This is a genomic window from Shewanella sp. 125m-1, assembly GCF_052977065.1.
Genome location: NZ_JBRILT010000017.1, coordinates 1 through 57671, shown reverse-complemented (window position 1 = coordinate 57671; position 57671 = coordinate 1). Strand labels below are relative to the sequence as shown.

At 43.3% G+C, this 57671-nt stretch carries 60 protein-coding genes (1 of these 60 running past the window's edge); 26 read left to right on the top strand and 34 right to left on the bottom strand.

Going from position 1 to position 57671, the window contains the following annotated elements; all coding sequences use genetic code 11:
• The 4 genes from fliF to ACVBIK_RS09880 form a co-directional block, all read right to left on the bottom strand.
• Positions 1-661, bottom strand: the beginning of a protein-coding gene (gene fliF / locus ACVBIK_RS09895; protein WP_447169585.1) for a flagellar basal-body MS-ring/collar protein FliF. 1058 nt of this gene lie to the left of the window's left edge; the window shows 661 of its 1719 coding nt (coding positions 1-661); it begins with the start codon at positions 659-661; the stop codon falls past the left edge of the window.
• 79 nt (positions 662-740) lie between these two features.
• The gene (fliE, locus tag ACVBIK_RS09890) at positions 741-1079 is read right to left on the bottom strand and encodes a flagellar hook-basal body complex protein FliE (protein WP_447161015.1); all 339 of its coding nucleotides are present in this window, start codon (positions 1077-1079) and stop codon (positions 741-743) included.
• A 30-nt stretch (positions 1080-1109) separates the two neighbouring features.
• Positions 1110-2417 carry a sigma-54 interaction domain-containing protein gene (locus ACVBIK_RS09885; RefSeq protein ID WP_447169584.1) on the bottom strand — a complete coding sequence of 436 codons (1308 nt, stop codon included), beginning with the start codon at positions 2415-2417 and terminating at the stop codon, positions 1110-1112.
• Positions 2404-3318, bottom strand: coding sequence for an OmpA family protein (locus tag ACVBIK_RS09880; protein WP_447164194.1), 915 nt, complete (start codon positions 3316-3318; stop codon positions 2404-2406). Before ACVBIK_RS09880 ends, ACVBIK_RS09885 begins: the two co-directional genes overlap by 14 nt.
• Positions 3319-3860: 542 nt before the next feature.
• On the opposite strand from ACVBIK_RS09880, the gene ACVBIK_RS09875 reads away from it, so the two are divergent.
• The 7 genes from ACVBIK_RS09875 to flhA all read left to right on the top strand — a co-directional run bounded on the left by ACVBIK_RS09875 (position 3861) and on the right by flhA (position 10431).
• Positions 3861-4742, top strand: a complete 882-nt coding sequence (locus ACVBIK_RS09875) for a FliM/FliN family flagellar motor switch protein (RefSeq protein ID WP_447169583.1) — start codon at positions 3861-3863, stop codon at positions 4740-4742.
• Positions 4735-5091, top strand: a complete 357-nt coding sequence (gene fliN, locus ACVBIK_RS09870) for a flagellar motor switch protein FliN (RefSeq protein WP_447161019.1) — start codon at positions 4735-4737, stop codon at positions 5089-5091. The genes ACVBIK_RS09875 and fliN overlap by 8 nt, the downstream gene beginning before the upstream one ends.
• A 2-nt stretch (positions 5092-5093) precedes the next feature.
• Entirely contained in the window at positions 5094-5822 is a 729-nt protein-coding gene (gene fliP, locus ACVBIK_RS09865; RefSeq protein ID WP_447169582.1) for a flagellar type III secretion system pore protein FliP, read from the top strand.
• 190 nt (positions 5823-6012) lie between these two features.
• Positions 6013-6282, top strand: coding sequence for a flagellar biosynthetic protein FliQ (locus ACVBIK_RS09860; protein ID WP_447161021.1), 270 nt, complete (start codon positions 6013-6015; stop codon positions 6280-6282).
• Positions 6283-6424: 142 nt separating this feature from the next.
• Positions 6425-7204, top strand: coding sequence for a flagellar biosynthetic protein FliR (gene fliR / locus ACVBIK_RS09855; protein ID WP_447169581.1), 780 nt, complete (start codon positions 6425-6427; stop codon positions 7202-7204).
• Positions 7201-8334, top strand: a complete 1134-nt coding sequence (gene flhB / locus ACVBIK_RS09850) for a flagellar biosynthesis protein FlhB (RefSeq protein ID WP_447169580.1) — start codon at positions 7201-7203, stop codon at positions 8332-8334. The genes fliR and flhB overlap by 4 nt, the downstream gene beginning before the upstream one ends.
• 15 nt (positions 8335-8349) lie before the next feature.
• Positions 8350-10431, top strand: coding sequence for a flagellar biosynthesis protein FlhA (gene flhA / locus ACVBIK_RS09845; protein WP_447161024.1), 2082 nt, complete (start codon positions 8350-8352; stop codon positions 10429-10431).
• Positions 10432-10488: 57 nt separating this feature from the next.
• On the opposite strand, the gene ACVBIK_RS09840 is transcribed toward flhA, so the two are convergent.
• The 7 genes from ACVBIK_RS09840 to ACVBIK_RS09810 form a co-directional block, all read right to left on the bottom strand.
• Entirely contained in the window at positions 10489-11463 is a 975-nt protein-coding gene (locus tag ACVBIK_RS09840; protein WP_447161025.1) for an alpha/beta fold hydrolase, read from the bottom strand.
• A gap of 126 nt (positions 11464-11589) precedes the next feature.
• Positions 11590-13377 (bottom strand): DUF885 domain-containing protein, encoded by a 1788-nt coding sequence (locus ACVBIK_RS09835; RefSeq protein ID WP_447169579.1) that lies wholly within the window; start codon positions 13375-13377, stop codon positions 11590-11592.
• A gap of 193 nt (positions 13378-13570) precedes the next feature.
• Positions 13571-14947: an oxygen-independent coproporphyrinogen III oxidase gene (gene hemN / locus ACVBIK_RS09830; RefSeq protein ID WP_447161027.1), complete on the bottom strand. Its 1377-nt coding sequence runs from the start codon at positions 14945-14947 to the stop codon at positions 13571-13573.
• A gap of 249 nt (positions 14948-15196) precedes the next feature.
• A complete protein-coding gene (locus ACVBIK_RS09825; protein WP_447169578.1) occupies positions 15197-15664 on the bottom strand; it encodes a DUF2489 domain-containing protein in 468 nt (155 codons plus the stop codon).
• Between the two features lie 94 nt (positions 15665-15758).
• Positions 15759-16295: a Der GTPase-activating protein YihI gene (gene yihI / locus ACVBIK_RS09820; protein WP_447161029.1), complete on the bottom strand. Its 537-nt coding sequence runs from the start codon at positions 16293-16295 to the stop codon at positions 15759-15761.
• Positions 16296-16347: 52 nt separating this feature from the next.
• Positions 16348-17016: a methyltransferase domain-containing protein gene (locus ACVBIK_RS09815; protein ID WP_447161030.1), complete on the bottom strand. Its 669-nt coding sequence runs from the start codon at positions 17014-17016 to the stop codon at positions 16348-16350.
• Between the two features lie 814 nt (positions 17017-17830).
• Entirely contained in the window at positions 17831-18451 is a 621-nt protein-coding gene (locus ACVBIK_RS09810) for a c-type cytochrome (RefSeq protein WP_447161031.1), read from the bottom strand.
• 170 nt (positions 18452-18621) lie between these two features.
• Here ACVBIK_RS09810 and yihA point away from each other — a divergent pair, with 170 nt between their 5' ends.
• The gene (yihA, locus tag ACVBIK_RS09805) at positions 18622-19299 is read left to right on the top strand and encodes a ribosome biogenesis GTP-binding protein YihA/YsxC (RefSeq protein WP_447161032.1); all 678 of its coding nucleotides are present in this window, start codon (positions 18622-18624) and stop codon (positions 19297-19299) included.
• Positions 19300-19974: 675 nt separating this feature from the next.
• Here the strand turns inward: yihA and polA are convergent.
• Positions 19975-22731, bottom strand: coding sequence for a DNA polymerase I (polA, locus tag ACVBIK_RS09800; protein ID WP_447169577.1), 2757 nt, complete (start codon positions 22729-22731; stop codon positions 19975-19977).
• A gap of 387 nt (positions 22732-23118) precedes the next feature.
• Between polA and elbB the strand changes: the two genes are divergently transcribed.
• Entirely contained in the window at positions 23119-23772 is a 654-nt protein-coding gene (gene elbB / locus ACVBIK_RS09795) for an isoprenoid biosynthesis glyoxalase ElbB (protein ID WP_447169576.1), read from the top strand.
• A gap of 160 nt (positions 23773-23932) precedes the next feature.
• Here the strand turns inward: elbB and glpG are convergent, their stop codons facing one another.
• The 5 genes from glpG to ACVBIK_RS09770 form a co-directional block, all read right to left on the bottom strand.
• The gene (gene glpG / locus ACVBIK_RS09790; RefSeq protein ID WP_447161035.1) at positions 23933-24772 is read right to left on the bottom strand and encodes a rhomboid family intramembrane serine protease GlpG; all 840 of its coding nucleotides are present in this window, start codon (positions 24770-24772) and stop codon (positions 23933-23935) included.
• Between the two features lie 20 nt (positions 24773-24792).
• Positions 24793-25101 carry a thiosulfate sulfurtransferase GlpE gene (glpE, locus tag ACVBIK_RS09785; RefSeq protein ID WP_447161036.1) on the bottom strand — a complete coding sequence of 103 codons (309 nt, stop codon included), beginning with the start codon at positions 25099-25101 and terminating at the stop codon, positions 24793-24795.
• A 126-nt stretch (positions 25102-25227) separates the two neighbouring features.
• Positions 25228-26253, bottom strand: coding sequence for an L-threonine 3-dehydrogenase (tdh, locus tag ACVBIK_RS09780; protein WP_447161037.1), 1026 nt, complete (start codon positions 26251-26253; stop codon positions 25228-25230).
• Between the two features lie 84 nt (positions 26254-26337).
• Positions 26338-27534: a glycine C-acetyltransferase gene (locus ACVBIK_RS09775; RefSeq protein ID WP_447161038.1), complete on the bottom strand. Its 1197-nt coding sequence runs from the start codon at positions 27532-27534 to the stop codon at positions 26338-26340.
• Positions 27535-27793: 259 nt separating this feature from the next.
• Entirely contained in the window at positions 27794-28435 is a 642-nt protein-coding gene (locus ACVBIK_RS09770; RefSeq protein ID WP_447161039.1) for a TetR/AcrR family transcriptional regulator, read from the bottom strand.
• 181 nt (positions 28436-28616) lie between these two features.
• Between ACVBIK_RS09770 and waaA the strand changes: the two genes are divergently transcribed.
• The gene (gene waaA / locus ACVBIK_RS09765; RefSeq protein ID WP_447169575.1) at positions 28617-29888 is read left to right on the top strand and encodes a lipid IV(A) 3-deoxy-D-manno-octulosonic acid transferase; all 1272 of its coding nucleotides are present in this window, start codon (positions 28617-28619) and stop codon (positions 29886-29888) included.
• 138 nt (positions 29889-30026) lie between these two features.
• On the opposite strand, the gene ACVBIK_RS09760 is transcribed toward waaA, so the two are convergent.
• Positions 30027-30767 carry a 3-deoxy-D-manno-octulosonic acid kinase gene (locus ACVBIK_RS09760; RefSeq protein WP_447169574.1) on the bottom strand — a complete coding sequence of 247 codons (741 nt, stop codon included), beginning with the start codon at positions 30765-30767 and terminating at the stop codon, positions 30027-30029.
• A gap of 208 nt (positions 30768-30975) precedes the next feature.
• On the opposite strand from ACVBIK_RS09760, the gene ACVBIK_RS09755 reads away from it, so the two are divergent.
• From ACVBIK_RS09755 to ACVBIK_RS09735, 5 genes are all read left to right on the top strand, one after another.
• Positions 30976-31938 (top strand): glycosyltransferase family 9 protein, encoded by a 963-nt coding sequence (locus ACVBIK_RS09755; RefSeq protein ID WP_447169598.1) that lies wholly within the window; start codon positions 30976-30978, stop codon positions 31936-31938.
• A 57-nt stretch (positions 31939-31995) separates the two neighbouring features.
• On the top strand, positions 31996-33081 hold the full coding sequence (locus ACVBIK_RS09750) for a glycosyltransferase family 9 protein (RefSeq protein WP_447169573.1): 1086 nt from the start codon (positions 31996-31998) through the stop codon (positions 33079-33081).
• Complete coding sequence (locus ACVBIK_RS09745) at positions 33078-34163, top strand: glycosyltransferase (RefSeq protein WP_447169572.1); 1086 nt, start codon at positions 33078-33080, stop codon at positions 34161-34163. The genes ACVBIK_RS09750 and ACVBIK_RS09745 overlap by 4 nt, the downstream gene beginning before the upstream one ends.
• An 86-nt stretch (positions 34164-34249) precedes the next feature.
• Positions 34250-35260, top strand: a complete 1011-nt coding sequence (locus ACVBIK_RS09740; protein WP_447169597.1) for a CDP-glycerol glycerophosphotransferase family protein — start codon at positions 34250-34252, stop codon at positions 35258-35260.
• 74 nt (positions 35261-35334) lie between these two features.
• Positions 35335-36051 (top strand): glycosyltransferase family 25 protein, encoded by a 717-nt coding sequence (locus tag ACVBIK_RS09735; protein WP_447169571.1) that lies wholly within the window; start codon positions 35335-35337, stop codon positions 36049-36051.
• Positions 36052-36150: 99 nt separating this feature from the next.
• Here ACVBIK_RS09735 and ACVBIK_RS09730 read toward each other — a convergent pair whose 3' ends face one another.
• The 10 genes from ACVBIK_RS09730 to ACVBIK_RS09685 form a co-directional block, all read right to left on the bottom strand.
• Positions 36151-37197, bottom strand: coding sequence for a hypothetical protein (locus tag ACVBIK_RS09730; protein ID WP_447169570.1), 1047 nt, complete (start codon positions 37195-37197; stop codon positions 36151-36153).
• Positions 37198-37219: 22 nt separating this feature from the next.
• A complete protein-coding gene (locus ACVBIK_RS09725; protein ID WP_447169569.1) occupies positions 37220-38320 on the bottom strand; it encodes a DegT/DnrJ/EryC1/StrS family aminotransferase in 1101 nt (366 codons plus the stop codon).
• Positions 38317-38784, bottom strand: a complete 468-nt coding sequence (locus ACVBIK_RS09720; RefSeq protein ID WP_447169568.1) for an acyltransferase — start codon at positions 38782-38784, stop codon at positions 38317-38319. The genes ACVBIK_RS09725 and ACVBIK_RS09720 overlap by 4 nt, the downstream gene beginning before the upstream one ends.
• The gene (locus tag ACVBIK_RS09715; protein WP_447169567.1) at positions 38781-39182 is read right to left on the bottom strand and encodes a sugar 3,4-ketoisomerase; all 402 of its coding nucleotides are present in this window, start codon (positions 39180-39182) and stop codon (positions 38781-38783) included. The genes ACVBIK_RS09720 and ACVBIK_RS09715 overlap by 4 nt, the downstream gene beginning before the upstream one ends.
• A 3-nt stretch (positions 39183-39185) precedes the next feature.
• Positions 39186-39743 (bottom strand): dTDP-4-dehydrorhamnose 3,5-epimerase, encoded by a 558-nt coding sequence (gene rfbC, locus ACVBIK_RS09710; protein WP_447169566.1) that lies wholly within the window; start codon positions 39741-39743, stop codon positions 39186-39188.
• Between the two features lie 4 nt (positions 39744-39747).
• Complete coding sequence (locus ACVBIK_RS09705) at positions 39748-40368, bottom strand: SDR family oxidoreductase (RefSeq protein ID WP_447169565.1); 621 nt, start codon at positions 40366-40368, stop codon at positions 39748-39750.
• Entirely contained in the window at positions 40368-41246 is an 879-nt protein-coding gene (gene rfbA, locus ACVBIK_RS09700) for a glucose-1-phosphate thymidylyltransferase RfbA (RefSeq protein ID WP_447169564.1), read from the bottom strand. The genes ACVBIK_RS09705 and rfbA overlap by 1 nt, the downstream gene beginning before the upstream one ends.
• Positions 41246-42313: a dTDP-glucose 4,6-dehydratase gene (rfbB, locus tag ACVBIK_RS09695; protein ID WP_447164176.1), complete on the bottom strand. Its 1068-nt coding sequence runs from the start codon at positions 42311-42313 to the stop codon at positions 41246-41248. The genes rfbA and rfbB overlap by 1 nt, the downstream gene beginning before the upstream one ends.
• Positions 42314-42439: 126 nt before the next feature.
• Entirely contained in the window at positions 42440-43207 is a 768-nt protein-coding gene (locus tag ACVBIK_RS09690) for a glycosyltransferase family 2 protein (protein WP_447169563.1), read from the bottom strand.
• 300 nt (positions 43208-43507) lie between these two features.
• Positions 43508-44584 (bottom strand): glycosyltransferase, encoded by a 1077-nt coding sequence (locus ACVBIK_RS09685; RefSeq protein ID WP_447169562.1) that lies wholly within the window; start codon positions 44582-44584, stop codon positions 43508-43510.
• 220 nt (positions 44585-44804) lie between these two features.
• Here ACVBIK_RS09685 and ACVBIK_RS09680 point away from each other — a divergent pair, with 220 nt between their 5' ends.
• The 3 genes from ACVBIK_RS09680 to gltS all read left to right on the top strand — a co-directional run bounded on the left by ACVBIK_RS09680 (position 44805) and on the right by gltS (position 47167).
• A complete protein-coding gene (locus ACVBIK_RS09680) occupies positions 44805-45557 on the top strand; it encodes a glycosyltransferase family 25 protein (protein WP_447169561.1) in 753 nt (250 codons plus the stop codon).
• Positions 45558-45629: 72 nt separating this feature from the next.
• A complete protein-coding gene (locus ACVBIK_RS09675) occupies positions 45630-45791 on the top strand; it encodes a DUF2986 domain-containing protein (RefSeq protein ID WP_447161050.1) in 162 nt (53 codons plus the stop codon).
• 152 nt (positions 45792-45943) lie between these two features.
• Entirely contained in the window at positions 45944-47167 is a 1224-nt protein-coding gene (gene gltS / locus ACVBIK_RS09670; RefSeq protein WP_447161051.1) for a sodium/glutamate symporter, read from the top strand.
• 76 nt (positions 47168-47243) lie between these two features.
• Here gltS and folM read toward each other — a convergent pair whose 3' ends face one another.
• From folM to folX, 3 genes are read right to left on the bottom strand one after another with little or no spacing between them, the layout of a single operon-like run.
• Positions 47244-47954 (bottom strand): dihydromonapterin reductase, encoded by a 711-nt coding sequence (gene folM / locus ACVBIK_RS09665; protein WP_447161052.1) that lies wholly within the window; start codon positions 47952-47954, stop codon positions 47244-47246.
• A 13-nt stretch (positions 47955-47967) separates the two neighbouring features.
• Positions 47968-48606 carry a GTP cyclohydrolase I FolE gene (gene folE, locus ACVBIK_RS09660; protein WP_447169560.1) on the bottom strand — a complete coding sequence of 213 codons (639 nt, stop codon included), beginning with the start codon at positions 48604-48606 and terminating at the stop codon, positions 47968-47970.
• Positions 48607-48640: 34 nt separating this feature from the next.
• Positions 48641-49006: a dihydroneopterin triphosphate 2'-epimerase gene (gene folX / locus ACVBIK_RS09655; RefSeq protein ID WP_447161054.1), complete on the bottom strand. Its 366-nt coding sequence runs from the start codon at positions 49004-49006 to the stop codon at positions 48641-48643.
• A gap of 144 nt (positions 49007-49150) precedes the next feature.
• Between folX and ACVBIK_RS09650 the strand changes: the two genes are divergently transcribed.
• The 7 genes from ACVBIK_RS09650 to ACVBIK_RS09620 all read left to right on the top strand — a co-directional run bounded on the left by ACVBIK_RS09650 (position 49151) and on the right by ACVBIK_RS09620 (position 53343).
• Positions 49151-49597: a DUF3429 domain-containing protein gene (locus ACVBIK_RS09650; RefSeq protein WP_447169559.1), complete on the top strand. Its 447-nt coding sequence runs from the start codon at positions 49151-49153 to the stop codon at positions 49595-49597.
• Position 49598: 1 nt separating this feature from the next.
• A complete protein-coding gene (locus ACVBIK_RS09645) occupies positions 49599-49985 on the top strand; it encodes a thiol-disulfide oxidoreductase DCC family protein (protein ID WP_447164169.1) in 387 nt (128 codons plus the stop codon).
• A gap of 102 nt (positions 49986-50087) precedes the next feature.
• Positions 50088-50372, top strand: a complete 285-nt coding sequence (locus ACVBIK_RS09640; protein WP_447164168.1) for a BufA1 family periplasmic bufferin-type metallophore — start codon at positions 50088-50090, stop codon at positions 50370-50372.
• Entirely contained in the window at positions 50372-51256 is an 885-nt protein-coding gene (locus ACVBIK_RS09635; RefSeq protein ID WP_447169558.1) for a DUF692 domain-containing protein, read from the top strand. Before ACVBIK_RS09640 ends, ACVBIK_RS09635 begins: the two co-directional genes overlap by 1 nt.
• Positions 51247-52068: an HvfC/BufC family peptide modification chaperone gene (locus ACVBIK_RS09630; RefSeq protein ID WP_447164166.1), complete on the top strand. Its 822-nt coding sequence runs from the start codon at positions 51247-51249 to the stop codon at positions 52066-52068. The genes ACVBIK_RS09635 and ACVBIK_RS09630 overlap by 10 nt, the downstream gene beginning before the upstream one ends.
• Before the next feature lie 13 nt (positions 52069-52081).
• Positions 52082-52561 carry an RNA polymerase sigma factor gene (locus ACVBIK_RS09625; protein ID WP_447161060.1) on the top strand — a complete coding sequence of 160 codons (480 nt, stop codon included), beginning with the start codon at positions 52082-52084 and terminating at the stop codon, positions 52559-52561.
• Positions 52562-52563: 2 nt separating this feature from the next.
• Positions 52564-53343, top strand: a complete 780-nt coding sequence (locus ACVBIK_RS09620) for a hypothetical protein (protein ID WP_447169557.1) — start codon at positions 52564-52566, stop codon at positions 53341-53343.
• A gap of 65 nt (positions 53344-53408) precedes the next feature.
• Here the strand turns inward: ACVBIK_RS09620 and ACVBIK_RS09615 are convergent, their stop codons facing one another.
• From ACVBIK_RS09615 to moeA, 3 genes are all read right to left on the bottom strand, one after another.
• Positions 53409-54242, bottom strand: coding sequence for a DUF333 domain-containing protein (locus tag ACVBIK_RS09615; protein WP_447169556.1), 834 nt, complete (start codon positions 54240-54242; stop codon positions 53409-53411).
• A 382-nt stretch (positions 54243-54624) separates the two neighbouring features.
• The gene (gene moeB / locus ACVBIK_RS09610; RefSeq protein WP_447169555.1) at positions 54625-55395 is read right to left on the bottom strand and encodes a molybdopterin-synthase adenylyltransferase MoeB; all 771 of its coding nucleotides are present in this window, start codon (positions 55393-55395) and stop codon (positions 54625-54627) included.
• Positions 55396-55432: 37 nt separating this feature from the next.
• Positions 55433-56677 carry a molybdopterin molybdotransferase MoeA gene (gene moeA / locus ACVBIK_RS09605; RefSeq protein WP_447169554.1) on the bottom strand — a complete coding sequence of 415 codons (1245 nt, stop codon included), beginning with the start codon at positions 56675-56677 and terminating at the stop codon, positions 55433-55435.
• Between the two features lie 350 nt (positions 56678-57027).
• Here moeA and ftnA point away from each other — a divergent pair, with 350 nt between their 5' ends.
• Positions 57028-57555 (top strand): non-heme ferritin, encoded by a 528-nt coding sequence (gene ftnA / locus ACVBIK_RS09600; protein WP_447161065.1) that lies wholly within the window; start codon positions 57028-57030, stop codon positions 57553-57555.
• Positions 57556-57671: the final 116 nt, after the last annotated feature.

Sequence of the window (57671 nt, the reverse complement as noted above, 5' to 3'; positions counted from 1 at the left end):
GTGTCATGCCTGTCACACTACCTGCAACTAAATTTGCGATAGAGGTGATCTGTTGGGCTTGTAGCTGTTGTCCCGCGTAGAGATCTAACATTACCGAGGCTGAAGGTAATTCAGGTTGCTGACGAATAAATAGGGTCTTTTTCGGAATGGCTAAGTGGACGCGAGCAGCCTTGACCGCTTTTAGCGCCATGATAGTGCGCGAGAGTTCACCTTCGAGGCTATAGCGATACTTGGCTTGCTCCATAAATTGGCTGGTACCGATAGCCGAAGCGTCGAGCGACTCCATTCCTGATGGGACTTTGGCTTTAACACCGCGAGCAGCAAGCACCATACGGGCGTTGCCGAGTTTATCTTCAGGAACCATTACCAAACCTGATGTTGGGTCAAGGCGGTAGCTAATGCCTTCGGCTTCGAGCACCTCAATAATGTGCGAAGTTTCGACATTTTCTTGATTGCCATATAGAGGGCTATAACCTTGGCCTGTGCTCCATAGCATTAACACGATTACGCAGGCTGCAACTATCGCGAGAATGCCGAGTGTCGCAGCATGTCGGTCTCCTCGACTGAACTGATGCCATTTCTGTTTCAGCGAGTTAATACGATCATTGTTGCCATTTACACCTGTCATGACAGGGCTGGTTTGAGTCAATGTGGTTGACATGCTTTTAGTTATCCTTGCTCAAAAAGACTGTTGAGTTTTTGGGCGTTAATACAAGAGTGGTTATAGGGTGCGGCATGATTTAGATCGGCATTTTCATTACGTCATCGAATGCCTGCACTAGGCGATTTCGAATTTGAATCATGGCCGAAAATGCAAGGCTAGACTTTTGAGACGCAACCATGGCGCCAACAAGGTCGTCGCTCTGACCACTATCTACGGCAGCCACCAAGGCTGATGATGCATTTTGATCAGCATTGATGGAGGCAACTTTATGCTTCATTAACTCTGTGAACGAAGCCGGTTGTAGGCCAAAATCTCGCGGATTGGGGCCGACTTTAATCGCTCCCTTTGCCATCTCTGAATGAATATTGAGTTGCTGGATCATTGACTGGGTGCTGGCGATGTTGGCATTTGACATATGTGCTCCTTATTTATCTTTAAAAGCTGGTTATGCAGCATGACCCGATTGCGACAGGATCTGGTCGATATCAATGCCTTCTTCACGCATTTGTACTAGCTTGTATCTTAATGCTCTGGTCGTCATACCTAAGGCTTGAGCCGTGTTACTGCGGTGGCCGTTATAGCGCTTAAGGGTATCTATGAGGTATTGGAATTCAGCTTGGCGTTTTGAGGCTTTAAGCCCTAACTCATTTTGTTCTACCAAGGCTGAACCGTCTTGATTGACTAAACCAAGCTCTTCTGCTTGTAAGGCTTGTCCACGGCGCATAACAAGCGCTCGTTGAATGGTATTTTCTAGCTCTCGCACATTACCGGGCCAGTCGTGGCTTAAGAGTAAGTTTCGTGCTTGTTCACTGAAGTAGCATTGCTGATTAGCCGCCAGAATTTTATATCGTTGTAGAAAATGGTCAGCAATAGGCAGAATATCTTCACGTCTCTGGCGCAGTGGCGATATCTTGATAGGCAGTACATCTAAGCGGTAGAAGAGATCTTCTCTAAATTTACCGTCTTGCACTGCTTGGCGTAGATCTTTATTGGTGGCGGCAATGACCCGGATATCTAGCGTAATCGATTTGTGACTGCCTAGTCGTTCAACCTCTCTCTCTTGTAGGACTCGCAGTAGCTTGGCCTGCAAAAGCAGTGGCATTTCGCCGATTTCGTCGAGCAGCAATGTGCCGCCATTGGCGAGTTCGAATTTACCTGGCTGGTCTGTTGTTGCACCGGTAAAGGCCCCTTTGATGTGGCCAAACAGAATCGACTCTAAAATACTTTCAGGGATAGCAGCACAATTAATCGCGATAAAGGCTTTATCTGCACGATTAGAATGGCGGTGAATATAGCGGGCGAGCGGCTCTTTGCCGGTACCGCTTTCACCGGTGAGTAGCACGGTCGCTTCGGTATTGGCGGCGCGATGAGCCAGCATCAATAGTTGGCGACTAACAGGGGCCGCACAAATTAACTCATTATTGGGCAGCTCTAATCGGCGTAACCTTTGTAGTAGTGAGCACAGTTGCTCTTCATCTATTGGCAGTAACAAATAATCTTGTACACCGCACTGCATCGCGATACTGGCTAACTCTGTTTGTTCGGGATCGAGTAGGGCGACTTGATGCTTGCCCGGAAATTGTCGTAACTGTGCGGCCACATTTTGATTGCTGCAATGAGACAGGTTGATCAAGCTTAACCAAGGGCGATTGTTATTATCGGATTGCCATAGATTAAAGCCTTGTTGTATCAACTTACTTTGACTCGATTGCGTCAACTCTGTATCGACAAACCTTAAACTAGAACGATTCATTTTTAGCTCTCAAAGCTGAGGTTACTGCAGCATTTTTCGCTGATTTGACTAAGCGTAAAGTGACTCGACGGTTTAGCTCTCGTCCTTCAGTGTTGTTATTGCTGGCGATTGGGGCTCGGGTACCGTGATGACGTGTTTGGATCATCTGTGCCGGAACGCCTAGCTCTATTAACCGAGAGACCACTTCGTCGGCGCGTTCTTTACTGAGTATCAAGTTTGCCAAGTGGTCACCAGAAGCATCGGCGTGACCGTCGATCAGCACTTCAACGATACTAGGATCTGCTTGCAGGTAACGGTAAATAGCATACAGGTCTTGTTCATGAGATGTATTTAACAAACTTGAACTTGGGGCAAATAAGAACTCTAGACGTCGCAAATAGGTAAAAGGTTGCGGCAGCAATTGTTGACGACAGAGCCTAAATTGATTGGCTATAGAACTCGTCGATATAGGGCTAGAGCTTATTTGGTAGCCACTACTATCGGCGCTCTTGATATTGACTTGCCAGGTATACCCTTGCTCTAGCGCTTCTAAAAAGGCTGCGGTATTTTTTTGGCTGATTGCCTGTGAGCCAAACCAGTGCAGTGAGGTCGTGGCGATAGGCTGATGCGCTTGTTCCTGCCAAGAAGCGGGAACGACAGAGGCTTGGCTCTGAGCGTTATGTAAACTAAGCCAGTCAGCTTGCAAAGCAAAACTCAGTGCTTCACCTGGGTTCGCTTTTAATGCGAGCGTACCGAAGCTTGCGACTCTATGAGTAATCTCGCAGCCAAATTGATCGCCTACAAATTGCCAGTGAGCTTTTTCAAAAGGAGTTTGATAGTTAATTGGTGCCGCAAATGCGTTATTTGTGATGTTTTTACAAATAAAAACAAAACAGATTAATATATAAACTGATAGTTTCAATTTCCAATAACCCTTAAAAGTAGATACTGTGATTTATTGTTTTTATATTTGTCTTTTTAAGGTTGCCAATTAAACACGTAATACTAAACTATGTAAAACTTTTTATTTGTATTTTGTGCTTGAATCAGATTTTTAAAACTTTAGTTAAAGTTAAGTGTATTTGGTTCAGATGTGATGTAAGCTTGCTGCCATTATTTAACAGCGTTAAATTGTTCGATTTTAATACGTGTTGCTTTTTATCTCTTTGTTTTTGATGAAGGTGTGGCTTTGTAGGTGCTTGTTTTTAAAGTATATTTTAATTTGGTTGAAAAAATAACAAAATAAATTAAAGTTTTCTTTAATACAGTCGCTTTATAGGTGGGTTTTATTTTTTGCTTTTTGGGTGGCTTGTTTAATGTTAATTCTTTTTGTTGGTGTAAATAATATTCCAGCTGATTATTGAAAGTGATTTTTTATTTAGCCATTATTTTGTCGCGCGTCATTTAAATAGCTCTTTTATTTTTTCGTCGATTATTTGACGTTATTTTGTTGTGGAATTTAGGATGAAAACAACCGCTAAAGCCAATTTGATCAAATCGAGCCAAGGGATAGATGTAAGGCCTGTGGTCTTGATAAAGGAAAAGTTGGCTAGAAGTCGATTATTAATGCAATTAGAGTCATGTCGGCGACCTATAATGGATGCTGTTAATGAATTGCTGACGCCTATAACTCGACAGGGACATTACGCTTTATCAAAAGTATCGTTGAGTGCAAAAACTAATGTCGTTAATCCTCAATTACATCATGCTTGGTTTTTGCTTAGTTATAACCGTGTCGATCTGGGGTGGTGGTTAATAGATAAGTGCACTTTAGATCAGCTTGCAAGTGGCTACTATGGTAGCTGCTCTAGTGCGCTAAAGTCTCCTATGAGAGCACCGAGTCAGTCTGAATTTCGCTTAGTTAAACGTTTGATGATGGCGGTGATAAAAACACTGCCGATAACGGAGATAGATGAAGAAAAACTGGAGCTGGAATTGGTGATGAATACCACACCGATTAAAGCGCCAGTGTGCTGTGAGTTATCTTTCCCTGCTGCCCATGCAGGTCCTTCAATCTGCTTTTATATGGCAGAGTACCTATTAGAGTTGATGGCTGAACAGCCAAGCCAATATCAGGCTGATCCAGCCTTATCTGAAAAGTTGGCGCATCGACTCAAACAGATCCCATTGCGAACATTACTCGAATTGGGGCATCAGAGCATGCCTGTTACTTCTCTACAGAGTTTGGTTGTTGGCGATATTCTGCCGATGAATTTGCATTCTCGCTGCCCTGTTACCGTGGGTAAACGTCCACTTTTTTACGCCACAGTTCATACCCATGAGGGACAGATGGTGGCCAAATTGACCCAAGAAGCCTTTCAAATGGAGGAACAATCCAATGGCTGAACATAATATTCTACAAGATGAAGACTTTTTACTCGATGATGATTTTTTTGCCGATGAGCAAAGCCGTGAGCCAAAAGTTCAAGCTAAGCCGGTAAGAGATATGTCTTTTTTCAATCAGCTTCCGGTACATGTGACTTTAGAGCTTGCTAGCGTAGAGATGTCTCTCGGCGAGTTGGCACAGATGGGTGAAGGTGATGTTGTGGCACTCGATCGTATGGTGGGAGAGCCATTGGATATTAGAGTTAATGGTGCCTTATTAGGACGTGGGGAAGTAGTTGAAGTGAATGGTCGTTATGGTGTGCGCTTGCTCGAAGTGGAAGCGACCAGCCTAACTGGAGCTGTTGACTAACTATGTGGCGAGTGTTGCTGGTTTTTGGGTTGTGTTTTTCATCGGCGGCTTATGCGAGTGATGGATTAACGTTATTTTCTCTAGCTGATGGTGATAAGACACAAGCTGTGAGTGTAAAGCTGGAAATCTTAGCCTTGATGACAGTGCTGAGTTTTCTGCCCGCATTATTAATGATGCTCACCAGCTTCACTCGAATAATTGTAGTGTTAGCCATTCTACGTCAAGCCTTAGGTTTGCAGCAAAGCCCGCCAAACAAGGTATTAATCGGTATCGCTTTAGTGATGACCATTTTTATTATGCGACCCGTTGGACAAGAGATCTATGACGATGCTTTTCTACCCTACGATATGGGGCAGATAGAGCTTCCTGAGGCTGTGGCACGTGGCGAGGTGCCATTGCGTCAATTTATGTTGGCGCAAACCCGAGAAACTGATCTTGAGCAGATGCTAAAAATTGCTGATGAACCTACCATATTAACCGCTGATGAAATCCCCTTTTTTGTACTCATGCCTGCATTTGTATTGAGCGAGTTAAAGACGGCATTCCAGATTGGTTTCCTGCTGTTTTTACCTTTTTTGGTGATCGATCTGGTGGTCGCCAGCGTGCTGATGTCTATGGGGATGATGATGCTGTCGCCACTAATTATCTCTTTGCCCTTTAAATTAATGGTGTTTGTGTTAGTCGATGGTTGGTCGATGACGGTGAGTACCTTGGTGGCAAGTTATGGTTAGCGCATTGTTTAATCGTAATATTTGTCCGCAGAGAGATTGTTGATGAAGACAGTTAATAATGATGAAACACTTAATATTTCAATCATAGACATGATTTACCTGACGTTGAGTTTATTGGTGTCAGCGTTAGTTATATTCAATGATTGGCCGGCAGTGATTAGCTTTTTGATCAATAGAGTCGCTTAGCGCAATGGGTGTAAATGAACTCACAGCGCTATTTGCTGAAGCTATCTTTCTTGTCGTCGCTATGGTGGGCGTTTTGGTTGTACCAGGGTTAATGGTCGGCTTGTTTATTGCGGTTTTTCAAGCAGCGACTCAGGTGAATGAACAAACTCTTAGCTTTTTACCAAGGCTGGTGATCACTTTATTGATGGTTGTGTTTGCGGGAGAGTGGTTGCTGATGAAAATTTGCGACTTTTTTGATCGCTTATTTCTAAATATTCCCCATCTTATTGGCTGAGGACGAATAGCTTGTTATCGCTTACCTCAATCCAGAATAGCAGTGTTATCGAAACCTCTTATTGGCTATGTATGGCTCGTTTACCGTTATTGAACCTAGTCCATCTGGAGGCTGCTAAAGCTTACCGGATAAGGAGGTATATTTGCTGTCACTGACCTCTGTCCAGATAAGTACTTTTATTGGTACGTTTTGGTGGCCATTTTGCCGCATTATGGGGGCATTTATGGTGATGCCTTTTCTGGGTAATAACTACATTCCTGCCACGGTTCGTATCCTATTAGCTCTTAGTATATCGGCGCTAATCGCCCCTATGCTACCGCCTTTTCCGGAGGTTGATGCAGTCTCTTTTCAGGCATTGATATTAGGGCTAGAACAATTGCTAATTGGTTTTATGCTGGCACTATTCTTGTCCATTATGATCCATGTTTTAACCTTATTTGGCGCGATGATGTCGATGCAAATGGGCTTGTCGATGGCGGTGATGAATGACCCGTCCAGTGGTGGCTCAAACCCCATTCTTGGACTGTGGTTTATGTTATATGGCACGCTGTTATTTTTAGCACTAGATGGCCATTTGGTGGCCATTGGCATCTTAGTGGATAGTTTTAGGTTGTGGCCAATTGGGATGGGCGTGTTTGATTTACCCTTAATGGGACTCATTGCGCGTTTCTCTTGGATTTTTGCCGCCGCTTTTATGTTGGCACTGCCTGCTATTCTGGCCATGTTAGTGGTCAATCTTACCTTTGGTGTATTGAGCCGCGCTGCACCGTCATTAAATGTATTCGCCTTAGGCTTTCCTATGTCGATGTTGATGGGGTTGCTATGCGTATTTTTCTCATTCAGTGGATTACCGACTCGTTATAGCGACCTCTGTTTAGATGCGTTATCTGCTATGTACCAGTTTATTGGTGGTACAGCGTGAGCAATAAAGACTCTGGCCAGAGTAAAACAGAAAAAGCGACCCCGCAGAAATTAAAGAATGCCCGTGAACAGGGGCAGGTTCCACGCTCAAAAGATCTGGCTTCTTCGGCGTTGATCATCGGGTGTTCTCTATTACTGACAACAACGGCTGATTGGATTGCCGCTAAGGTTGCAGCAATGACACGAATCAATATGTCATTTACCAAAGCGCAGCTGGATGAGCCCGGAATGATGACGCGCCATTTAGCCTACTCCCTATTGGAAGTGTTAAATATTCTTGGGCCACTGTTTTTGATGGTGGCGTTAATTGCCATGGTGGCTGGCGCTATGCCGGGGGGGCCGATACTTAACTTTAACAATGCTAACTTTAAATACAGCCGTATCGACCCGATTGCTGGATTGGGGCGGATGGCGTCGGTTAAGTCGTTGGTTGAGTTGGTAAAATCCATTCTAAAAATAGTCTTGCTTATTGGTATCATGCTGCTGTTTTTGCAGAAGAACTTTCAAGCCTTGATGGCAGTGAGTCAGCTGCCTATCGACGAAGCCGTTACGCGCGGTATTGAGATGTTGAGTTTGGCTATGCTCTATATGGGGTTAGGTCTGCTGGTGATCACTTTTATCGATGTGCCGTATCAGTATTGGCATCATCATAAAGAGCTAAGAATGTCACTGCAAGAAGTGAAAGATGAGCATAAGCAGCAAGATGGTAAACCTGAAATCAAGGCTAAGATCCGCCAAATGCAGCAACGTCTTAGCCGTTCACGAGCCGATATTTCGGTGCCTAAAGCCGACGTATTATTAGTTAACCCAAGTCATTATGCGGTCGCGCTTAAATATGACATGACCAAGGCTGATGCGCCTTATGTATTGGCTAAGGGCACCGATGAGTTAGCGCTCTATATGCGTGATATTGCTAAGCGTAGTGGGGTCGAGGTCATTGAATTACCACCACTGACTCGTGCCATCTACTACTCGACTCAAATTGAACAGCAGATCCCAGCGGGCTTATTTGTCGCTATCGCCCACATTCTGAGTTATGTGATGCAACTGAGAGCGGCAAGACAAGGCAAACAGGCTAAGCCTGAGCCTTTGCCACACTTCTATATTCCTAAAAATTTACAACATGATTAAAGGTTATTTGTATTAATGAACTGGTTTAAGCGTACTTTTGCCGGTAGCCCAGGCTATATCGGCATTCCAATCATGCTACTTGCAGTCTTGGCTATGGTGATCTTGCCATTGCCGCCATGGTTATTGGATATCTTATTTACCTTCAATATTGTGCTCGCAGTGATGGTGCTATTGGTGGGTGTTTCAATTCGTAGGCCATTAGAGTTTTCGGTATTCCCGACCGTCTTGCTGCTTGCGACTTTACTGCGTTTAACGCTAAACGTGGCCTCGACTCGAGTGGTATTGATTGAAGGCCATGAAGGGGGAGATGCTGCAGGTAAAGTGATTCAGGCCTTTGGTGAGGTGGTGATCGGCGGCAACTATGTTGTCGGTGCGGTGATTTTCTTAATCTTGATGATCATTAACTTTGTGGTGATCACCAAAGGTGGCGAGCGAATTTCAGAGGTGTCGGCACGTTTCACCCTAGACGCTTTGCCCGGTAAGCAGATGGCAATTGATGCCGACCTGAATGCCGGTGTATTGTCACAGGATCAGGCCAGAGATAGACGTCAAGAGGTTGCGCGTGAAGCCGACTTCTATGGCTCGATGGATGGTGCCTCTAAGTTTGTGCGTGGTGACGCGATTGCCAGTATTTTGATCTTAGTGATTAATATGCTCGGTGGTTTGGCGATCGGTATTTTCATGCATGATCTCAGCACCAGTGAAGCATTTAAGACCTATGCATTATTGACGATTGGTGATGGCTTGGTAGCGCAAATACCGTCGTTGCTACTCGCAACCGCTGCCGCAATTATCGTAACGCGTGTCTCTGATGCTGAAGAGATGCCAGAGCAATTGCGTCAGCAGTTGTTGGCAAACCCTAAAACGTTAGTCACCTCAGCGGGGGTCATGTTTATTCTTGGCATCGTGCCTGGTATGCCAACGTTTGTGTTCTTGTCATTTGCTGTCATCTTAGGATTTGTGGCTTGGAAGCAGAGTCAACTTCAGCCAGAAATTGCTGAATCTAAAGTAGAACAATTACGGGAAACTAGCCTAAGTGAACCTTCGGCGCCGAGTTGGGACGCACTGCCTTATACCGATTTAATCGAGGTACGTTTAGGTTATCGCTTGGTGCATTTAGTTGAGCGCAGCAAAGGCGCTGAACTGCAAAAGCGTTTAACCGGGATCCGTCGCACCTTGTCTGAGCAGGCGGGTTTTTTGCTGTCTGAAGTGCGGGTCCGCGATAACTTGTCGCTGGCTCCCAATGCATACCAGATTAATTTGATGGGGAACCCGGTCGTTACCGCAGAGCTGGAACCTGAACGTCTAATGGCGATTAAGAGTGGCCCTGTGTTTGGTGATATAGATGGAGTCATCACCAAGGAGCCAGCCTATCAGATGGATGCCATCTGGATTGAGCAAGACAATAAAGCTAAAGCGCTAAACCTTGGGTACTCCGTGGTGGATAACGCTACGGTTATTGCAACTCATGTGAGTAAGCTTATTCGTGAGTCGTTGCCTGATATGTTGCAGCATGATGATGTGCTTGCCTTGAGTGACCGCTTAGCCAAGCAAAGTCCAAAATTGGCTGAGTCACTCAATAGCGCCCTAACGCCAATTTTACAGTTGAAGGTGTATCGTTTACTGCTTAAAGAGCAGGTGTCGCTGAAAGATATTCGCACCATTGCCACCACTTTGCTTGATTGCAGTGAAAATAGTAAAGATCCTGTGTTGCTTGCAGCCGATGTACGCTGCGCGCTGCGTCACTCTATTTTGCATTCTATTGTGGGTACTGAGCCTAAGCTCAATGTCATGACTCTGGCACCTGAACTAGAACAAACTCTGATGTCAGCGCTTAATCAATCTCAGCAGCAAGGTAAAGGCTCGCTCGATAGTTTTCCGGTCGATCCTCAATTGCTGGCCCAGTTGCAGCAACGTATGCCGCAGTTATTGGCGCAAGCAAAAGAGCATGGCCACAGTCCGCTATTGTTGGTGTCACCGCAATTACGGCCTATCTTGGCTCGCTATGCGCTAGCCTTTGCTCGCGGGCTACATGTGCTGTCTTATAATGAGATCCCAGAGACTCGGGAGCTAATGGTTGCAGGGCAGTTAGGTTAATTGAACACAAAAAAGGGATAGCGCCGCGCTATCCCTTTTTTAATTTTGGATTAAACGTTAGCGTGTTTGCTGTAGAAAGCTGAGCAATACGTTGAGCGCTTGATTACGTGGCTTATCACGTTCCATAAAGATCTCATGGCGGGCATAAGGGATTTTAGTCAGCTTACATAAGCCGTTAATCGCTCGTTTTTGCGCGCGATTATCGACGATTGTGTCTTCTTCCGCTTGCAGGATCAGTAAAGGGATTTGACTATTTCGTGCGGCATCTTCCGCTCGTGCGGCTGCGTCGATTGATTCGACCAACCAATGATTAGTCGGTGAGCCTAACTGCAGTTGTGGGGTTTTCTGATACAGTTCACGATAATCGTCATAACGCAGTTTACTATTTGTCAGGTCGTTCTTATCAAATGGCTCGGCATGGTATCCCTTGCCGCCCAAGATATAGTTGGGTTGCTGATGGTTATCGAGCAATGAGGCTAACCCGCGGATAAAACCTCTAGGCAGAGGCAGTTTTATGCCGTACATAGGGGCCGAAAATACTGCCGCTTTAAAGGTTGCTGGATGCTGCTGTAGATACAGAGTGCCAATGGCTCCCCCCATAGAGTGGCCAACAAGATAATAGTTTTCGCTTGGTATTGGTTTCACAATATGAGTGACAAATTCTGCGAAATCGTCGATATATCGCTGGAACTTGTCGATATATCCCAGATGCGGATTAGCGGTCGTGCGTGCCGACAGGCCCTGACCTCGATGATCGATTGCAAATAAACTATAGCCTTGCTGGTAAAGATCAAACATCAATTCTTTATACTTTAGGTAAGATTCCACCCGGCCATTGCTAAGTACAATGGTGCCAATGCTATTCGGGTGAGTTATTTTGGCGTAAGCCAAAGTGATGTCGTCACGAGTCTTAAATGTGGCTTGGGTGACCTGTTGCCAAAAGACTTTTTGCTCAGGACTATTTAAATGGTGCTCAGATGAAAAATTGGCAATTTGCGTATTCGTCATATAAGCCTCTGTAGCTATCGACATGGCATAAGTTCTATTAGGTGATCTTGCATGCAGTGTAACAAACTTGTTCGATAGATTGGCAGAGACGAATTAAGATTAATCAATAAATAAGGCCGCAAGCGCGGCCTTATTCTATTGTGGGTAAGTTTAGATTTGTGCTTTCTGTTGCTCGATAAAATCGTTTATCTGCTGCTCCAGTATCGACATAGGTACAGACCCATTTGCTAATATGGCGTCATGGAAGGCGCGAATATCGAAGTGCTCACCGAGCTCAGCTTCAGCCTGAGCGCGCAGACGTTTAATTGTCAGTTCGCCAATCTTGTATGACAGGGCTTGTCCTGGCCAGTTAATGTAGCGGTCAATCTCTGTGGTGACGTTATGCATCGACAATGCTGTATTGCTGGCCATAAAGTCTATTGCTTGCTGGCGAGTCCAGCCCTTAGCGTGCATGCCGGTATCGACGACTAGACGCGCAGCGCGCCACATTTCGTAGGTTAAGCGGCCAAAGTTGCTATAAGGGTCTTGGTAGAAACCAGCTTCTAGGCCGAGATATTCAGAATACAGCCCCCAACCTTCACCAAAAGCCGAGATATAACTGTAGCGGCGAAAATCTGGCAGGTTGGTTAGCTCTTGGTTTAGAGCTATCTGCAGGTGATGCCCAGGCACTGCTTCGTGTAGGGTTAGCGCTTCCATTTCGTATAGTGGACGTTTATCTAGGGCATAGGTATTGACCCAGTAATAACCCGGCTCATCATCGCGGCTTGAACCTGAATAGCGTCCAGTGGTGTATTTAGGGGCGATTTGTGCAGGAACAGGTTCAATACCGTAAGGCTGACGCGGTAGTTTGCCAAAATACTTTGGCAGCATGGCATCGGCTTTCTTGGCGATAAAGGCCGCTTCTTTTAGCAGTTCTTCTGCTGTTTTAGGGTAAAACTGTGGATCGGTTCTTAAAAAGTGCAGGAACTCGGCAAAACTGCCCTCAAAGCCAACTTGTTCGATGATTTGCTGCATCTCACCGCGAATGCGCTTCACTTCTTGTAAGCCTAGTTGATGTACTTCATCTGATGTCATCGCTAAAGTGGTGTAATAGCGTACGCGGTTTTCATAGAGGGCTTCACCCTCGGGAAGATCATAGGTGGCGATGCTTATCCGGGTGTTAGGAATATATTCGATGGTGATGAAATCGAAGAAGGCCTGGTATTGGGGCAACACTGTGCTTTGGATTAAGGTGCGACCTTGCTGCGTTAATTGGGCTTTTTCTGCCTCGGTAAAGTGCGATGGATACTGAGTAAATGGTTTGAAGTAACCACTGTCTTCAACTGGCACGATAAAGGCTGTAATGCTGGTTTCAAAGCCTTTTAGCGTCGCTTTAGCTGGCGTGATACCGCTTGCGAGTCCCTGCTTTAACCAATAGATTTGCTGCTCAAAATAGTTAGGCAGTGCTTGCAGTTGCTTAATATAGTTTTGATAGTCTTCGACTTTAGCAAAGCGTCCCTTAGCTATCGAGGCGATATAGGCATGAAATCCTCCTTCGGCCGATATGGGCATGTAATGATCTTTGTAGCGATATTGGTCAACATCGTTTTGCAGTTGGTCTTGCAGGATCTGCGCGTTAATTGCATCTTCTTTACTTAAGCTATTTTTGTCTATCTTTACTAATTGCTGCAACAACACTTGCTTGCGCTGATCGAGTGCTTCAAGTGTGGCGGGGGACAAGTCTTGTAGCTTTCCGGCTGCACTCTTGTTACCCAGTGAATAGGCGAAGCTTGGGCTTGAGTCTAAGGAGATTTGCCAAGCGGCATCGATAAGTGATTGTAGCTGGGTATTACTGGCAACTTGTTGGGTGCTGACACCTTGTTGTGGGGCGGTTGTTGTCGTAGTTTGGCAGGCACTTAGGCCTAATACCAACACAGAGGGAAGTAGGTACTTATACATAAACTGTCCATTATTGTTTTAATTTTCAGCTTGATTATGCCGTCACAGCTTACAAAGATCACCAATGAAAATTAAACTAAATGTGACTAGAAGTGTTTGCAGGTTTGGGGGAAAGGAGTCACTAAGAGCATTTTTGGACTTATAGATACAAAAAAACCGGCTAATGCCGGTTTTTTTTGTATCTAACGCAAGATTAGATAACGCGAGAGAACTGCTGTTGTCTTGCTTTCTCACGGTAGTAAACATCGAAACAGATGCAGATATTACGGATCAATAGGCGGCCTGTTGGGCTGATAGTGATCTTGCGGTCTGTGATGTCGACTAATTTATCATCGATAAAGGTTTGCAGCAGCTTTAAATCTTCTGCGAAGTACTCTTCGAAGTTGATGTTCAGCTTCTCTTCAATTAACGCCATATCGAGGTCGAAGTGACAGATTAGCTGCTTGATAACTACACGACGAATTTCATCGTCACGGTTTAAGCTACAGCCTTTCCAGAGCGCATGACCATTAGCATCGATTGATTCGAAGTATGGGCGAATGTCTTTTTGGTTCTGTGCATAACAATCGCCAATTTGGCTGATTGATGACACACCAAGACCTAACAGATCACACTCTTCTTGAGTCGTGTAACCTTGGAAGTTACGGTGCAGACGTCCTTCGTTCTGTAAGATTGAAAGCTCATCATCTGGCTTAGCAAAGTGGTCCATACCAATGTATTGGTAACCCGCCCCCGTTAAGGTCTCGATAGTTTGATGCAACATATCAAGCTTTTGCTGTGGCGACGCTAAGTCTTCATCTTTAATCTTACGCTGCGCCGCAAAACGTGATGGCAGGTGAGCGTAGTTAAATACAGATAGGCGATCTGGATTCAAATCTAGAACGCGTTGCATGGTTTCAGCAAATGTTTCAGGCGTCTGGTGTGGCAAACCATAGATCAGGTCGATGTTAGTTGAAACAAAGCCTAGCTCTTTGGCGCGCGCCATCAGGTCGAAGATAAACTGCTCGTCTTGCTCGCGGTTTACTGCGATCTGTACCTTCTTATTGAAATCCTGAACACCGATAGAAATACGGTTGAAACCGGCTTCTTTAAGGGTGTCTAGCATTGAAAGTTCGATTTCACGTGGATCGACTTCAATTGAGTATTCGCCCACATCGGCAACATTAAAGTTGGCTTTGATGAGTGCTGATAGCTTAAGGATTTGCTCAGGCGTTAGGAATGTCGGTGTACCGCCACCCCAATGAATTTGGGTCACTAAATAATCTTTAAACAGAGGTGCACGTTTAACGATTTCTGCCGCTAGGTATTCAATATACTGATCGGCTTTATGCTGGTGGCGAGTGATGACTTTATTGCAGCCACAGTAGTAACAAAGCTTGGCGCAGAAAGGAATGTGAATATACAGTGAAAGTTTGTCACTCTTGCTGTTCTTAATCGAAGTCAGCAATTTTTCCTCGGTAAACGAATCATCGAATTCCAAGGCCGTCGGATAAGAAGTATAACGTGGACCGCTATAATTGTACTTTTCGATCATTGACTGATCCCAACTAATTGGGGTGGGCTGCTTCAAGGCGTGTCCTCCGGCGTATAGTTTAGCAACATGTGAAGTATGCATGGTTATTTGTTGAATAACCTTGATCCATGTTGTAAAAATTTAATGTGGGTAGCAAAGTATGACTGAATATCGCTGAAAATAAGGTATCTGTCTGTGCTCTTTAGAAGATTTTGTGCACAGACTCACCCTATATAAGCAAAATAGGCCATATCTGCGACTTAGATTCGGCCTTTAATGACTGCAAGCTCTATGTCGTCTTCAGCTCTAGTGGAGTGATTCTGACTTAAATTCACTCAGTAGTTTGGCTTCTTCGAGGATTTTTGCCTCTAATTCACCTTCTGAACGCATGCGAGCGTAATCTAGCTTCATGCGCTGCTGTTTATCTAAGCTTTTACGCTGTTCTTTGATTGGATGCGCTTTGATGACGTCGAAATGGGCAAACGTAGCTGGGTATTGGCTCTCAACAAGCTCAGCCATACCGATGAGTTGAAAAAGCTTTGCGATACGCATTACGCCTTCAGATAACTCACAGCGCTCTTGTAGCATAGCGGTTGCGATATATCGGATATTGTCGAGCAGTTCGTCTGATTTGGCTTTAGCGGCTTGTGCTTGCTCTTGTTCGCGTTTTAATTGGCGCTGTTTTTGTTTGCGAACTTGAATAAGCAGGTAGGTCGCATAAGCAGTCAGCGCGGCGATGATAAGTACGCCGAGCACAATAAAGGCAGTTGTCATACTAAACCCTAGTTGGTAGGAGTGGGATACAGGTGGTGATTATGGATAAAAAAATGGCATCAATAAAGATGCCATAGATTTTATATATACGAATTTAGTCTTTGTCGAAGTAGTCTTTTAACAGATCTGCACCAGACTCGAACTTATCAAATAGGTCGTCATCACTAACGGCCTTTTTGTTTTTCGGCGCATGGTCTTCTTCGTCATTAATGCCGAGTCTGTCCATTAGGGCTTCAATTTGGTTTAACTGCTTGTTTAACCAAGTTTGATCGTCTTGACTGAGATTTTTACCTTCTTCAAGCATATCGAGTAGGCTATTGAGTCTTGGATCTTCCTCAAGCTTCAATAATTTCTGCTCATCAGTCAGTTTCGGCCCTTTTGGCTTCTTCTCAACTTTCACTTCAGCAGCGATATTCAGTTGAACTGGCTTTTTGCTGCCGTGACGTGGGTCTGCATTCTTAGCTTTACCACCGTTAGCTTGGCTTTCAATCATCGAAGCGTTATGACGACTTCCCGCTTTATTGCCAGCAACTTGTTTTTTGCCTGCAAGAACTCGATCTTTCTTCTTGGTTCTTGGGGCTAATTTAGGAGCATTTTCGTTGCTCTTACGCGTTTTCTTACTACGGGACATGATTGCTTATCTCGATAACTTTAAAGACTCTATTGCTGCAAAGCGGCTTAGCTCATGCAACAACGGAAGTTTGGTCGCGTGTTATATCAGATCCTGATGGTTTTTGCACCAGAATGAGATCATTTGCTGCAAATAATAGCTTAAAACCGACCTTGTTTGCTAGGAACTCAAAGGTTGCTTGCTGATAAAAGCTGACATGAGTCAGATTATTCTTATGGTGCCACTTATCAAATGCACTCAATTGACTGAGTAATGGTGTGCAAATTGCCATCCAGCCACCGGGTTTAAGTAAGTGGCTAAGCAGCTCCCATTCTTTATAGGGAAAGCGGAAATGCTCAAACACTCGATAACAGCAGATGAAGTCATATTCTTGCTTAAGGGAACGGTTCCACGGTGCAAGACTGGGGTCATACTGGTTGAGTTGATGACCTTTTTTACTGATTTTCAGTAAGGTTTTGCTGTCTAGAGTGCGGCCAAAGTTAAGGCCTAATAAAGGTGTGTGCCCATCTTCACACTGCTCGATAAGCTCCAGGATAAAACGCGCGAGTGATTTTTGTTTATTACTGGCTAGTCGGTACTTTTGCTGCTCAGCGCTAGGGGGGAGGTGTGAGTTAGCGTCGGCAAATACCAGCTGGCATTGGTGGCAATGATACAGGCAGCGCTTTTTGTCGGCGAAAAACCGTACGGTATTATCACTATGACAAAGAGGGCATCTGCGCATATATTAGCTAAACCAATGACTTAATTAATTTGAGTATAAATGAAGATAGTAGAGCGAGAAATAAAAAAAGGCGACAGATTAATCTGTCGCCTCTATAAAAGTGCCAATCGGCACCAATTCTGATTTCAAGTATCCATACTTGCTATGTGACTATCCCGGTCAATATCCATCTTATTTTTTGTCTGCTTTCCATGCATGTCTTTTAGTTGGTGGTCTTCCCGACACTTTATTTTTAGACCTGTCGCCTTCCTGACAACAGTTTCCGTAGATGGTCTTTAAAGACACATCCTAATTTTTATTCGTCCATCCAATGACGCCTAAGTAACCATCCCTGTATATTTTTTTAAGTATCTTCCAGTGATAACAAGCTTCCCGCAAGTGCATCCTAAGCAATAGCTTCCTATGCTGTATCTGTATCCTACAAATACGTTCCTGTTGGTGCTGTTTCTCTGAATGTAAGGTTTAATGCTAAATAGCGATATTGGCCTTCCTAACCAATCCTTACTAAAATTCTTACGACCTGGACTTCAAATTGAAATCTCGACTCTTATTATTTTTAGAGAGTGGTCTCAATAATATTATTATTATTATTTAGTTAATTTATTCTTATATCTTAAACGTACAAATACCGAAATCTGATAGTTATTATTAAATAATTTATTGTACTAACAGTTGGGTTCATCTCGGTACGGGGGCTATTTAAACCTAAATCTGTGATCTCTGTCAAGGGGGTTTTGCGCGTAGTTTACGTAAACGTAAACATAATGATATAAAAAAGGACGGGTTTGCCGTCCTCTTAAGATGTAGCTAATATTTACTTAAGGCTTGATATATATTTAGATAATGCGTCAATGTCATCGCTATTTAGCTTTTTCGCGATGTCTTGCATCATGCCATTTAAGTCGTTGTTACGATTTGTATCGTGGAACTTATTTAGCTGGATCTTGATATAATTGGCATGTTGGGCATCGATTGCAGGGAAGCCTGCAAGTTCAGCACCTTTACCACCAGGTCCATGACACGCAATACACGCTGTGATGCCACGTGCTGCATCGCCATTCTTATAGAGTTGCGCACCGAGCTCTGGGACATCTTTAACTTCGATATCTTTCTTAGCTTGGCTAGCATAAAATGCAGAGATATCTGCAATGTCTTGATCGCTAAGCGCGACAGACATGCCACCCATGATAGGGTCCATACGACCTTCTTTTCCGCCAGTCTGTGCTGCACTGCGGAAATCATGTAATTGTTTTTCTAGGTATGTACTGTGTTGACCAGCAAGGTTTGGGTACATGTCTATCATGCTGTTGCCGTCAACACCGTGGCAAGCAGAACAAACGATGGCTTTAGTTTTTCCGGCTTCGGCATTTCCTTCTGCCATTGCAGGTGAAGAGATTGTGGCTAAAACAGACAGCGCAAGAGCTAACTTTTTCATGGCGTTCCAACTTCTTATTAAAATATTTGTCTTGAGCTTACTAGGAAGACCCGCAAGCGTGATAAAATGTATTTTATGTGATCGGGGTAATATTTTACACGAAATTGTGAAAATGTAAGCAACTCTTCGATATTTAACCAAGTTAGTTGAAAAAAGTTTTGGAGTTAATTGTGAGTGAATCTCGTATCGATTTCCGTAAAGCAGAGTTTTTAATTAGTGCGCCAGATATTGCGCACTTGAATGAATACCTCCCTGGCGACGTTGGGGTAGAAATTGCGTTTGCGGGTCGTTCTAACGCGGGTAAGTCGAGTGCTCTGAATTTACTGTCGGAGCAAAAAATTGCTCGAACCAGTAAAACACCTGGACGTACGCAGTTAATTAACGTTTTTAAGTTGGATAAGCACCGCCGTCTGGTCGACTTACCAGGTTATGGTTTTGCTCAAGTACCTTTAGCACTTAAACTTAAGTGGCAGCAGGCGTTGGGTGAATACTTGCTTAAGCGTGATTGTTTGAGCGGCGTTGTCGTACTGATGGATATTCGTCATCCGCTAAAAGATCTTGATATGCAGATGATTGAGTGGGCCGTTGAAAGCCATATCCCTGTTTTAGCGCTATTAACTAAAGCTGATAAGCTTGGTCAAAGCGCCAGAATGAAGATGGTTAACGAAGTTCGTAAGAAACTGAGCAACTTCGAAGATGCTGTAAAGGTTGAGCCTTTTTCTTCATTAAAAGGAATTGGTAAGAGCAAGGTGCTCGGTATTCTTGATGGTTGGTGTAAGCCTGAATGGTTGATGCAACAAATTCAAGCCGATGCGATAGCTGCTCAATCAGAAGCTGGCAAAGAGTAACTTTTACGTCAGGCCAAACTGATACATAACGCTCCTTTTAAGGGGCGTTTTTTTTGGTATTTTTTTAGAAAAAATAGTGAAAATGAGGCAAAAAAAAACCGACGGAAAAACCATCGGCGTAAAATAGCTCTTTTGGGGAGAAGCTAAATTCAACAAGACTCAAGTTCAATCAAACAGTGTTGATATCGCTCAATGAACACAGCATAACTCGAATTTTATTCAATTTAAAGTAATTACTCTAAAATTTATTTCGGACGAAAAAAAGCCCCAGCAAATTAGATTTGCTGAGGCGCCATAATTTGGCCATTTACTACAGAGTAGTAAACGTAAAAAAAGGTCTGAAAGATAGAACATCTTAACCTCTGTACCCTACGCAGAGAATATTACTCCATTAACCGCTATATGAAAAACTGTTTTTGTAAAAAACACACAATAATGTGATGAATATCTCAACTTGTGCTCAATAAAAGCACAGTTATTGATCGAAATATTTCATATAAACATCTAATTTTAAAGTTGATACTTGCTGTTCTAGCTTAAAAATATCACAGCGGTTCTGGCGCGGATCTGAGAGTGTATAGTGCTGCAAAAAATAGGATGGGAAGAAGAGATAAAAAAGCTGACAGTGTGGGACTGTCAGCTAATGTCATTGCGCTTAATTTGATTGGCAGCAAATTAGTGAGCTTGTTCCCAGTTGTCACCAAGTCCAGCTTCTGCGAGTAGTTCTACATCGAGTTTTGCCGCAGCGGCCATTAGCTCACACACCTTAGCTTGTAAGCTGTCTGCTTTGGCTTCATCGACTTCAAACACCAATTCATCGTGCACCTGCATGATCATGATGATTTCGCCGTTTGTTTCAGTTTCAATCCAGTTAGCAATATTGATCATTGCCTTTTTGATAATGTCAGCAGCTGTGCCTTGCATAGGTGCGTTGATCGCAGCACGTTCGGCCGCTTGTCTGCGCATAGCATTTCTATCTTTAATAGCAGGTAGGTAAAGACGACGACCAAATAGTGTCGATACATAACCGAGATCGGCTGCTATAGCGCGGGTTTCTTCCATATACTTGAGCACGCCTGGGTAGCGCTTAAAGTAAGTGTCGATATAGCTTTGTGCTTCAGCGCGAGGAATATCAAGCTGCTTGGCTAAGCCAAATGCCGACATACCATAAATTAAACCGAAGTTAACCGCTTTCGCGCGGCGACGCTGATCTGAGCTTACCTCGCTAAAATCGACATCGAAGACCTCTGCCGCAGTTGCTTTATGGATATCTTTTCCTTCGGCAAAGGCGGTGAGTAGCCCCTTGTCTTGTGATAGGTGAGCCATAATTCTAAGTTCGATTTGCGAGTAGTCGGCCGCGAGGATCTTTTTACCCTCAGGTGCGATAAATGCGTGGCGAATGCGGCGCCCCTCTTCGGTACGAATTGGGATGTTCTGCAAGTTAGGTTCACTTGATGACAAACGACCCGTGGCTGCATTCGCTTGATGATAGCTAGTATGTACTCGACCTGTTTGAGCATTAACCATCAATGGTAGTTTATCTGTGTAGGTGCTCTTTAGCTTTGCAAGGCTACGGTGCTCTAAGATGATCTTAGGTAGCGGGTAATCTAGCGCAAGCTCAACCAGCACTTCTTCTGCTGTTGACGGCGCACCCTTAGGGGTTTTCTTGATAATCGGGTAGCCGAGTTTTTCAAAAAACAATTCTTGTAGCTGCTTGGGAGAGCTGAGGTTAAATGCTTGGCCTGCGATCTCGTGAGCCTTGTGTTCGAGCTCATCAATTTTGCGCGCTAGCTCTTCACTTTGTTGACCTAGCAACATGCTATCGATCAATACACCCTGGCGCTCGATATTCGATAAAGTATTGATCAGTGGCAACTCAACATCAGTCAATACGCTGGCAAGTTCTGGCAGTTTTTCTAGTCTCGACCAAAGGTGCTGATGCAGGCGCAGGGTGATATCGGCATCTTCTGCGGCATATGGCGCGGCTGTTTCAAGTGGAATTTGGTTAAAGGTGATCTGTTTAACCCCTTTACCTGCAATTTCTTCGAAACTGATGTTCTTGTGGCCAAGGTACTTAAGCGCTAAATCATCCATATTGTGCTTTGAAGCGACAGAGTTAAACACGTAAGACTCAAGCATGGTGTCAAATTGTACACCGCGTAGGGTAATTCCTGCATTAGCCAAAATGCTGATGTCATACTTAAGGTTTTGGCCAACTTTTTTAAGATTTTCATCTTCAAGTAGTGGCTGCAGCTTTTCAAACACAACGGCTTTATCTAGTTGCTCTGGTGCATCAACGTAGTCATGAGCAATCGGCAAATAAGCGGCTTTACCTGCTTCAACCGCAAAAGAGATCCCGACTAGCTTGGCTTCCATGTAGTTAAGGCTTGTGGTTTCCGTATCAATGGCAACCAGCTCGGCAGACTTTAATTTTTCAATCCAGCTGTCGAGTTGTTCTAGGGTAAGAATTGTCTCGTACTCAACTGCGATATCAAGCTTTGCTGCTGGCGCATCATCTTCAGAGTCCGCAGCCGTGGCTTTGTCGCCTTTGTTATCGAGTACTTCTGCTAACCAGCGTTTAAACTCCATCTCACCGTAACACTTAATGAGCTCGTCTTTATTTGCTGGCTCAATTGATAGTTGATGCCAATCTTGCTCAAGCTCTACGTCTAATTTGATGGTCGCTAGTTCATAACTTAGTTTGAGCATATCTGCATGCTCAATGATTTTAGCGGGCATTGTTTTAGAACCACGGAATCCGAGTTCAGGCATTTTCTCTGGAGCCGCTAAAATCTGTTCAACACTCCCCGCTCCGGTTAGCATTGCCAGCGCAGTTTTCTCTCCCACACCAGGTAAACCAGGAATGTTATCGGCTTTATCACCTTGCAAGGCTAATAGGTCGATGATTAATTCCGGACCGACGCCAAACTTTTCGGTAACCTCTGTAGGCCCCATGATGGTGTTGGTCATGGTATTGATTAGTGTGACATTATCATCAACTAACTGCGCCATATCTTTATCACCAGTACTGATAAGAACCGCGCGACCCTCTTTACTTGCTTGAGTTGCGATAGTACCAATCACGTCATCGGCTTCAACCCCTGAAATACACACTAGAGGTAAACCGAGCGCCTTAATGATTCTGTGTAGTGGTTCAATCTGATTGCGCAGATCATCAGGCATTGGCGGGCGCTGAGCCTTGTATTCTGAATACATGTCGTTGCGGAATGTTTTGCCTTTTGCGTCAAACACCACAGCCATTTGTGATGGCTTATATTGGTTAATCAGGCTGCGAAGCATATTGATTACGCCGTAGACGGCACCGGTTGCTTCCCCTTTAGAATTCGTTAGGTGAGGTGGTGCATAGTAAGCGCGGTAAAGGTAAGAAGAACCATCCACAAGAATTAAAGGGTTATCGGCAATTTTAGGCATAGTTTAGTATTCGTTTATCGGTATTCGATGATGGCGCTAGCATGCCATATAAGGGCAATTTCGGCCACGTAAAAATGTTACACAGCCTGTGGATAACTCTGTGAATGGAACCGGGTAACTCGATCTTGATAAAAAAGAGGAGTGAGAGCGGTAGCTCTTAAGTTGTTGAAAAATAGCCGATAAAATTAAATGTGTGAAGTGAGTTTTATTTTGGCTATTTGAACTAATTATGTGGACTTTTTATTTTTATGCGTATTTTGAACCCATTCCTTGGTTAAATATTATTCACTTGATAAAGTGTTGACCTAACTTAGCATGATAAATAATCTGATCAAGCGGTTTATTACAAATTTGTTAAAACAATATGATATATAAAGAGGCTTTTTAATGAAAAAAGTAGCAGTTCTTTTGAGTGGTAGCGGCGTTTATGATGGCACTGAGTTACATGAATCAGTTTTAGCGTTATTGGAGATCACTAAAGCCGGTGCAAGTTATCAATGTTTCGCGCCTAATATCCCTCAATACCATGTAGTGAATCATTTAACTGGCGAAGTGCAAGAGGGCGAAAGCCGCAATGTTTTAGTGGAGTCAGCAAGAATTGCTCGTGGTGAAATTAAAGCTGTAGACGAACTGAATATTAACGAATTTGACGCTTTGGTGATCCCCGGTGGTTTCGGTGCAGCCAAGAACTTATGTGATTTTGCGGTAACAGGGGCTGAACATTCGGTTGAACCCAGCGTTGAACGCTTTATTAAGCAGTTTGCCAGTGCCCATAAGCCGGTGGGCTTTATCTGTATCTCGCCAATTATGATCCCGAAACTGTACGGCCAAGGAGTATGTGGCACGATTGGTTCAGATGAGGGCACTGCAGCAGCCTTTGAACAGCAAGGCGGACAGCATCATGCCGTTTCTGTTGATGATATTGTGGTTGATGAGCAACACAAAGTTGTGAGTACCCCAGCCTATATGTTGGCCAGTAATATTGTTGAGGCGCACTCTGGGATCAGTAAATTAGTTACAAAAGTACTTGAGATGGCTTAGGGCTTAATATGAATAAAGCTTGCTGCTGTATTCTTTGTTAAGTGGTGATGATTGTTAGCCCGCAAGGAGCGGGCTATATGTTAGCTGTCTGTATAAAGGTGATATTCACGCTGAGTGCGTGCTTTAACATCACGTCAAGCCTCTTAAGCTATAGTTACGGCTAAAACTTGCGGGATTTACTGTCAATAAACCCTTGAATAACGCCAACAAGCAGACCACCAAGATGTGCCCCGTTAGCGATAGACAAGCCAAACATGTCGGTGAAGCCCAGTACCAGCCATAAAAGCATAAAACCGATATAAGCTGGTGGAAGCCCAATACCTGATTCTGGCCGCTTAACTCCCATTATCCACGTGTAACCGACAACAGCATAGACTACCCCCGACAATCCGCCGAAGTTTGGCCCTGCCATATAGTATTGCAAGATGTTAGGCAGAGTACCGCCAACGATGAGCAGAATAAACAGCGGGGTAAAGCCGATTTTATTTTCTATCTTGCCACCCAGGTACCACCACCACAGCAAGTTAAAGATAATATGCATGGCGGAGAAGTGCATTAGGCTGGGAGTAAAGATCCGCCAAAACTCACTTAGCGTTGCTGAAGGTGTCGCACCGAAAAATGATAATTGTTCAAAAATAGGGTTGGCAAACCCAAGACTCATTGCAGCATAGATGACGACACAGGTAAAAAAGACGAGCAGAGTCAGCGGGCCGGCCCCTGTTATAAACTGGCTAACGAGTTGCAGACTCGGATTACCGTAATCAAGCTTGGTGTGAGTATCGCCATTTTCCCAAGATGCTGCGAGATACTTTTCGTCATAGGGGTTATGAATAAAGGCTTGGTATTCACGGTGGGCTCTGTCGAAGTGATTTTGGTCATGGATCATCAGTGCCACACCTTGCTCGGTTGGCATCAGTTCGCAGTCAATGTGAAGCCCTTTTAGGTAGTCAATGAGAGCCTGCGCTGCTCGGCTATTGGGGAGCCTGCCAATCTCGATCATTAATTTACCCTCACGCTGGTTTATAGGTTGGCTTGGTGCCAGGCACTGTATCCGCCATCTAAGCTAAAGACGTCATCAAAGCCTTGCTCATTGAGGTAGGTCGCTGCACTTTGGCTACTAATTCCATGATAGCAAACTACTATGAGCGGCAGATCCATATCGGCATCGCTAATATAGTGGGCCAAGTTGTCATTGGTTAGATTAACCGCGCCAGTAATATGGCCTGCTTCATAGCTTGCCGCATCTCGGATATCGACGATTTGCAGCTCACTTGATTCTGCTTGCATCTGGATAAGTTGATTAACGCTAAGGTGTTGAAACGCTGACATAGTAAACCTGTATTGTTTGATAGATATAACGGGGATGGAATACTCGCAATGACGTATTACAGCCCCTTTGTAGAGTCAATAATTAGCGTTATGTTTAACAGATTAAAAGTTAAACAGGCTAATAATTTAATCCCAGTTTAAGATAACTTTACCAGATTGGCCTGAACGCATTGCATCGAAACCTTGTTGGAACTCATCAATACTGTAATGGTGAGTGATGATTGGCGAGATATCTAGGCCTGATTGGATAAGACTGGCCATCTTGTACCAAGTCTCAAACATTTCACGGCCATAAATGCCTTTAATGATTAAGCCTTTAAAGATCACCTTGCTCCAATCGATAGCCATTTCGCCACCTGGAATACCTAGCATAGCAATCTTGCCGCCATGGTTCATGGTATCGAGCATAGAGTGGAATGCACTTGGCACACCTGACATCTCAAGACCAACATCAAAGCCTTCAGTCATGCCAAGTTCTTGCATTACATCTTCTAAGCTTTCTTTGGCAACGTTAACGGCGCGGGTAGCGCCCATTTTCTCTGCCAATTCTAGACGGTATTCGTTGACGTCAGTAATCACCACATGGCGCGCACCTACGTGACGACAAACGGCCGCAGCCATGATACCTATTGGACCTGCGCCCGTGATTAGCACGTCTTCACCGACTAGATCAAATGACAGTGCAGTGTGAACAGCGTTACCAAATGGATCGAAGATAGATGCTAAGTCATCCGAGATATCATCTGGGATTTTAAAGGCGTTAAAGGCCGGAATAACTAAGTACTCTGCAAAGGCACCTTCACGGTTTACACCCACACCAGAGGTGTTACGGCATAGGTGAGTACGTCCACCGCGGCAGTTACGGCAATGGCCGCAAGTGATATGGCCTTCGCCAGATACGCGATCGCCAATAGTAAAGCCACGAACCTCTTGGCCCATACCAACGACTTCGCCGACATATTCGTGACCAACAACCATAGGCACTGGAATCGTGTTTTGCGACCATTCGTCCCAGTTATAGATATGAACATCGGTACCACAAATAGCCGTTTTACGGATTTTAATCAGTAGATCGTTATGGCCCACTTCTGGCTTAGGCGCATCAACCATCCAGATGCCTTCTTCTGACTTTAACTTGCTCAGTGCTTTCATTTTATAACCTATTACAAGCTAGCGTTTGCAGCTTGCTAAATGTCATTCAAGAAGGGCTACATACGTAGCCCTACAGGTTTAATTTTAGCTGATAATGCCCATCTCTTTGGCGATACGGGTAAAGGCTTCAATCGCTTTGTCAATCTGCTCTTTAGTGTGGGCTGCAGACATTTGCGTACGAATACGTGCCTGGCCTTTTGGTACCACAGGGAAAGAGAAACCGATGACGTAGATGTTTTCAGTTAATAGACGGTTAGCAAAATCACCAGCCAGCTTTGCATCGCCAATCATCACAGGGATAATTGCATGGTCAGCCCCACCAAGGGTGAAGCCTGCAGCAGACATTTTTTCACGGAAGTAACGACTGTTTTCCCAAACCGCTTCACGTAGCGCTTGGCCAGACTTGAGCATTTCAAGTACGTGGATAGAGGCGGTGACGATTGAAGGGGCCAATGAGTTTGAGAATAGATAAGGGCGAGAACGTTGACGCAACCAGTCGATCACCTCTTTCTTACCTGAAGTGAATCCACCTGAAGCCCCACCAAGAGCCTTACCTAATGTGCCAGTGATAATGTCGACGCGGTCCATCACTTCACAATACTCGTGAGTACCACGACCTTCTTGACCAACAAAGCCCACAGCGTGTGAGTCATCAACCATGACCAGTGCGCCGTACTGGTCGGCCAGATCACACACACCTTTTAGGTTGGCGATAACGCCGTCCATTGAGAATACGCCGTCAGTGGCGATCATGATGTTGCGTGCGCCCGCTTCTTTAGCTGCTTTTAGCTGCGCTTCAAGATCGGCCATGTCGTTGTTGGCATAACGGAAACGCTTAGCTTTACAAAGACGCACACCATCGATGATAGAGGCGTGGTTTAGCGCGTCAGAAATAATGGCATCTTCGGCACTCAATAAGGTTTCAAACAGACCCGCGTTAGCATCGAAGCACGAAGAATAAAGAATGGTGTCTTCCATGCCTAAGAATTCGCTAAGGCTTGCCTCAAGTGTCTTATGGATATCTTGAGTTCCACAAATAAAGCGCACAGATGCCATGCCAAAACCGTGGGCATCGAGACCGCCTTGAGCAGCTTTGATGAGTTCTGGGTGATTGGCCAAGCCAAGGTAGTTATTGGCGCAAAAATTGATGACTTTATCGCCATTGACTTCAATTGCCGTTTGTTGAGGAGAAACAATGACGCGTTCGCTTTTATATAAGCCTTCGGCTTTTACGTCAGCAAGCTGTTGATTTATCTGGTTGTAGAATGAGGTCTTAGGCACCTTTATTCTCCTTAATTAGCATTATTTTGAGTATTGGAGTGGCGGCATTTTAACCTTAATTTACGCGGCTCTACAGCCTTTTTTTAAGGTATAGCAAGGGATTATTTAGATTAGGGGATAGCTTGAAGTAACATTAGATAAACTAATGCGTTACCTGTGGGTAACTTTTGCCGGTGGGTGGCGACAATTATGAGGCTATGCGGTGGTGATTTTTAGCGTATAGATTATGGCCTATACGCTTGATTTACTCACTTGAGGATTAAAGCATTTGCGAGCGGTAATGCTCTTCTAGCCTCACAAACGTGGCTTGCGAGCTTGGCGTTGCATAGGATTTAAACAGCATAATCACACGTAATAAACCTTCGTATAGCGACTCTTTAGTGATTGAGCCAATATTTGATTGGGTCTGAGTGAGTTTGTAGCTGATCCAGAAGCTGACTAGCATCTTAATTGTATCGGCCAGTGGTTTTATATCTTCTTGATGGACTGCTAGAAAGCCATCATGGTTTAGTTTTTCTAGTACACCCGTCGAGCGTGCCAATACGTCTTGCTGCGCCTTAAGATAACGATTTTTTAAGGTTTCATCGCGACTAAGGATGTCTGCAAGGTTGGCATACATAAAGCGAAACTGCCATAGGGTGTAAAACATCGCATCGAAGTAGCCAATTAACAGGTCAACATCAACCTCTTTATCGATATAAGGCTGAAAGCCTGATTCTAGGTGTTGCTCATAAAGGCTGAAGATTGAGCGAATGATGTCTTCTTTATTGCGAAAGTGATAATAAAGGTTACCGGGACTGATATTTAGGTGGGCGGCGATATGATTGGTTGTGATAGCTCTTTCGCCGTGTTCATTAAACAACTCTAAACTGGCTTGTACGATTTTGTCACGGGTCTTCATATTCATCCTAAATGATTAATATCCAGTATAATGGTTAAGTCGGCACGTAATAGGCTATTTAAGGGCCTTTCCTTGTGCGCCATCTTGTTTAAATCACACGAGTGTAATTACGTTAAGCTGCGACTATCATGTTAGCATTAGCTTAATTCTTCAAGTAAAACTCACGAAAGTACCCAATTTCATGAATCGCAGCCTTTATTCGATAGCCCTATACTTAATTAGTCCTCTATTGTTGGTTTACCTTGCTGTACGCGCCTTTAAAAGTAAGGACTACCGTGGCCGCTGGGCAGAGCGCTTCGGCTTTAAAAAATTAAATCGGACCGACCTCTTAGTCCATTCAGTATCAATGGGGGAGACCTTAGCGGCGATTCCGCTAATTAAACAGATCCAGCAGCAGCACCCTAAGCTAACTATTACCATTACCACAACTAGCCCAACAGGTTCTGCCGAGGTCACTCGCGCCTTTGGTGATAGTGTGCAGCACTGTTACTTGCCTTTTGATTTGGCATGGTGTGCCAAGCGTTTTGTAAAGCAAGTCGCACCTAAATACTGCATCATCATGGAAACAGAGCTTTGGCCAAACTTGATCCACTATCTCAAGCTATCGGGCGCTAACGTCCTATTAGCTAATGCGCGTTTGTCGCAAAAATCGGCAGATTCTTACCAAAAGTACCATAAACTCACAGCGCCTATGTTAAAGCAGCTCGATGCCATTGCGGCGCAGTCGCAGCAAGCGGCCGAGCGTTTTATCGCCTTAGGTGTAGCCAGTGACAAAGTAACAGTGTGTGGCAGTTTGAAGTTTGATATCAGTATTGATAAGCAGCGTATCGACAGCGCTAAATCATTACGTGAGCAATGGCTGGCGACCAATAAACCGGTATGGGTGGCAGGCTCTGTGCATCCTGGCGAGTTTGAGGCGTTAATTCAAGCCCATAAACAACTGCTAGCTTGCGACCCAGATGCGCTCATGGTGATGGTTCCTCGCCATCCTGAGCAGTTTGATGCGGCGGCACAAGCGATTAAGTCGGCAGGGTTAACTCTTGCACGGCGCAGTATTAGTGACCCGGTTTTAGGAAGTACACAGGTGTTGTTGGGTGACACTATGGGCGAGTTACTGACCTTTTATGGCGCCGCCGATCAAGCCTTTGTGGGTGGCTCGATTATTGTGCATGGCGGTCATAATCCGCTGGAACCTGCAGCAATGGGATTACCTGTGATGATGGGGCCACATTACCGTGACTTTAATGAGATCACTGAGTTACTCGAAGTGGCTGGTGGATTAAAAGTAGTTGCTTCATCTGAAGCGTTAGCACAAAACTTGATCCATTTATTCGAAGATAAAACAGCCTATAGTCAGGCGAGTGCAGCGGCAAAAGATGTTGTGGCACAAAACAGAGGCTCACTACAAAAGCAGATGGCCATGGTGGAGGCGTTTATTCACAGCAGGGCATAATATCTGTTAGAGCATAGCTTCAGTAAATATTTTGAGCTGACTAGGGCTGCTTGAGCTAAGAGCGATAACCAGAACGAATAGAGTGTAAAAAGGTCTGCAATTAATGCAGACCTTTTTTGATCCAACTAGACAATTGATTCAGCTAGATAATAGGTTGAGCTTGGCTTGATAGGCCTGATGCAGTTGCAGCCAATTTTCTTCGGTAAATGCCAGCGTTGCTAGTTTGCTTAGTTCTTTTCTAAAAGAACGTAGTAAGCGACTCATATTTGCTTGCTGCCATTGAGTATTTGGCTTTCTAAGTTCGCCACGGTCAAAGTCGATCAGGTAAAACTTGTCATCGCAGATAAGAATATTCTTTGCATTAAGATCGGCATGGTAAACACCGTGATGATGAAACTCAGCAATCGCTTCACCGAGAGTTTGCCACTGCTCAGTGGTCATAGTGGTTTTGCTCAGTCTCGCGACTAAGTCTTCAGCACCTTCGACTCGCTCTATGATTAAATCTGCACGATAGAATAGACCTGAGCGCTCGACGTTTGCCGCTATTGGCTTAGGCACTGCAAAGCCTTGCTGGTACAGGGTTTCTAATAAGGCGAGTTCTGCTACCGCGCGAGTTTTTTCTAAACCGGTAAATAGATATTGGTCACGGCTGATTTTTTCTATCAAACCACCACGATAGTAGTGGCGAAGCACCCACTGATTTTGTTCGCTAGCAATGCAACTCGCGTCGACGAACCAAGTGGTATAACGGCCTTTTGATGAGCCTGTTACTGCAGATTTTTCGCGCCAAAAATCGGCACCAAACCAAGTTGGTTCGATATCTTGTGGCGTATTGTGGCAATAAGCGATGCTGCCTTTGGCGGTTTTTTTAAACTTCATAGATAGAATTGTAAGCTAAAGCGTGGAACCTGCAGGCATTCTACATTAAGATCGGTAGATTGCGCCAAATAACCTTCGAGCACTAATGAGCTTATCTACTTCAAGTGACAATCAGAACGCTAAATCAAACAGCATAGATTTAAGCAATGCAGAGTCTTTATGCCTATTAAGGTTGTCAGCAATTGGTGATGTTTGCCATGCGGTGGCAATGGTGCAGGCGATTCAGCGTCGCTATCCACAACTAAAAATTACTTGGATCTTGGGTAAGATTGAATATCAACTGCTTAAGCATCTCGAAGAGGTGGAGTTTGTGATTTTTGATAAATCACAGGGCTGGCGCAGCTATTTTAATCTTAAGCATGCGTTAAAAGGTCGCAAGTTTGATGTGTTACTGCATATGCAGATCGCCCTGCGCGCGACGATTGCCTCATTAGCTATCTCTGCTAAAACTCGTATTGGCTTCGATCGCTTTAGAGCCAAAGAAGGCCAGTGGCTAGTGACAAACCACCATATTGAACCTCAGGCAACACCGCACGTTTTAGATGGTTTCATGGGCTTTGCCAAAGCCGTAGGCGTTACCGACATCGCTCCGCGTTGGAATATTCCAGTACCAGCAGCAGATACCGAATTTGCTCAAGCGCTTATTCCTGACGGAAGTAAAGTTATGGTTATTTGCGCGGCGGCGAGTAAGGCTGAGCGTAATTGGTTACCTGAACGCTATGCTGCTGTCGCTGACTATGCCGCAGAAAAAGGTTACCGAGTCATGCTATGCGGTGGACCTACGCCACTGGAGCGTGAGCTTGCTGAAAATATACAAGCAGCGGCAAAATCGACACTAGAAAACCAAGTGGGTAAAACCTCTTTATTGCAATTATTGGCGATACTCAAGCAAGCAAGTGTAGTATTGGCGCCGGATACCGGCCCAGCGCACATGGCGGTGACCCAAGGTACACCAGTGATTGGGCTATATGCCCATTCAAATCCTGGTCGCACAGGGCCCTATACTTGTTTGGACTCGGTGGTGAGTGTTTATGACCAAGTCATCACCGAGCAGAAGCAAGGTGAGATCCCTTGGGGCACAAGAGCTAAAGGTGAGCATTTGATGGCATTGATCAGTGTTGAACAAGTTATTGAGCAGTTAGATCCTTTGTTGCAACCCTCTGCCGGGTAATTTTTGTTAGTATGCCTACCAACCCAATGCTTCTTTGCAGTCTGATGAGTTGAGTCAATGACCCTAGCCTCTCCAAAATTTTTATTTGTACCTGTATCTTCAGCCGAAGGTATGGGGGAGTATATGCGCTCCTTGATCGTTGCAAATGAAGTTAAGCGCCGTTGGCCTAATGCGACAATTCAATTCATTTTGAGTCGTCACGCGCCTTATGCATCGACTTGCCCCTATCCAGCGGCACTTTTAGACGATACGCCGACAAAGAATATCAAAGCGGTCAATGATTTTATGTCATTCTTTCAACCCGACTTTGTCATCTTTGACGCATCGGGTCGCCGCTCTCAACTGACTCATGCCAATAAGTTGGGCGCGAAAGTTATTTTTCTGAGTCAACATAAGCGTAAGCGAAGTCGTGGCATGAAAGTATTGCGCGCACGAGTGACGGATAGTCATTGGGTCGTGCAACCTGAATTTGTTATTGGCCCCATTAGTTGGCTTGATCGTTTAAAGCTGAAGTTAATCGATAAGCCTGAGCCGACGGTTATTGGTCCCATATTTGTAAACCCCAATTCAGAGCGTCAAGCGGCGCTGTTAAAGGAATACAATCTAAGTGCAGGTGGATTCATTCTGCTCAATGCAGGGTCTGGTGGTCACACAAATAAGCAGGGCTATATTGTGGAAGAGTTTGCACGTGCCGCCGCTGATATCTATCAAGCGACAAGGATCCCGTGCGTTATGGTATATGGGCCAAACTACCCTAATACGATGTTTGATGCTGAAGGTGTTACAGCGATAGATGAGTTAAATCATGGTGATTTTATCGATCTGCTTGATGCTGCTAAAGTTGCCGTATTAAGTGGCGGCGACACTTTGTTGCAGGCTATAGCATTAAAGAAACCCACATTATCCGTAGCAGTATCGAAAGATCAGAACTATCGGCTTAAAGTCTGTAAAGAGCGTGGCTTAACCGTGTGCAGTGATAGTAATGCGGTGCTGATGTTAGCTGGGCTGACTGAATTAATTAGGGTGAAAAATCTAGCCAAACTAGAGAGTGCTTTAGCCCAGTGCAAATGCATTAATGGCCTAGATATAGGCATGGATATTATCACTGATTTATACCGAAAAAAATTTGGAGTTCAGTCATGAGAATTGCAATCGCTATTGATAGTTTAGCGGGCGGTGGTGCCGAAAAAGTCATGCTGACACTGGCTAAAGAGTTTACAGAATTAGGGCATGAGCCTCATTTCTTAGTCATGACTGACAATGTAGCTTTTGATATTCCAAGTAGTTTGCCCGTGCATGTTTGTTTTGCTAAAAATGATCGAGATTTTGATCGAGCATTTAGAACGAAGCATGCAGCTGCTCGATTAAAACATAAGATTGAGGAGATAGAGGCGGACGTTGGAAAGTTCGATCTATTTCTTTCTAATTTAGATAAAACCAATCGATTAATGATCAAAACTAAGGTTTCACCGCTGTTTGTGGTGGTACATGCCTCGGTTGAAGAGGAGTTGGCTCGATATGCAAAACAGGGCCCTTTTGCATACCTGAAGAAGCTTAAGGCTAAAAAGGCATTAAATGGCCAGCATTTAGTGACGGTATCTCAAGGTATTGCTGATGAGATTTTGCAGACTAAGCGTATCTGCCCAGCCTCTATCCAATGTATCTATAACCCCTTTGAATTCGTTGATATTAATGCGCTATCAGAACAAGAGGCGCAAGGGATCCCTAATAACGATTACTTGATCCATATTGGCCGATATGTGAAGCAGAAGCGTCATGACATTCTGTTTCAGTCCATTGCAGCAATGGAAAGCCAAATCCCGGTGGTGCTCTTATGTCACAACCCAAAAAAGGCACTAAAGGCCGCGAAGAAATTCGGTGTTGAGCATAGAGTGATTATTCCTGGGTTTCAGTCTAATCCATTCCCATGGATAAAAAGCGCCAAGGCATTAGTGTTAAGTTCAGATTTTGAAGGTTTGCCAACGGTTTTGATTGAATCATTAGCCTGTGGAACGCCAGTCGTCAGTACCGATTGTCCTCATGGGCCGAAGGAGATCATGACTGGAGAGTTAGCTAGATTTTTGGTTCCACGGCGTGATCCACAAGCGCTAGCTGATAAATTAGATGAAGTTTTAGTTTCACCGCCACAGTTGGCAGAAGTCGATATTTTAGCAAAAGTACAAGCGGCACGGATTGCTCAAGAATATTTGGCATTGGTTAAATAAACATTGAAGAGTTTGTGAGGGGAATTGTTGTGAGTGCAAACAACAAACGTTATCTATTATACATAGCGCAAAATTATTCATATGCCATGTTAAGGCCGTTGCAAGCTGTAATACAGGCGAGAGGCGATGAAGCCTGTTGGTTTCTAGAGGGCAATGAGGTCGATCCTGTCTTCTTGACTGCAACAGAGAAGCGATTGTTAACCATTGAAGAAGTTAAATCTTGGAAGCCTGATGCGGTATTCGTTCCTGGTAATGTGGTTCCCCGCTTTATTCCTGGGATTAAAGTCGGTGTATTTCATGGTTTTAACGCGGGAAAAATGAACCATAGAGGTCGTGAAGACCACTTTGAAATTCGTGATTGTTTCGATCTCTACTGCACTCAAGGGCCTGCAACGACGTTGCCTTTTGAAGAGCTTGCCGAAAAGTTTGGCACCTTTAAGGTTGCTGAAACAGGCTGGCCGACGCTGGATCCTATGTTTCAACAGGGCTTAGAGCGTCCCTATGATGTAGAGGGCGATTCCCGACCTGTTATACTTTTTTGTTCAACATTTTCTCGTAGTTTATCTTGTGCACCAGTAGTTTATGAGCAAATAAAAACATTGTCACAGCAAGGAAAGTGGCGTTGGTTGGTGCAGTTCCACCCCAAGATGAATCAAGATATTGTTGATAAATATAAAGCGCTTGAAAGTGATAATTTGACGTTTGTTGAAACGGATAATGTGTTACCGCTATTGAAAGCAGCAGATGTGATGTTATGCGACACCTCATCGATTTTGATTATGTTCCTGCTGCAGGGTAAACCTGTAGTGACGTTTAACAATCAGACCAATAGCTCCCATCTAGTTAATGTTGAAGCGCTTGAAGATATTGAGCCTGCGTTAGAAAAGGTGTTGAGTCGTCCGCCAGGACTCATGGCTGAAATTGAGCGGTATTGTGATGATATCCATCCCTTTCGAGATGGTCAGTCGAGTGAGCGGGTTCTCGCAGCAACTGAGAAGCTGATTGAAAATGGTATTGAAAATCTTAAGCCTAAACCGATGAATTTGTTGCGTCATCTTAAGATGCGCAAAAAGTTAGGTTATTGGAAGTTTAATTAGAATAAAGCAATTTGATGTTCTTAGGTTGGTGCTCAGTACTAAGTCGCATCAGTTGAGATCAGGTGAGTTAGAGAATGAAAGTTTTTGTTATTAGTTTAAAAACCTCTGTAGAGCGACATAAAAAGGTGACACAAGCCCTAAAAGAGGTTCCTTTTTCCTTTTTTGATGCTGAAAATATCAGAGAAGAACCACAGCATAGTATTTTTTCACTCTACGATAGTGGAAAGACTAAGAGATATAAGGGCTATGAGTTAACCATTCCTGAATTAGGGTGCTTTGCTAGCCACATCTCTTTATGGAAGCAGTGTCTTGCTGATAACGAGGTGTTTTTAATTCTGGAAGATAACTTAGAGTTATTTGGCGATCTAAAAAATCAGTTAGAAAATATTGAGTCATTAACGCACAAATATGGTGTTGTGAAATTGGGTAATGTTTTTGAAAGGAAATTTGCTGATATAGAGCCTATTGATGAACAGTACAAATTGATTTCAAACCTGAAAGGGGCATGTGGCACCTCGGCTTACGCTATAACTCCGCAAGCGGCCCTGAATTATTTAAATCAGGTCGATGGTTTTTTTGAGCCTGTAGATGACTTTATGGATAATGAATGGCGTACAAAGCAAACATTGTACAGTTACCATCCGAAACTCGTATCTAGAAGTACCGCTGCATCGGTGATTGGGCTGCGGAAAAATAAATCCAAATTAGGCTTATTAAATACCCTTTCGGTAGAGCTTTATCGATTATTGAAACAGTTTATGCAGCTAAAATATAATAGAAAGTATAAATAACTTCTATAGCTTTGACTGTAGTCAAGCGAACATCACTAATTAGGTTGTGGTCGCTTGACTATAGTTAAAATTCTAGCAATAGTTCTTTCTATCAAGTTGTTAGTTTAAATCGCATACATTTGCCAATTCCATGCAGACTTTTTTTGGTGTGTGAAATTCGTTTGCGTATAAATATGTTTCTCTTTTTAAGTTATCCATATTATTTATGTTATTCAAAATACTTTTTAACGCACTGTAGATGGAGTCTTCAGAAAAGGAAATGCTTACAATTGGAGTTTTTTTGATACCAAATGAGTTGCAATGTTTTTCATCTGCGGGGGCTAATACTATATGACCATGAAACATTGAGTAAATAGCATTCATGCCATAGCTATGGCACTTGCATTGGTCAATTGAAATGTCCACGTTATTAAATAAATTTAAATATTCAGATTGACTTAGCCTTTCAGGAGTGAAAATATTAACATTAGGGAATTCATTGTCTATTTTTTTTAGCGCAGACAATATGACATCGCTCCCTTTTACCTCTTTTCTATTAATTCCGTGCATGATGTTTATTTCAATTGGGTTTGTAACTTTGATCCTATCAATTTTGTTTGCATTGCAAGCTAACGGAATAACTTTTGTTAGCTTATTTTTAAACTTACTATGTTTCCAAGGTAACTCATAATCATACATTACAGGTATAATTTTAGTTGCAGCTTTGGCGCATAAATAGTTAATAAAAAAATCTCTACTCCTTTTAAAGTGCCTTTTGGAGTAAGAAACATCCTTGAAAACGAACTTGTCTAATAGCTTAGATTCTCCCGCTTTCATATATTCAACATCATCTCCACAGCAAAGTAAGAAGATTTTAATTCCTTTTAGTTTGAGTGCCAGTAAAATGAACAGACCTAAGAATTTAAATCTAAAGAAATATGGGTTCATTATGTAAACAACGTCAAACATTAAAAAGCTTGGGGTGAGCTTTATTATTTCAAGCATTTTTCCTATCTTGGATTTGGATCGTAGATACAGTTCAGAACTAATATTTTTCCAACTGTCACCATCTGGTGAAAATACAGATGCTTTGTAACCTAATTCATTAAAGCCCTCTGCCAAAGACTTCCCGTAACCACTATACTCACCATAAATTAATATTTTCATTACACACCTCGGTGAGTGATAACTAGTTGAAAGAGTTGATGATATTAATTATTTTTGAGATTTCTTTATCATTTAGTGTTGGAGATATCGGTAAACTCAATACATCATCATGAATAGACTCGGTTGTTGCAAGTTTTAAGTGATTATATTTCAAATAACATTTTTGCTTGTGCGGTGGAATTGGATAATGAATTACGGTTTGAATTCCATTGTTATTTAAATAACTTGAGAAGCGTTCTCGCTCATTTGTTTGGATGACAAATAAGTGAAATACATGCTGCTCTTCGACTTCCCATTTTGGAAGTTGAATCAGTGGATTTTTGATCCCCGCTAGAAACCGCTTGGCAATTTGCTTACGAATATTCGTTTCTTGATCTAAATATTTCAGCTTTACACATAGCATCGCAGCTTGAATTTCATCGAGCCTTGAGTTTACACCTTGATAAATATTTTCATATTTTTTGTGTGAACCATAATTACGCAATGCTTTTAAAGTTGTAGCAAGTTCATCATCATTTGTAGTAATTGCACCTGCGTCACCTAGTGCTCCTAAGTTTTTCCCTGGGTAAAAACTAAAACCAGCAGCATGCCCCCAATTACCTGCTTTTATACCGTCAATGCTTGCACCGTGAGCTTGTGCGCAGTCTTCTAGTACTAGTAACTTATGTTTTTCAGCAATTGCCATTAATTCTGGCATGGGTGAAATTAGACCATATAAGTGAACAGGTAATATAGCTTTTGTTTTTTCAGTAATCGCACTAGTTACATTTTCAGGTGACAAATTGTAGGTTAGTGGGTCAGGCTCAACAAAAACAGGTTTTAAATCATTTTCAGTAATTGCGAGAATAGAGGCAATGTAAGTATTAGCGGGGACGATTACTTCATCACCAGCTTGTAGTTTTCCTAGTTCTTTCCATGCCCTTAGCGTTAAAACTAAAGCATCTAAGCCATTTGCTACGCCGACAGCATGCTTGGTTCCACAATAATCAGCAAACCCCTTTTCAAATTGCTCAAGTTCTTGCCCCATAATATACCAGCCAGAGTCAATAACTCGGGCGCAAGCAGATTTTAGCTCATCAGAATATTGTGAATTAATATCTTTCAAACTTAGGAAGTTAATCATTTTGCACTCTCAATATAACGTATTATTTTTGCAGGGTTACCAATAGCAATAGCATTGTCAGGTATGTCTTTTGTGACAACACTACCCGCTCCAATCATACAGTTTTCACCTAATGTGATACCAGGTAATATTGTTGCATTTGCTCCAATTGAAGCACCTTTTAATACTTTGGTTTTTAGGAATTTTTCTGGATATTCTTTCGAACGGGGAAACTTGTCATTTGTGAAAGCTACACATGGCCCAATGAATACATTGTCCTCAATAACTATTCCATCCCACAGGTATACACCAGACTTGATTGTGACATTATTACCTATCACGACATCATTTTCGACTAATGTATGTGCGCAAATATTGCAGTTCTCACCAATCACAGCACCTGGCAGGATCACTGAATACTGCCAAATTCTTGATCCTTTACCAATACTTGTACTTTGAACGTCGCTTAATTTATGGATTTTCATGATGTTACTAGGCTCTTAAAAGTTTTATAATCTCGAATGTAATCATTCTCTGAGTAAGTTTGGCTAGCTAATACAATCAAAATGCAGTCTTGTGAGAAATCATGCATCTCGCGCCATTTATTGCTATTTATATATAAACCTTTCTGAGGACTGTTGAGTATCACTTCATCACGAGTATAGCCATCATCAAGTATAAATTTACAGCTTCCTTTTATACAGATTGCAACTTGTTCTAAATTTTTATGTGCATGAAATCCTCTTGATTCGTTTTCTCTAGTATTAAATATGTAATATATTCTTTTGATTTCAAAAGGGATGTTTTGAAATTGTTCCAGAGATACCAGACTTCCTCGCTCGTCACCGTGTATATTAAACTCAATTAAATTTATTAAACTCATTAATCAGATCTCTAAAGGGCTAATTTGATTTAGATTTTTACCGTCAGAATCCTTTGATGATAAAGTTATTTTTTCACTATTGGGTATCGGCCATTTAATACCGATGGTTGGGTCATTCCAATGGATGGATACTTCTCTTTGTGGGTGATAGTAATCAGTACATTTATAGACATATTCGGCTTCTTTGCTAGTGACGTAAAAACCATGGGCAAAACCCTCAGGTATCCAAAATTGACGCATATTTTCAGCCGATAAATACACACCGACCCATTGACCAAAACTTGGCGAGTTTTTACGAATATCCACCGTCACATCGAATACTTCACCAGAGACAATCCGTACCAGCTTGCCCTGAGTCTGCAAGGTTTGGAAATGTAGGCCCCGTAAAATGCCTTTTTTAGATTTTGAGTGATTATCCTGCACAAAAGGAGTTGGCTTGCCTGTTACCAGCTCTTCAAAACGCGCTTGGTTCCAGGTTTCCATAAAAAAAACACGTTCATCACCAAAAACTTGCGGCTCGATGATTTTTACATCCGGAATATCTGTCTCAATAACTTTCATCAACTTAATCCTGCAAGTTAATACGGTTAAAAAAGAGGTTTAATCCTTGTTGCCAGTCACTTGGCGCAATGCCAAGGGTTTGGTTAATCTTTTGACAGTCTAACCTTGAGTTTAATGGTCGTGTTTGCCCTAGCTTAAGCATTGTTTTAACGAAGTTGCAGCCATACTCGCTAAATACCCAAGCAGTACGCAAAATGGCATGGCGTGGGCAATGACTGATAATAGCTTGCGCACCAGCAAGTTTGCTTTGTCCATATACTGTTTGTGGATTCGGAGTATCTGTTTCGATGTAAGGTGTGCTTTTTAATCCATCGAACACATAATCAGTCGAAGTATGCAGCAATACTGCCTGAGCCTTTGCTGCAGCAAGTGCCAAATTCAATGGCCCTTGCTGATTGATTGCAAAGGCTAGCTCAGGCTCGCTTTCGGCTTTATCTACAGCCGTGTATACGACCGCATTGATGATCACGTCTGGTTCAATTTGGCCTATGATGCTCTGCACCGGATCGCAAATATCAAGTACGGCTTTATCCATAGCGTACTGTTCAACATCGTCACGTTGTTGTAACTGTTCTACGAGGTTGCGGCCTACCTGACCATTACATCCAGTAACTACAACTTTCATTACTTCACCGAAGTCTCTGTAACTAAACGATTAAGGTATTGGCCATACTCATTTTTAAGCATAGGCTTAGCTATATTGAGTATTTGGGTATCCGTTAACCAGCCATTGCGCCACGCAATCTCTTCTAAACAAGCGACTTTAAGGCCTTGCACATTTTCAATGGTTTGCACAAATGATGAAGCTTGATGCAGGCTTTCATGAGTACCAGTATCTAACCAAGCAAAACCACGCCCCAGCAATTCGACGCTAAGCGAGCCATCATCTAAGTACCTTTGATTTAGACTGGTAATCTCAAGCTCACCACGGCCAGAAGGTTCAACTTGCTTTGCCCACTCAGCGACGCGGTTATCGTAGAAATATAGCCCAGTGACTGCATAATTTGATTTTGGCTTGATTGGCTTTTCTTCAATCGAAATGGCCTTCATTTGTTCATCAAACTCTACAACCCCAAAGCGCTCAGGATCTTTAACTTGGTAGCCGAATACAGTTGCACCGTGTGGGCGTGATGCGGCGTTTAGTAATATTTCACTAAAGCCTTGACCGTAAAAAATGTTATCACCAAGGACTAGGCAGACATTGTCATCACCAATAAACTCTTCGCCTATGATAAATGCTTGGGCTAGACCATCAGGGCTAGGTTGTACACGATATTGCAGTTTAATCCCATAATCTGAACCATCGCCAAGAAGTCTCTGAAAACTGTATTGCTCCTCTGGAGTCGTGATAATCAAAATTTCACGAATACCTGCCAACATTAAGGTGGAAATTGGATAATACACCATAGGTTTGTCGTAAATGGGGAGTAGCTGTTTTGAAGTGCCTCGGGTCAATGGATAAAGGCGGGTGCCCGAACCGCCAGCTAATACGATACCTTTCATTATTGTTCTCCTTCACCTAGGCGCGATAGCTGATATTCACCAGACATAACCCGCTGCCACCATGATGAATTGCTTAAGTACCACTCTACTGTTTTACGAATACCTGTTTCAAAACTCTCTACAGGGGTCCAGCCAAGATCGTGTGCGATTTTTGTGGCGTCTATGGCGTAGCGTACGTCATGACCGGGACGATCTTTTACGTAGGTAATCAAATCACGATAATGAGAGACACCATCAGGCTTGTTTGGTGCTAACTCTTCCAGTAGGGCACAAATGGTGTGAACTACTTCAATGTTACGCTTCTCATTATGACCGCCAATATTATAGGTTTCACCAACTTCTCCCTTGGTGACGACTGTGTATAGGGCTCTGGCATGATCTTCTACAAACAGCCAATCACGGATCTGGTTACCATCACCATATATTGGTAACGGTTTTCCATGTAGTGCATTCAAAATAACATGCGGTATGAGTTTTTCAGGGAAGTGATATGGGCCATAATTGTTTGAGCAATTTGTGACTAAAACGGGAAGACCATATGTTCTGCCCCACGCTCTCACTAAGTGATCGGAGCCCGCTTTACTTGCTGAATATGGGCTACTAGGTGAATAAGACGTTTGCTCTGTAAATAGCTCATCGGTACCTATCAAATCGCCATAGACTTCATCAGTTGAAATGTGATGGAAGCGAAATGAAGCCTGCTTTTCTGGTAGTAAACTATTCCAATATTGGCGAGAGACTTCCAATAAGTTGAACGTGCCCAGTAGATTAGTGTGAATAAAGGCCGCTGGCCCATCAATAGAGCGGTCTACATGGGACTCCGCAGCTAAATGCATGACACAGTCAGGTTGATATTGATTAAATACTCTTTCTAGCTCAACTTGATCACAAATATCGACTTTTTCAAAAAAATAACGCTCATTTTGCGAAACATCGTCTAGTGACTCTAAATTGCCTGCATAAGTTAACTTATCAAGATTGATGACAGAGTCATTTGTATTGTTAATCATATATCTCACAACAGCTGAACCAATAAAGCCTGCGCCGCCAGTAATTAATATTTTCACTAAAGTATCCAGTATGTAAGAAAACGTTATTTGTTTTTCTGAGTTAGGTTAAGGTTTAAATAGAGCAAGTTGTTATATGGTGCATTAATGCATTTTTCGCAAGTGTAAGTGTGAAAGCTTAATTAGTTAGTGCCGATTGTTTTCTATTAACCACAGTCCAACATATTTATTAAAGTTCACCTGCGCATAGGTCATGGCAACAATAAATCCTACGCTGCCGTCTAAAAAACCTCTTCGAATAAAGTAGATATGGAAAAAGGTCCACATTCCACGGAGTAGAGCCAGTGCCAATCCTTTTGATTTTTTGCCTTTACGAGCATACTTTTGCGAACCAAGCCATGCGTATTGAGCGGCTTTATTTAATCCGTGCCCATAATCTCTGTGGGTGTAATGTAACAACAGGCCTTTAAGCTTACCCACTGAGCCTTTCGCCGGGATCACGGTTTCGTGCACTTCATCAAGGGTGTAGCTAGAGCCTTGGCGAAGAAATAAACGTAAAACTGAACGAGCGCTGCGGCCGTGTTTCAGGGTCGTGCCGTAAAGCGTGACTCCCCAGGGAAGACGGTACGATGTTTCTTCGATGCTGTCTTGTGACAATAGAGCTATGAGAGCCTGTTTCATCTCATCATCTAATGCCTCATCGGCATCAATAGATAATACCCAGTCGCAAGTAGCTTTATCGAGTGCGCGTTGCTTCTGCTTACCAAATCCTGGCCAGTCAGTTATGGTGATGTTGTTGGTGTACTGTTGACAGATATTGACTGTGTCATCGGTCGAACCGCTGTCTAGAACAATGATTTCATCAGCTATATCTATGATCGACTTAAGGCAAGCCTCAACACGATCGGCTTCATTTTTAGTGATTAGAATAACGGATAAGCTGTGTTTTTTCATATGAGGTATATAGACATCGATTAAAGGAGTTTAGCGTTATAAGAAACTCTGGGGGCGCTATTATAATTAAATACTCACTAAAATATAGTCTAAATTATGCTCAGTGCTTTATTTCGTAATTCAAACATTTAAAGCAACCAATTGGTAGCGTAAGTTAAACGTTTTTAACTAAAAATAAACGACGAGGTTCTTTTTGATAAGGCTGTACTCTAACGTGTTAATAAGTGAAAGTAACAAAGGCAACAATTGAATGGCTAAAAAGCAATTCAATTGTTTTCGGTGTAATAACTTTTCGGTTTATTAATGGTTAGCTAGATTAATATATTGCTGCGCAACATATTGACTATTAATCACTTTAAATATTTCTGGATTATTAATTATTGGAGGGGAAGCTAAACAGGCTAATGCTTTTTCTGCTAGCAATTGTGGCTGACGGCGAGGGACTAAATATTGAGCCAGTTCTCCGGTTAGAATTTCATTTGGACCGTAAGGGCAGTCTGTGCTGACTACTGGGGTTCCACAAATCAGTGACTCGGCAATCACCAGGCCAAAACCTTCAAAATCTGAGCTGAGCAGCATTAATTCTGCTCGTGCTATCCAGGAGTATGGGTTTGATTGAAAACCTGGCGTGATAATGCGGTTTTCAACATTGTACTTTTTCGCAATTTTCCGTGCGCGTTCAGGCCTGTTGGTTAGCAATACTAACTTAGGGGCTGATGGCATAGCTTGCAGCGCTTTAAACAGAGTATCCAGGCGCTTTTGTCGCGTAACCCGGCCAATATGGATCATAAACGGCTCGTTGGGTATCTCATCGTTTGCTTCTAATGCTTTACGTTTTATCTCTTCGATTCTAAAAGGATTATAAATAGCTTGAATGCTTTTAGCTTTGAGCCAGCGGGTATTGCGTAGCTCATCGGCAATACCTTCAGACACTGTAATGATATTTTTCCCAATCAAAGCTTTTGCTTTTGACCAACGTCGATAGAAGTGAACCGGCCCTCGTTTGAGTTCCATGATTAATTCTTGTTTTAACGCGCAATGACAAAAGTAATAACAGGGCTCAAAGTTGCAACCACTCACAACGGTATCGCAGTCCGTAGAGTTGGACAGAAATAGGTCGAATTTACCCTTGGTGTTTTCGACATCCTCAACACATTGCTTTAAGCGCTGCTGCTGTTGTTTCAGAGTTAATGCTTTCTGATTTGGGTAAACATAATGAATAGTGACGTGTTTTGGCGGAGGGAAATCCCCCTCTTGCTGGAAAACAAACAGATGCACATCTTGCCCTGCTTCATGCAAGATCTCTGCTTGAGTTAGCGCAACTTTGACCGTTCCGTTGGCATAAAAATTGTGGCAAAAGATAGCAATCTTTTTCATTCTAGGTATGCCTTTAAGGTTTTTTAAGGCTAGCAATGATACCAGATGAGCAGTTTTTGAACATAAGTAAATGTATTAGCTTGTTAAATATATCGTGTAGCTATGGAACTTGATTTCGCTGCTCCTCGAGCTATGGTGGTTAAATTCTCTGATGTAGACTGCTCACTAATTCGATTATACTCATTGGCAGATTATGCTATTGAATTATGGTTGTTAGATTATGAGATGTTTCGTTATAAGCTTACTAACTGAAGAAAAGAGGCGAGCTCATATCAATCAAGCGTTTTCTTCTCAAGCTATCCCGTTTGAATTTTTTGATGCAATAACTCCGGATCTAAATGAAGCTGAAGCAATTCGCCTGCAGATAGCAACTCAAGGGACAACGCTCAGTAAAGGGGAGCTATCTTGTTTACTCAGCCATGTTGCGATACTTCAGAAAATCGTAGATGAATCGATCCCGTTTGCTGCTATTTTCGAAGATGACATTCATCTAGGTAAAAATGCAAATCATTATTTATGTTCAGACTGCTGGATCCCTGAACAAGTAGAACTGATTAAGCTCGAGATGTTTAATCATATTGCTAAGGGGGCGTTTTGGGGAGGGTATAAACTCGGCTCTGGAACAGAGCTCTTTAAGTTGCAAGGTAGGCATTTAGGCGCTGCAGGTTATGTCGTAAGTTGCAATATGGCGAGTAAACTGTTGAATGAAATCCGTCAATTCAGACCAATAGAAGCGATAGATAAAATTATGTTTGAAGAGATGATTACTTCAAACAAACTGGATGTTTACCAACTGCAGCCTGCGATTTGTGCACAAGATGACATTCTCGATAAGAAAAGCAGTCTGCTCCACAGCAGTTTAAATAGTGAAAGAGTACTGCCAGCGAAGAAAAAGTTGACCATAGGGCAGAAACTGAAGCGTGAGGTCGATCGTATTTTTAGCCGTCGAATTCAATTTAAAAAGCTTCAATAGTTAACGCCGAACTATTCGGCGTTACGCGCCTTGCTTGTTATAATTAAGCTTTATTACTGATGATATAGACCCATGAACCGCACAAAAAAAATCACTTTAAAACACATGAGCAAGCTGAAGAAAGCCAATGCGAAATTGCAAAATAGCAGCAAGCCTAAGTATATTTCTAAGGCAGAAAGAGCAAAACTTGAAGCGTTAGAGGCCGAAAAAACCGAACAAATAGACAGCGAGTAGATTCTTTATTGCGCAATGTGTCGCTTTTCATGATCCAAATGCCATAATTCCGACACGGCTAATATTATTTACCCTAATGAATGTGCCAGAATAGCCGGCTAATTTTGGTTTTGTAGGTTTTTTGACTACAAAACCTAACGGATAGGAGTTACATGAATACAGTATATTCAATCGGAGAACTAGAATCGTTTTTGGTCGCCATCTTGGTTTTGTTTATCGGCCACACAGTTAATCGTCACGTTCCTTTTTTCAAAAAATACAATATTCCAGAGCCTATTATCGGTGGTCTGGTTGTCGCAGCCGTTATCACGGTTCTTCATTTTCAGAATATTACCCTAGCGTTTTCTTTGCCAATGCAAAATACGTTAATGCTGATGTTCTTTAGCACTGTGGGTCTGGCTGCCAGTTATAAACTGCTCGCTCGTGGTGGTAAAAAAGTCTTTATTTTTCTTGGCATAGCCTCTATTTACATCATCTTGCAAAATGCTGTCGGCGTGAGTTTAGCAACGGCACTAGGCTTAGAGCCTCTGATGGGGCTGGTCGCTGGTTCGATTACGCTTTCTGGCGGTCATGGCACCGGTGCTGCTTGGTCACAAACTTTTTCCGACCATTACAATATGAACACGCTAGAATTTGCTATGGCTGCGGCGACGTTCGGTTTAGTCATGGGTGGCATTATTGGTGGCCCAGTAGCACAAAGGTTAATCGATAAGCATAAGCTTGAATCTTCATACGGCATTGGTGGCAACCACCATAAAGACCATCCTGATTTGGTAACGTATGACCAACTCGAAGAAGATAACGTCACAGCTAAGAGCGTATTAGAAACGCTGTTTATTATTATGCTGTGTGTGGCGGGAGCCAAATGGGTTGGGCATTTAGTCGTAAGCTTTGAGATAAGCTGGTTGAAGATGCCGGACTTTGTTTATGCGCTATTTCTAGGGGTGATGATTACCAACCTGACTGAAATGACTCGCGGCTATAAGATGAATAACGAGTGCGTAGATATTTTAGGTACCGTTGCTTTGTCGCTGTTTCTTGCTATGGCGCTAATGAGCCTAAAGCTATGGGAAATTTTTGATTTAGCGATCCCGCTATTGATTATTTTGATGGTACAAACGGTTGTTTTAGCGATATTTGCCTATTTTGTTACGTTCAAAATAATGGGTTCTGATTACGATGCCGCTGTAATTGCTGGAGGTCACTGTGGATTTGGCATGGGGGCGACGCCTACCGCAGTGATGAATATGGGAGCGCTTGTTTCTCGCAATGGCCCTTCACCACAAGCCTTTATGGTGGTGCCAATTGTGGGTGCTTTCTTTATTGATATCGTTAACTTGATTGTACTGCAAGGCTATATCAGCTTTATTTTATAGCACTAAAAATCAACGACAAAAAGGCACGCTCGCGCGTGCCTTTGTTATTTTTAAACGCTCATTTAGTGTGATCCGATTAGACCAAATGACGGCCACCATCGATTTTGATTGCTTGTCCTGTGATGTATTGACTATCTAGCAGATACTTTACTGCTTTGAGCGCCTCAGCTTCTCCGCCTTCTTGTTTAATGAGCGCCTTATTCAAAGCCTTCTGCTTGTAGTTATCATCGTCATCAGGGTTAAACATCAGCATGGCGGGTGCAATACTGTTGACTTTAATTTGGGGGGCAAACTTAGCGGCAAAAGAGAGGGTAAGATTATGCAACGCGGCTTTGCTTGCAGCGTATGCAGCATGTTTGCTACTGCCCTTGTCGACAACATAATCGGTGATATGAATAATGTCGCCAACGGGGTGTTCATTTTTTTGCAGCAAAGGCGCGAGGGCTATATTGATTGCGTATGGCGTGGTGGCGTGGATCCGCATCATCTTTTCTATCCTTACCATTGCGCTAGCCGCATCAGTGTCCGGTAGCCAGTCCGACGCATTATGGATAATAGCCCGTAGGCTTGAGTAAGAGTGCGTAATGTCCTTAAGTAGCCTCTCTGTTTGTGCAGTATCGTAAAAATCACATTGATGAAGCTGCACGCCTAGCGTTTCAAGTTGCTGTAGCGTTGCTCGTGGCGTGCGATATGTACCGATAACCTGGTAACCGTCTTCGGCTAAATGCTTTGCTAGATAGAAACCAACGCGCTTGCCGACGCCGGTGATCAAAATGGTTGCGCTCATTTGACTGCCTATTTTATCTAAGAAATTCAATTCTGGTGGCTGGGTTCGATTTAAAGCAGCCGCCGAGTGCCGTTGTTTGTGTCTGTGATTGAGTATCCATTACACCTCGCGACTTTACACAGTAGTGGGTGGCATTAATGCTAACAGCAACGTCTGCTGTTCCAAGTAGAGTCTGTAGGGCAACTAACACTTGTTTGGTTAGGCGCTCTTGTACTTGGGGTCGTTGAGCAAAGAAGCGTACTAATCGATTGATTTTAGATAAACCAATGATGGTCTCTTTTGGAATGTAGGCCACCTTGGCGAGACCATCAATGGTAATAAAGTGGTGTTCGCAAGTGCTGACAACACTAATGTCACTGATCTTGACCATTTCATCGACGCCCATTTTGTTCTCTATTTGGGCTATCTTAGGAAAATTCGCATAATCTAAACCGGCAAAAACCTCGTTGACGTACATCTTGGCAATGCGGTGTGGGGTCTCGCAAAGGCTGTCATCGCTAAGGTCTAGCCCTAGGGTCGATATCACTTCAGTCATCAAGCCTTTAATTCGATCATACTTTTGCTGGGTATTCATATCTGATGGTAAAAGTGGTGTTTCTAGGCCTTTAGCAATAAGGGCATTTTTCACCTGTTCTGCTTGTGATAAGTCCATCGTTGACTCCTTTATGGCATTAACAGCCAAAATGTTACTCTCGGTGATATTCAAGTGTTAGAGATACTGAGTCTGCAAATCGCAAAGCATGGGGCTTATCGACTGTGACACGCGCAAATTGCACCCAGGAGTGATCACAACTGATCTCAAGCACATCGGACACCAGCTTTTCTAGCAACAAAAATCGTCCTTGCTCTACATGTTGGATGATGGCCTTAGTGATTTTTTTGTAGTTGAGCGCAGCTTCTACATCATCTTCCAAAATCGCATGCTGAGCCGGGTATTGGATTTCAATGTTGATCACCACATCTTGCATTTTCTCTCGCTCTTCTTGGTTGAAGCCGATGAAGGTTCGCAGACGTAAATTAGTGATTTTTATGGTGGCAATACTGACAGTCATTAGTCGTCCTTTTCATTTAACTATAGAGCTGATTACGTAAGATTCAGTAATTTAGATCATCTGTTTACATAGGAGTCAAACCAGAAGATCTAAAATGGCGTTTCTTTCGTACAGGTTTGTAGTGATGTAATAGAGAGAGTTGCAATGAAAAGTAATCAACAGGTTTGGCTAGGATTAGGTTATGCGGGACTACTGCCTTTTATTATCGCGACGGTGATGACTTGGGCTGACTGGTCATTGCCTTGGTTTGAACCTCAGTTTGCTTTTATCAGCTACAGTGCAACTATCCTTAGTTTTCTAGCGGGTACATTGTGGGGGCGGGTCTTATCTCTGTATTCCGTTGATAATCTAGGTAACCTGCTTATCCTCAGTAATCTTTATGCTCTTTTAGCATGGTTTTCTCTATTACTTTCTATGCCCATTGTTAGCTTGATTGCATTGGCTTTCGGTTATTTCAGCTTGTTAAGTATTGAAAAAAACTGCGACAACCTACCTGTGAATAACAGTTATCAAAGAATGCGCACTAGGCTGACCTACGTGGCATTGTTAACTCATTTATTGATGCTAATAAAGCTATTGATTGGAGGTTAAAATGAAACTTAGGATATTTTACGACTCATTGTGTCCATTGTGTGATGCCGAAATGAAGCAGATAAAAGCGTTAGATAAACACAATAATATTGAGCTGCAAGATCTCAATCAGCACAACTTTGAAATTAACTTCCCCAATATTGATGCTGCATTGGCTAATCGAATCTTACATGCTGAGCTTGCAGACGGCACTTTAATCAAAGGCTTAGATGTGACTTATCAGGCTTGGGCTGCCGTTGGAAAGGGGCGTTGGGTTGCTTTGCTCAGAACTCCTCTAATAAAGCCAGTCGCTGATTTGGGCTATCTTTTTTTTGCAAAACACAGATATCGAATTTCATATTTGTTAACAGGCAAGCAGCGCTGCGAAAGCGGTACTTGCTCCCGCTAGTTTTCTTATCGACTAGAATTAATTTTGACATTGATGCAATCAATAACGATTTAGATTCGTTATAGCTAATGAACATCTTATCAATCAAAAGGACATTCTGATATGAAATCGACAAAAACGGCCGTAGGGGCAACAGTTGCAGGTATTCTCGCTGCGAGCATCTCAATGGGGGCTCAAGCTGTACCGGATCAGCCCAAAGAGTGGGAAAAGTGTGCCGGGGTGGCCAAAGCCGGGGCAAATGATTGTGGTGCCCTAGATGGTAGCCACGGTTGTGCGGGACAAGCTAAAGAAGACAATATGTCTACCGAATGGATTTATGTCCCCGCAGGGACTTGCGACAAGATAACTGGCGGTGAAGTTAAAGCCGTTAAACCGGCTAAAAGCTAGTGCTTACCTCAAGCATAGCGGGCGCAGGCATAGGCCTGCGCATCCCTCATGTACAACCATTACTCGCAGACGAAACCATAGAGATCCCCTGGTTGGAGGTGCTAGTTGATAACTGGCTAGTAGAGGGGGGATTAAATCAACATCTTCTCAATGCCGTGAGTGATCGCTTTGAGTTGGTTTTCCACAGCGTAGGCCTATCTTTAGGTGGCCCCAGTCCACTTGATTTCGATTACCTTCAACAGATAAAAACCTTAAAGCAGCAATGTGGCGCCCATTGGTATTCTGAACATGCCAGTTTCTCTGGTAATGATGACTTCAAAGTGGCTGATCTACTGCCATTGCCTTATACCCAAGAGGCGGTGATGCATATCAGTCAGCGTATTAAGCAGACTCAAGATTTTTTGGGTGAAAGGATTTTACTCGAAAACGTGTCTACCTATATGAGCTGTCGTCATAATGAGCTGAGTGAGGGGGAGTTTATTGCGGCCATAGCGGAAGAGGCAGATTGTTACCTGTTACTCGATATTAATAACGCTTTTGTGACTAGCGTGAATCTCAATCAGTCGTTGCGCTCATTTATGGACGTTATTCCGGTCGAAAGGGTCAAGCAGATCCATCTTGCAGGTTTTCATGATAAGGGTGATTACTTGCTTGATGCCCATAATCACCCTGTCGCTCCGAGTGTGTGGGCGGCATTTACCGCATACATTCAGCAACACGGGCCTATCCCCAGCATGATTGAATGGGATAGCGAATTGCCGACGTTAGCGCGATTACTGCAAGAGCTGCAAATAGCCGCTGAAATTTTACGATTAGCGCCAACAGAGCGCGTTAACGATGAGATGGCTATGGGTAAACATGTGGTAGGTGAACGATGCGCTTAGCAGATTGGCAGTCGGCTTTTATTCATGCCCTTGAGCCACAGGGGAATGCAAATAAGCTTACTCAGCTTGTTAATGAGCGAGAGCTAAATAGGGTTGATATCTATCGTAATAACGCATTTCAGGCATTAAATAGTGCCCTACAACTGGTTTTTCCGGTTTGCAAATTGGTCGTTGGTGAAGCTTGTTTTACGCAGTTGGTAAAAGGTTATTGCCAGCAATATCCTCTCGCGGACTGCAATTTGAATCGATACGGGCAACACTTTTCATATTGGTTAGCGATAGAAACCTGTCAGCATGCAGCCTTTAAAGATTTAGAATATTTACCAGAATTAGCTCAGTTAGAGTGGTTGTTAAATCAAAGCTATTACAGCATGGACTTGCACGAATTTATGCAGTCGACAAATTGTCGTTTAGAGGCGTTAGCGGAGCTTAGTGAATCAGCGCAGCAGCAGGTTACATTGTTACTGAGGCCGGATGTGGCGCTATTGACGTGTCAGTATCAGGTGCAGCAGGTGTGGGCTAGGCATAATACCCAGCAAGGCATACAAGAATACACAGGTTCAGGCCCTCATTACCTGGTGATATATCGAGACAGATTTAAGGTGCAATTGAGTGTAGTCAGTAAAGCTGAAATGTTTTTACTGCAAGGGATAGCATCTGGGCAAACCTTGGCGCAAATTACCAATTCTGAGCTCGATCTCAGTCTCTTGTCTGGGTTGATTGAACGTCAATGGGTCTGCGGTTTTAGCTTGCCCGTAACTGACTTACTCGCAATAGGTTTGGCTACCAAACACTTGCCTACCAAGCAATGACTGGCTGACTAGAATGGACAGAGAGCTACTGCAAAGCTTATATCGATATTGTTTTTGTTTGACTGCCAACTCCTCTCAAGCTGAAGATCTACTGCAAACCGCAATCGAGCGCTGGCTAAAATGCAGTGCCAAGCCTGTTTCTTTGCGAGCCTATCTAAGAGCAATTATTCGTAACCAATTTATTGATGATTGTCGTAGGCTTAAATTGGTGGACTTTGAACCCCTAGATGATAATGCTCCAGCCCTGCTCGACGAAACCTGTTTGGAAGAGATTGAAATCCAACATGATCTTATCGAATATCTGTTTGAACAACTTAATTCAGCAGAAAGAGAAGTGCTCTATCTGTGGGCGCTCGAAGGCTATAGCGCGGCAGAAATTGCAGAGGACTTAGGCCAACCCCGAGGCACGATTTTGTCGCGTTTACATCGTATTAAATTGAAATCTGCCGACATAGTGCTCGGTGAACCCGTTCTGACTACAGGGGGGCAATAAAGATGAATAATAAAACCGATGCCGCCGAGATGAACTTTAAAGCTCAGGTAAAGCGCCATATTGACAAGCAAATGCTCAGTGAGCTTGGGCTTAATAAAATTGAAGCGCTGCTCGATAGCGTTGACCAAACTGTCGAAGAGGAATGTGCAACACGGGATCAACAAGCGGATTTGAATACTGCACAGGGATCTGGCTGTGATGGCACGCATCGTTATAGCTGTAATAGTAACTCAGAGAGTGATAACTCGCGTGATGGCCGCAGCCGTAATCGATTTAAACTCATGCTTGGTATGGTTGCGAGTTTATTACTGCTAGTGCTGGGTGTGCAGTTGTATCCGCATATGAGCTGGCAAGATAACACCACTCGGCCGAATTCGTTTGCTGTAACGAATAGCATGAGTTGGAAGATTGCCGATGAAGTGGCTAAAAATCATATCAAAATGAAGCCGTTGGAGGTGCAAACTAAGCAACTTTCTACCTTAAGGCAATATTTCACCGAACTTGATTTTGCTATCGTAAATTCGAGTCGAATTGGAGCTAATGGGCAGATGTTAGGCGGTCGCTATTGTTCAGTTCAAGGCCTTACCGCGGCTCAAATACGGTTCAGCGATCAAGGACAAGCTATCACTCTATATGAAGTGCAGTACGATAGGGCGCTATACGGTGAATTGCCCAATATAGAAGCGGGTGACCTGCCTATTGAGCTAGTAGCGAGGGGGGTGGCAGTCTCTATTTGGGTAGAAAAAGGACTATTGATGGCGAGTGCTCGCTTGGCTCACTAAATCTGTCATAAGAGATGACGAATAAAGTGAGCCTTAAGTTATTGGGTTTATAGATTTAGCCAGTACTAGTCGATGGTTTTATGGTCTCGATGATAAAGAGCCCATTGTTCGACTTTTTCGCCACTTGGCAAAGTGCAGAACCCTGTCGCTAAATCCACTTTCCCCTCGAGTGATAAACAGTATTCTGCCGCAGGATTAGGGGCGTCTAAGATCCCTGCTTCACTTTTAGATTGTTTTTGGTGCTTGCTGAACAATGACCATTGTTCAATTTTTTCACCGTTAGGTAGAGAACAGACCCCTGACACTGGGTCAACCTCCCCATTTAGTGATAAACAGTATTCTGTTGCAGGGTTGGGGATGTATGTCGTTTCAACAGCTTGTTCATGATTTTGACGATACAGTTGCCACTGTTCAATTTGTTTACCGCTGGGTAAGGTGCACATGCCGGTGGCTATGTTGAGCTTACCTTGTTGCGATATACAAAACTCTGATGCAGGGTTGGGGGCACTGCTAGAGTCTGCCGCTTGTTCGTTGTCGCGACGAAATAAGGTCCACTGCTCGACTTCTTCACCGTTAGCTAACGTGCAGATGCTAGTTGCTAAATCTACTTTGCCACCTTGTGCTATACAGTTTTCGCTAGCCGGGTTGGCTAGCTGCGGTTTAGTTAGGCTTTGCTTGGTTGAATCACGATAAAGGGTCCATTCTTCCACGCGCTTGCCATCGGGTAGATTACAGTAGCCAACTTGTCCGTTGTCGTTATTTTCTATGACGATATAGCCACCGAGTGAAATACAAAACATAGATGCTGGATTGGCGAGTGTAGTTGCATCTTTTTGGCTAAGTTCTGGCTCCGGTTCTTTTGGATTACAAGCACTTAATAGCATAGCTGTTGTAATCATTAAACTCATTATTAGGGGCTTTTTCATATCTAATCATTCTCCACAGAGTTGATTTAGCTGGGGTTGATACTAATCGATATAAAGAAGAGGGTTAACTCAGAGCTATTTCTTGATGCTTAATTCAAGCCGAATGAGTAAAGGTGTATTGATCCCTTATGAACTCATTGAGCGCAGAAGTTGGCAGCAAAAATACTCCTTTATCACTTCTGATATAGCGTTAGTGAGCTTACATGTAGAATTACTATACTCTTCATTTGCTAAGCGTAAAGGAAGATTTCACTGATAAGAGTAGTAAAGGTTTACTGAAAAGACTGTGAATATAAGCAGATAAAAGAATAATGAAGCAGCTTTTTAAGCTGCTTCTAGTGACCTGTAGAAAGAACTAGCCGCAGACTTTACAGTTGCTTTGTTTTGGCAGTTTCATTTCTCGAAACTCCATCGTCATCGCATCGAACATCAAAATGCGGCCTGCTAAGGTCTGGCCCATATTGGCAATGACCTTGATCGCTTCGACCGCCTGCAAGCAACCGATCATACCGACCACTGGCGCCAAAATCCCTGATTCAACGCAACTAAGCTGCTGCTCACCAAAAAGTTGGCTAAAGCAGTGGTAGCAAGGGGTATTGGCTTGATAGTCAAATACAGTAACCATGCCTTCCATGCGAATTGCGGCTGCAGATATGAGTGGTTTTTTATGCTTAAAGCAGCTTTGGTTAAGCTGCTCACGCACGGCGACATTGTCGGTACAATCCATCACTATTGAGTGCTGCTCAACTAATGCATCAATCTCATGATCATCTAGCACAGCATTGATAGTGTCTATCTGAATATGTGGATTAAGCGCCGTTAAACTTTGCTTGGCTGAGTCCACTTTAGCTTGGCCGACATTGGCGTCTTGATGCAATACCTGTCTTTGTAGATTCGATATCTCGACGGTATCAAAGTCCACTAAGGTCATTGAGCCTATACCTGCCACTGCTAGATATTGGCTCGCTGCGCAGCCTAAGCCGCCGGCACCAATAATCAATATGTTAGCCTGCTTGAGCTTTTCTTGACCTTCAAAGTCCATCGACTTAATCGATATTTGGCGGCTATAACGCAATATTTCAGCGTCAGACAGTATTTCGTCTGTTGCTGCATGTTCTGTGGACATCTATCTGATCTCTTAAGCTAGTTTTGTTGTGCTTGGGTTAGCAAAGCACGCTATTAAACGGTTCTACCGTGACGTGAGAACCGTCACTTAGGCCATCACAATCTTGCGCTAAAATAATAAAGCAGTTTGCCAGTGTCATTGATGTCAGCATACCTGAGCCTTGGCCACCCGTGACAGCGACTTCAGCATCGCCTTGTGCGTTATAGCTTAAAATTGCGCGCTGATACTCCACTCGACCGGGGACTTTACGGATCTCACCCTTTAGTGTGGCAGTTAAAGTGACGGGCTTAGTCTGAGGTAATCCTTGCATCTTATTGAGCAATGGCCAAACGAGTTTGTAAAAGGTCACCATTGAAGAGACGGGGTTGCCAGGTAAACCACAGAAAACGGCATCACCCAAATGACCAAATGCAAAAGGTTTACCGGGCTTGATAGCGAGCTTCCAGAAGGTGATTTGGCCTTCTTCGTCTAATATTTGCTTGGTGTAGTCGGCATCACCCACTGACACGCCGCCAGAAGTCAGCACCATATCTGCAGATTCAGAAGCCATTTTAAAGGCTTGGCGAATCGCTTCTTTGTCATCTTCGATAACACCCAGATCGATCCACTCGATATTACCGCGGCTCAGTAAGCCTTGAATACTATAACGGTTAGAGTCATAGATTTGGCCTGGGCCCAATTCGCTACCGACAGGGCGAAGTTCATCACCGGTTGAGAAAAAGGCGACTTTAACAATGCGCTTAACACGCAGCTGGCTTGCCCCTATGGTGGCTAATACACCCATCTCTGCTGCGCCAATTAAGGTGCCTGCAGTCAGTACTTTAGTACCGCTTGTGAGCTCTTCTCCACGGTAACGTACGTTGGCTCCCTTTTCTTTAGGGGCTGCGATGGTAATTTGTTCGCCGTCAGCTTTGACCTTTTCTTGCATCTGCACCGTATCGTAACCACTTGGCACTGGTGCGCCCGTCATGATACGAATACAACCGCCTTGAATGCACTCGCCTGTAAAGGGGTGACCCGCGAAAGATTGGCCAATTAATTTAAGTGGCTTATCGGCACTTAGATCGGCAAAGTTAAAGGCATAACCATCCATTGCTGAATTATCGAAAGGGGGCAGATCGATATGCGAGGCAAGATCTTCAGCCAGTACTCGGCCTAATGATTGTGGCAATGTCACGACTTCAGAGTCTGTGATGGGTTTTACTTGTTCTAGTAATTTAACGATAGCCTGATCGGGATGCATTAGGCTAGGTTGCGAGCATGGATCTGCATGAGTCTGCATCTATCTATCCTTGAGACGTGAATCGGAACGTTAAGTAAAAACGAATATAGTGCATTATGCCACGGTGAATGTAGATGGCTATGATCTGCGCGGCAGTTTTTAAACACAATCAAAATAGAAGCATAATTAATCGTGATAATTATGATTCTATTGCTTTGAGTTGAAATACAGGCTTTAAGCCTGATTTAACTCGGTTTTTTGTTAAATACAATGGTTAACAAGGTAGCCGAGAAGCCTGTAAATGAAAACTATTATTATTTAATTAACAGTCACTTAAGTAAATTTTATTGCAATTAGTTGCTAGCTTGATAACAATGACGTTTATAAATCGAAAGCCCTAAGGAATTGCAATGTTAGCCCAGAAGATGATTGACCAGTTAAATGACCAGATCAATATGGAGTTCTTCTCCTCTAACCTTTACCTGCAAATGAGTGCATGGTGTGAAGACAAAGGCTTTGAAGGGGCGGCTAAGTTTATGCGTGCTCATGCAGACGAAGAGATGGGTCATATGCATCGCTTGTTCACTTACGTCAGTGAAACTGGCGGTATGCCATTATTAGGCACTATCGAAGCACCACAGGCTGATTTTCCATCTCTACTGGCTTTGTTTGAATACACCTATGAACATGAGCAATTGATCACTAAGCAGATCAACCAATTGGCTCATGCAGCTTTTACTAACCAAGACTATTCTACTTTTAACTTCTTGCAGTGGTATGTGTCAGAGCAGCACGAAGAAGAGAAACTATTCAAGTCTATCGTCGATAAAATTCGTCTAGTGGGTGAAGATGGCAAGGCGCTATTCTTTGTCGATAAAGATTTGGCACAGATGGCTGTTGAAGAGTCTGCAAGTGTAATGACGAGCGCTGCAGTATAAATCGCCAGTTTAAAAGAATATAAAAGAGCAGCTTAGCTGTAATGCCGTTCACTTAAGGTGAACGGCATTTTTATTTTTGGCATACCGTTGAGGCCTTGGTTTTACTGTTCTGGGGA

Bases quoted from the DNA above. Each gene is read 5' to 3' on its own strand.
- ACVBIK_RS09730 (WP_447169570.1), bottom strand. From the start codon at position 37,197: ATGAAAATATTAATTTATGGTGAGTATAGTGGTTACGGGAAGTCTTTG.
- fliP (WP_447169582.1), top strand. From the start codon at position 5,094: ATGTGGCGAGTGTTGCTGGTTTTTGGGTTGTGTTTTTCATCGGCGGCT.
- folE (WP_447169560.1), bottom strand. From the start codon at position 48,606: ATGGACTTATCACAAGCAGAACAGGTGAAAAATGCCCTTATTGCTAAA.
- rfbA (WP_447169564.1), bottom strand. From the start codon at position 41,246: ATGAAAGGTATCGTATTAGCTGGCGGTTCGGGCACCCGCCTTTATCCA.
- tdh (WP_447161037.1), bottom strand. From the start codon at position 26,253: ATGAAAGCACTGAGCAAGTTAAAGTCAGAAGAAGGCATCTGGATGGTT.
- ACVBIK_RS09770 (WP_447161039.1), bottom strand. From the start codon at position 28,435: ATGAAGACCCGTGACAAAATCGTACAAGCCAGTTTAGAGTTGTTTAAT.
- ACVBIK_RS09840 (WP_447161025.1), bottom strand. From the start codon at position 11,463: ATGTCGATAGCTACAGAGGCTTATATGACGAATACGCAAATTGCCAAT.
- ACVBIK_RS09875 (WP_447169583.1), top strand. From the start codon at position 3,861: ATGAAAACAACCGCTAAAGCCAATTTGATCAAATCGAGCCAAGGGATA.
- waaA (WP_447169575.1), top strand. From the start codon at position 28,617: ATGAATCGCAGCCTTTATTCGATAGCCCTATACTTAATTAGTCCTCTA.
- ACVBIK_RS09715 (WP_447169567.1), bottom strand. From the start codon at position 39,182: ATGAGTTTAATAAATTTAATTGAGTTTAATATACACGGTGACGAGCGA.
- ACVBIK_RS09705 (WP_447169565.1), bottom strand. From the start codon at position 40,368: ATGAAAGTTGTAGTTACTGGATGTAATGGTCAGGTAGGCCGCAACCTC.
- ACVBIK_RS09630 (WP_447164166.1), top strand. From the start codon at position 51,247: ATGCGCTTAGCAGATTGGCAGTCGGCTTTTATTCATGCCCTTGAGCCA.
- fliN (WP_447161019.1), top strand. From the start codon at position 4,735: ATGGCTGAACATAATATTCTACAAGATGAAGACTTTTTACTCGATGAT.
- ACVBIK_RS09645 (WP_447164169.1), top strand. From the start codon at position 49,599: ATGAAACTTAGGATATTTTACGACTCATTGTGTCCATTGTGTGATGCC.
- ACVBIK_RS09745 (WP_447169572.1), top strand. From the start codon at position 33,078: ATGAGAATTGCAATCGCTATTGATAGTTTAGCGGGCGGTGGTGCCGAA.
- fliE (WP_447161015.1), bottom strand. From the start codon at position 1,079: ATGTCAAATGCCAACATCGCCAGCACCCAGTCAATGATCCAGCAACTC.
- folX (WP_447161054.1), bottom strand. From the start codon at position 49,006: ATGACTGTCAGTATTGCCACCATAAAAATCACTAATTTACGTCTGCGA.
- folM (WP_447161052.1), bottom strand. From the start codon at position 47,954: ATGAGCGCAACCATTTTGATCACCGGCGTCGGCAAGCGCGTTGGTTTC.
- ACVBIK_RS09885 (WP_447169584.1), bottom strand. From the start codon at position 2,417: ATGAATCGTTCTAGTTTAAGGTTTGTCGATACAGAGTTGACGCAATCG.
- ACVBIK_RS09825 (WP_447169578.1), bottom strand. From the start codon at position 15,664: ATGACAACTGCCTTTATTGTGCTCGGCGTACTTATCATCGCCGCGCTG.
- ACVBIK_RS09760 (WP_447169574.1), bottom strand. From the start codon at position 30,767: ATGAAGTTTAAAAAAACCGCCAAAGGCAGCATCGCTTATTGCCACAAT.
- gltS (WP_447161051.1), top strand. From the start codon at position 45,944: ATGAATACAGTATATTCAATCGGAGAACTAGAATCGTTTTTGGTCGCC.
- ACVBIK_RS09725 (WP_447169569.1), bottom strand. From the start codon at position 38,320: ATGATTAACTTCCTAAGTTTGAAAGATATTAATTCACAATATTCTGAT.
- ACVBIK_RS09735 (WP_447169571.1), top strand. From the start codon at position 35,335: ATGAAAGTTTTTGTTATTAGTTTAAAAACCTCTGTAGAGCGACATAAA.
- ACVBIK_RS09675 (WP_447161050.1), top strand. From the start codon at position 45,630: ATGAACCGCACAAAAAAAATCACTTTAAAACACATGAGCAAGCTGAAG.
- ftnA (WP_447161065.1), top strand. From the start codon at position 57,028: ATGTTAGCCCAGAAGATGATTGACCAGTTAAATGACCAGATCAATATG.
- ACVBIK_RS09750 (WP_447169573.1), top strand. From the start codon at position 31,996: ATGACCCTAGCCTCTCCAAAATTTTTATTTGTACCTGTATCTTCAGCC.
- ACVBIK_RS09810 (WP_447161031.1), bottom strand. From the start codon at position 18,451: ATGAAAAAGTTAGCTCTTGCGCTGTCTGTTTTAGCCACAATCTCTTCA.
- ACVBIK_RS09640 (WP_447164168.1), top strand. From the start codon at position 50,088: ATGAAATCGACAAAAACGGCCGTAGGGGCAACAGTTGCAGGTATTCTC.
- ACVBIK_RS09740 (WP_447169597.1), top strand. From the start codon at position 34,250: ATGTTAAGGCCGTTGCAAGCTGTAATACAGGCGAGAGGCGATGAAGCC.
- glpE (WP_447161036.1), bottom strand. From the start codon at position 25,101: ATGTCAGCGTTTCAACACCTTAGCGTTAATCAACTTATCCAGATGCAA.
- ACVBIK_RS09720 (WP_447169568.1), bottom strand. From the start codon at position 38,784: ATGAAAATCCATAAATTAAGCGACGTTCAAAGTACAAGTATTGGTAAA.
- ACVBIK_RS09860 (WP_447161021.1), top strand. From the start codon at position 6,013: ATGGGTGTAAATGAACTCACAGCGCTATTTGCTGAAGCTATCTTTCTT.
- ACVBIK_RS09815 (WP_447161030.1), bottom strand. From the start codon at position 17,016: ATGCGCAGATGCCCTCTTTGTCATAGTGATAATACCGTACGGTTTTTC.
- ACVBIK_RS09625 (WP_447161060.1), top strand. From the start codon at position 52,082: ATGGACAGAGAGCTACTGCAAAGCTTATATCGATATTGTTTTTGTTTG.
- elbB (WP_447169576.1), top strand. From the start codon at position 23,119: ATGAAAAAAGTAGCAGTTCTTTTGAGTGGTAGCGGCGTTTATGATGGC.
- flhA (WP_447161024.1), top strand. From the start codon at position 8,350: ATGAACTGGTTTAAGCGTACTTTTGCCGGTAGCCCAGGCTATATCGGC.
- moeB (WP_447169555.1), bottom strand. From the start codon at position 55,395: ATGTCCACAGAACATGCAGCAACAGACGAAATACTGTCTGACGCTGAA.
- ACVBIK_RS09680 (WP_447169561.1), top strand. From the start codon at position 44,805: ATGAGATGTTTCGTTATAAGCTTACTAACTGAAGAAAAGAGGCGAGCT.
- glpG (WP_447161035.1), bottom strand. From the start codon at position 24,772: ATGATCGAGATTGGCAGGCTCCCCAATAGCCGAGCAGCGCAGGCTCTC.
- ACVBIK_RS09755 (WP_447169598.1), top strand. From the start codon at position 30,976: ATGGTGCAGGCGATTCAGCGTCGCTATCCACAACTAAAAATTACTTGG.
- rfbC (WP_447169566.1), bottom strand. From the start codon at position 39,743: ATGAAAGTTATTGAGACAGATATTCCGGATGTAAAAATCATCGAGCCG.
- ACVBIK_RS09650 (WP_447169559.1), top strand. From the start codon at position 49,151: ATGAAAAGTAATCAACAGGTTTGGCTAGGATTAGGTTATGCGGGACTA.
- ACVBIK_RS09690 (WP_447169563.1), bottom strand. From the start codon at position 43,207: ATGAAAAAACACAGCTTATCCGTTATTCTAATCACTAAAAATGAAGCC.
- yihI (WP_447161029.1), bottom strand. From the start codon at position 16,295: ATGTCCCGTAGTAAGAAAACGCGTAAGAGCAACGAAAATGCTCCTAAA.
- polA (WP_447169577.1), bottom strand. From the start codon at position 22,731: ATGCCTAAAATTGCCGATAACCCTTTAATTCTTGTGGATGGTTCTTCT.
- moeA (WP_447169554.1), bottom strand. From the start codon at position 56,677: ATGCAGACTCATGCAGATCCATGCTCGCAACCTAGCCTAATGCATCCC.
- ACVBIK_RS09835 (WP_447169579.1), bottom strand. From the start codon at position 13,377: ATGTATAAGTACCTACTTCCCTCTGTGTTGGTATTAGGCCTAAGTGCC.
- ACVBIK_RS09615 (WP_447169556.1), bottom strand. From the start codon at position 54,242: ATGATTACAACAGCTATGCTATTAAGTGCTTGTAATCCAAAAGAACCG.
- ACVBIK_RS09685 (WP_447169562.1), bottom strand. From the start codon at position 44,584: ATGAAAAAGATTGCTATCTTTTGCCACAATTTTTATGCCAACGGAACG.
- ACVBIK_RS09620 (WP_447169557.1), top strand. From the start codon at position 52,564: ATGAATAATAAAACCGATGCCGCCGAGATGAACTTTAAAGCTCAGGTA.